Annotated in this window: 50 protein-coding genes and 3 pseudogenes (2 of these 53 running past the window's edge); 25 read left to right on the top strand and 28 right to left on the bottom strand. The window is 72.1% G+C overall.

The genetic code is table 11. The annotated features are described in order from the left end of the window. The 4 genes in view from paaB to paaE are tightly spaced (at most 9 nt apart) and all read left to right on the top strand, a layout consistent with a single transcriptional unit that may run on beyond the window. Positions 1 to 289: the 3' portion of a 1,2-phenylacetyl-CoA epoxidase subunit PaaB gene (gene paaB / locus ABS735_RS19490; RefSeq protein ID WP_373903138.1), read on the top strand. The gene continues 5 nt to the left of window position 1, outside the view; only the last 289 of its 294 coding nucleotides appear in the window; the start codon falls outside the window, past its left edge; it ends in the stop codon at positions 287 to 289. 9 nt (positions 290 to 298) lie between these two features. Beyond that, a complete protein-coding gene (gene paaC / locus ABS735_RS19485) occupies positions 299 to 1,126 on the top strand; it encodes a 1,2-phenylacetyl-CoA epoxidase subunit PaaC (protein ID WP_373903139.1) in 828 nt (275 codons plus the stop codon). Next, a complete protein-coding gene (gene paaD, locus ABS735_RS19480; protein WP_373903140.1) occupies positions 1,120 to 1,635 on the top strand; it encodes a 1,2-phenylacetyl-CoA epoxidase subunit PaaD in 516 nt (171 codons plus the stop codon). The genes paaC and paaD overlap by 7 nt, the downstream gene beginning before the upstream one ends. Continuing rightward, complete coding sequence (paaE, locus tag ABS735_RS19475) at positions 1,635 to 2,741, top strand: 1,2-phenylacetyl-CoA epoxidase subunit PaaE (protein WP_373903141.1); 1,107 nt, start codon at positions 1,635 to 1,637, stop codon at positions 2,739 to 2,741. Before paaD ends, paaE begins: the two co-directional genes overlap by 1 nt. 22 nt (positions 2,742 to 2,763) lie before the next feature. Here paaE and ABS735_RS19470 read toward each other — a convergent pair. After that, positions 2,764 to 3,342: pseudogene (locus tag ABS735_RS19470) on the bottom strand (alginate lyase family protein); the annotation flags it as partial. 406 nt (positions 3,343 to 3,748) lie between these two features. After that, positions 3,749 to 4,135 (bottom strand): nuclear transport factor 2 family protein, encoded by a 387-nt coding sequence (locus ABS735_RS19465; RefSeq protein ID WP_373903142.1) that lies wholly within the window; start codon positions 4,133 to 4,135, stop codon positions 3,749 to 3,751. Between the two features lie 98 nt (positions 4,136 to 4,233). On the opposite strand from ABS735_RS19465, the gene ABS735_RS19460 reads away from it, so the two are divergent. Further along, positions 4,234 to 4,812 (top strand): TetR/AcrR family transcriptional regulator, encoded by a 579-nt coding sequence (locus ABS735_RS19460; protein WP_373903144.1) that lies wholly within the window; start codon positions 4,234 to 4,236, stop codon positions 4,810 to 4,812. A 7-nt stretch (positions 4,813 to 4,819) separates the two neighbouring features. Next, a pseudogene (locus ABS735_RS19455) lies at positions 4,820 to 4,955 on the top strand (IS5/IS1182 family transposase); the annotation flags it as partial. A 120-nt stretch (positions 4,956 to 5,075) separates the two neighbouring features. Here ABS735_RS19455 and ABS735_RS19450 read toward each other — a convergent pair. Both ABS735_RS19450 and ABS735_RS19445 read right to left on the bottom strand, forming a co-directional pair. Continuing rightward, the gene (locus ABS735_RS19450; protein ID WP_373903145.1) at positions 5,076 to 5,984 is read right to left on the bottom strand and encodes an aminoglycoside phosphotransferase family protein; all 909 of its coding nucleotides are present in this window, start codon (positions 5,982 to 5,984) and stop codon (positions 5,076 to 5,078) included. Between the two features lie 90 nt (positions 5,985 to 6,074). Further along, positions 6,075 to 7,250, bottom strand: coding sequence for an MFS transporter (locus ABS735_RS19445; RefSeq protein ID WP_373903146.1), 1,176 nt, complete (start codon positions 7,248 to 7,250; stop codon positions 6,075 to 6,077). 38 nt (positions 7,251 to 7,288) lie between these two features. Here ABS735_RS19445 and ABS735_RS19440 point away from each other — a divergent pair, with 38 nt between their 5' ends. Beyond that, a complete protein-coding gene (locus tag ABS735_RS19440) occupies positions 7,289 to 7,900 on the top strand; it encodes a CGNR zinc finger domain-containing protein (RefSeq protein ID WP_373903147.1) in 612 nt (203 codons plus the stop codon). Here the strand turns inward: ABS735_RS19440 and ABS735_RS19435 are convergent, their stop codons facing one another. Next, positions 7,901 to 8,476, bottom strand: a complete 576-nt coding sequence (locus ABS735_RS19435) for a tellurite resistance TerB family protein (RefSeq protein ID WP_373903148.1) — start codon at positions 8,474 to 8,476, stop codon at positions 7,901 to 7,903. A 204-nt stretch (positions 8,477 to 8,680) separates the two neighbouring features. Between ABS735_RS19435 and ABS735_RS19430 the strand changes: the two are divergent. Continuing rightward, positions 8,681 to 8,872, top strand: a pseudogene (locus tag ABS735_RS19430) (RidA family protein); the annotation flags it as partial. Between the two features lie 30 nt (positions 8,873 to 8,902). Here the strand turns inward: ABS735_RS19430 and ABS735_RS19425 are convergent. From ABS735_RS19425 to ABS735_RS19405, 5 genes are read right to left on the bottom strand one after another with little or no spacing between them, the layout of a single operon-like run. Beyond that, a complete protein-coding gene (locus ABS735_RS19425) occupies positions 8,903 to 9,796 on the bottom strand; it encodes a Gfo/Idh/MocA family protein (protein WP_373903149.1) in 894 nt (297 codons plus the stop codon). 55 nt (positions 9,797 to 9,851) lie between these two features. Then, positions 9,852 to 11,054, bottom strand: coding sequence for an ROK family transcriptional regulator (locus tag ABS735_RS19420; RefSeq protein WP_373903424.1), 1,203 nt, complete (start codon positions 11,052 to 11,054; stop codon positions 9,852 to 9,854). An 18-nt stretch (positions 11,055 to 11,072) separates the two neighbouring features. Further along, complete coding sequence (locus ABS735_RS19415; protein ID WP_104632835.1) at positions 11,073 to 11,957, bottom strand: carbohydrate ABC transporter permease; 885 nt, start codon at positions 11,955 to 11,957, stop codon at positions 11,073 to 11,075. Continuing rightward, positions 11,954 to 12,973, bottom strand: a complete 1,020-nt coding sequence (locus tag ABS735_RS19410; RefSeq protein ID WP_373903150.1) for a carbohydrate ABC transporter permease — start codon at positions 12,971 to 12,973, stop codon at positions 11,954 to 11,956. Before ABS735_RS19410 ends, ABS735_RS19415 begins: the two co-directional genes overlap by 4 nt. A gap of 33 nt (positions 12,974 to 13,006) precedes the next feature. Then, positions 13,007 to 14,410, bottom strand: a complete 1,404-nt coding sequence (locus tag ABS735_RS19405) for an ABC transporter substrate-binding protein (protein ID WP_373903151.1) — start codon at positions 14,408 to 14,410, stop codon at positions 13,007 to 13,009. Between the two features lie 188 nt (positions 14,411 to 14,598). Between ABS735_RS19405 and ABS735_RS19400 the strand changes: the two genes are divergently transcribed. Genes ABS735_RS19400 through ABS735_RS19385 form a run of 4 tightly spaced genes read left to right on the top strand, consistent with a single transcriptional unit; the run spans position 14,599 to position 19,845 of the window. Beyond that, positions 14,599 to 15,645: a zinc-dependent alcohol dehydrogenase gene (locus ABS735_RS19400; RefSeq protein ID WP_373903425.1), complete on the top strand. Its 1,047-nt coding sequence runs from the start codon at positions 14,599 to 14,601 to the stop codon at positions 15,643 to 15,645. A 38-nt stretch (positions 15,646 to 15,683) separates the two neighbouring features. Continuing rightward, on the top strand, positions 15,684 to 16,484 hold the full coding sequence (locus ABS735_RS19395) for a sugar phosphate isomerase/epimerase family protein (RefSeq protein ID WP_373903153.1): 801 nt from the start codon (positions 15,684 to 15,686) through the stop codon (positions 16,482 to 16,484). Beyond that, positions 16,481 to 17,920, top strand: a complete 1,440-nt coding sequence (locus ABS735_RS19390) for an MGH1-like glycoside hydrolase domain-containing protein (protein ID WP_373903154.1) — start codon at positions 16,481 to 16,483, stop codon at positions 17,918 to 17,920. Before ABS735_RS19395 ends, ABS735_RS19390 begins: the two co-directional genes overlap by 4 nt. After that, positions 17,917 to 19,845: an amylo-alpha-1,6-glucosidase gene (locus ABS735_RS19385; RefSeq protein WP_373903155.1), complete on the top strand. Its 1,929-nt coding sequence runs from the start codon at positions 17,917 to 17,919 to the stop codon at positions 19,843 to 19,845. Before ABS735_RS19390 ends, ABS735_RS19385 begins: the two co-directional genes overlap by 4 nt. Before the next feature lie 145 nt (positions 19,846 to 19,990). Here the strand turns inward: ABS735_RS19385 and ABS735_RS19380 are convergent, their stop codons facing one another. Then, positions 19,991 to 20,431 (bottom strand): hypothetical protein, encoded by a 441-nt coding sequence (locus ABS735_RS19380; protein ID WP_373903156.1) that lies wholly within the window; start codon positions 20,429 to 20,431, stop codon positions 19,991 to 19,993. A 238-nt stretch (positions 20,432 to 20,669) separates the two neighbouring features. Between ABS735_RS19380 and ABS735_RS19375 the strand changes: the two genes are divergently transcribed. Beyond that, positions 20,670 to 21,599, top strand: coding sequence for a GNAT family N-acetyltransferase (locus ABS735_RS19375; protein ID WP_373903157.1), 930 nt, complete (start codon positions 20,670 to 20,672; stop codon positions 21,597 to 21,599). A 96-nt stretch (positions 21,600 to 21,695) separates the two neighbouring features. Here ABS735_RS19375 and ABS735_RS19370 read toward each other — a convergent pair whose 3' ends face one another. The 4 genes from ABS735_RS19370 to ABS735_RS19355 form a co-directional block, all read right to left on the bottom strand. Next, positions 21,696 to 22,346 carry a GntR family transcriptional regulator gene (locus ABS735_RS19370; protein ID WP_373903158.1) on the bottom strand — a complete coding sequence of 217 codons (651 nt, stop codon included), beginning with the start codon at positions 22,344 to 22,346 and terminating at the stop codon, positions 21,696 to 21,698. Between the two features lie 125 nt (positions 22,347 to 22,471). Beyond that, positions 22,472 to 23,197 (bottom strand): aspartate/glutamate racemase family protein, encoded by a 726-nt coding sequence (locus ABS735_RS19365; RefSeq protein ID WP_164415378.1) that lies wholly within the window; start codon positions 23,195 to 23,197, stop codon positions 22,472 to 22,474. 64 nt (positions 23,198 to 23,261) lie between these two features. Beyond that, a complete protein-coding gene (locus ABS735_RS19360; protein WP_373903159.1) occupies positions 23,262 to 24,749 on the bottom strand; it encodes an NCS1 family nucleobase:cation symporter-1 in 1,488 nt (495 codons plus the stop codon). 241 nt (positions 24,750 to 24,990) lie between these two features. Next, entirely contained in the window at positions 24,991 to 26,034 is a 1,044-nt protein-coding gene (locus ABS735_RS19355) for a LacI family DNA-binding transcriptional regulator (protein ID WP_373903160.1), read from the bottom strand. A gap of 154 nt (positions 26,035 to 26,188) precedes the next feature. Here ABS735_RS19355 and ABS735_RS19350 point away from each other — a divergent pair, with 154 nt between their 5' ends. The 4 genes from ABS735_RS19350 (at position 26,189) to ABS735_RS19335 (ending at position 31,314) form a co-directional block, all read left to right on the top strand. Beyond that, positions 26,189 to 27,562, top strand: a complete 1,374-nt coding sequence (locus tag ABS735_RS19350) for an extracellular solute-binding protein (RefSeq protein WP_373903161.1) — start codon at positions 26,189 to 26,191, stop codon at positions 27,560 to 27,562. A gap of 21 nt (positions 27,563 to 27,583) precedes the next feature. Further along, positions 27,584 to 28,525 (top strand): carbohydrate ABC transporter permease, encoded by a 942-nt coding sequence (locus tag ABS735_RS19345; RefSeq protein WP_373903162.1) that lies wholly within the window; start codon positions 27,584 to 27,586, stop codon positions 28,523 to 28,525. A gap of 2 nt (positions 28,526 to 28,527) precedes the next feature. Beyond that, positions 28,528 to 29,427 carry a carbohydrate ABC transporter permease gene (locus ABS735_RS19340; RefSeq protein ID WP_373903163.1) on the top strand — a complete coding sequence of 300 codons (900 nt, stop codon included), beginning with the start codon at positions 28,528 to 28,530 and terminating at the stop codon, positions 29,425 to 29,427. A gap of 66 nt (positions 29,428 to 29,493) precedes the next feature. Further along, a complete protein-coding gene (locus ABS735_RS19335) occupies positions 29,494 to 31,314 on the top strand; it encodes a glycoside hydrolase family 2 protein (protein ID WP_373903164.1) in 1,821 nt (606 codons plus the stop codon). Positions 31,315 to 31,365: 51 nt separating this feature from the next. On the opposite strand, the gene ABS735_RS19330 is transcribed toward ABS735_RS19335, so the two are convergent. The 9 genes from ABS735_RS19330 to ABS735_RS19290 form a co-directional block, all read right to left on the bottom strand. Further along, positions 31,366 to 32,304: a TauD/TfdA dioxygenase family protein gene (locus tag ABS735_RS19330; protein ID WP_373903165.1), complete on the bottom strand. Its 939-nt coding sequence runs from the start codon at positions 32,302 to 32,304 to the stop codon at positions 31,366 to 31,368. Positions 32,305 to 32,605: 301 nt separating this feature from the next. Further along, on the bottom strand, positions 32,606 to 33,439 hold the full coding sequence (locus ABS735_RS19325) for a class II glutamine amidotransferase (protein WP_373903166.1): 834 nt from the start codon (positions 33,437 to 33,439) through the stop codon (positions 32,606 to 32,608). Between the two features lie 28 nt (positions 33,440 to 33,467). Then, positions 33,468 to 34,946 (bottom strand): glutamate-cysteine ligase family protein, encoded by a 1,479-nt coding sequence (locus tag ABS735_RS19320; protein WP_373903167.1) that lies wholly within the window; start codon positions 34,944 to 34,946, stop codon positions 33,468 to 33,470. 151 nt (positions 34,947 to 35,097) lie between these two features. Further along, complete coding sequence (locus ABS735_RS19315) at positions 35,098 to 35,595, bottom strand: peptidylprolyl isomerase (RefSeq protein ID WP_373903168.1); 498 nt, start codon at positions 35,593 to 35,595, stop codon at positions 35,098 to 35,100. A 49-nt stretch (positions 35,596 to 35,644) separates the two neighbouring features. After that, positions 35,645 to 36,643 (bottom strand): type I glyceraldehyde-3-phosphate dehydrogenase, encoded by a 999-nt coding sequence (gene gap / locus ABS735_RS19310; protein WP_373903169.1) that lies wholly within the window; start codon positions 36,641 to 36,643, stop codon positions 35,645 to 35,647. A gap of 128 nt (positions 36,644 to 36,771) precedes the next feature. Continuing rightward, positions 36,772 to 37,728 carry a GlxA family transcriptional regulator gene (locus ABS735_RS19305; protein ID WP_373903170.1) on the bottom strand — a complete coding sequence of 319 codons (957 nt, stop codon included), beginning with the start codon at positions 37,726 to 37,728 and terminating at the stop codon, positions 36,772 to 36,774. A 135-nt stretch (positions 37,729 to 37,863) separates the two neighbouring features. Next, positions 37,864 to 39,225, bottom strand: a complete 1,362-nt coding sequence (locus ABS735_RS19300; protein ID WP_373903171.1) for an MFS transporter — start codon at positions 39,223 to 39,225, stop codon at positions 37,864 to 37,866. Between the two features lie 55 nt (positions 39,226 to 39,280). Next, entirely contained in the window at positions 39,281 to 40,198 is a 918-nt protein-coding gene (locus ABS735_RS19295; protein ID WP_373903172.1) for an amidohydrolase family protein, read from the bottom strand. A 1-nt stretch (position 40,199) separates the two neighbouring features. Further along, positions 40,200 to 41,225 (bottom strand): amidohydrolase family protein, encoded by a 1,026-nt coding sequence (locus ABS735_RS19290; protein ID WP_373903173.1) that lies wholly within the window; start codon positions 41,223 to 41,225, stop codon positions 40,200 to 40,202. Positions 41,226 to 41,476: 251 nt separating this feature from the next. On the opposite strand from ABS735_RS19290, the gene ABS735_RS19285 reads away from it, so the two are divergent. The 5 genes from ABS735_RS19285 to ABS735_RS19265 all read left to right on the top strand — a co-directional run bounded on the left by ABS735_RS19285 (position 41,477) and on the right by ABS735_RS19265 (position 48,447). Next, positions 41,477 to 42,136, top strand: coding sequence for a response regulator transcription factor (locus ABS735_RS19285; protein WP_373903174.1), 660 nt, complete (start codon positions 41,477 to 41,479; stop codon positions 42,134 to 42,136). Between the two features lie 10 nt (positions 42,137 to 42,146). Next, positions 42,147 to 43,586, top strand: a complete 1,440-nt coding sequence (locus ABS735_RS19280) for a sensor histidine kinase (RefSeq protein ID WP_373903175.1) — start codon at positions 42,147 to 42,149, stop codon at positions 43,584 to 43,586. After that, a complete protein-coding gene (locus ABS735_RS19275; protein WP_373903176.1) occupies positions 43,583 to 44,566 on the top strand; it encodes a TAXI family TRAP transporter solute-binding subunit in 984 nt (327 codons plus the stop codon). The genes ABS735_RS19280 and ABS735_RS19275 overlap by 4 nt, the downstream gene beginning before the upstream one ends. 363 nt (positions 44,567 to 44,929) lie before the next feature. Further along, a complete protein-coding gene (htpG, locus tag ABS735_RS19270) occupies positions 44,930 to 46,831 on the top strand; it encodes a molecular chaperone HtpG (RefSeq protein WP_373903177.1) in 1,902 nt (633 codons plus the stop codon). A 317-nt stretch (positions 46,832 to 47,148) separates the two neighbouring features. Further along, entirely contained in the window at positions 47,149 to 48,447 is a 1,299-nt protein-coding gene (locus ABS735_RS19265; protein ID WP_373903178.1) for a YeeE/YedE family protein, read from the top strand. 49 nt (positions 48,448 to 48,496) lie between these two features. On the opposite strand, the gene ABS735_RS19260 is transcribed toward ABS735_RS19265, so the two are convergent. The 4 genes from ABS735_RS19260 to ligA form a co-directional block, all read right to left on the bottom strand. Continuing rightward, positions 48,497 to 49,072 (bottom strand): TetR/AcrR family transcriptional regulator, encoded by a 576-nt coding sequence (locus ABS735_RS19260; RefSeq protein ID WP_373903179.1) that lies wholly within the window; start codon positions 49,070 to 49,072, stop codon positions 48,497 to 48,499. 10 nt (positions 49,073 to 49,082) lie between these two features. After that, positions 49,083 to 49,664 (bottom strand): sugar O-acetyltransferase, encoded by a 582-nt coding sequence (locus tag ABS735_RS19255; RefSeq protein ID WP_373903180.1) that lies wholly within the window; start codon positions 49,662 to 49,664, stop codon positions 49,083 to 49,085. A 68-nt stretch (positions 49,665 to 49,732) separates the two neighbouring features. Beyond that, on the bottom strand, positions 49,733 to 50,947 hold the full coding sequence (locus ABS735_RS19250; protein ID WP_373903181.1) for an MFS transporter: 1,215 nt from the start codon (positions 50,945 to 50,947) through the stop codon (positions 49,733 to 49,735). Positions 50,948 to 51,130: 183 nt separating this feature from the next. Further along, a complete protein-coding gene (ligA, locus tag ABS735_RS19245) occupies positions 51,131 to 53,218 on the bottom strand; it encodes an NAD-dependent DNA ligase LigA (RefSeq protein WP_373903182.1) in 2,088 nt (695 codons plus the stop codon). Between the two features lie 124 nt (positions 53,219 to 53,342). Between ligA and ABS735_RS19240 the strand changes: the two genes are divergently transcribed. The 3 genes in view from ABS735_RS19240 to ABS735_RS19230 are tightly spaced (at most 40 nt apart) and all read left to right on the top strand, a layout consistent with a single transcriptional unit that may run on beyond the window. After that, a complete protein-coding gene (locus ABS735_RS19240; RefSeq protein WP_373903183.1) occupies positions 53,343 to 55,856 on the top strand; it encodes an ATP-dependent Clp protease ATP-binding subunit in 2,514 nt (837 codons plus the stop codon). Next, on the top strand, positions 55,853 to 56,371 hold the full coding sequence (locus tag ABS735_RS19235; protein ID WP_373903184.1) for an SRPBCC family protein: 519 nt from the start codon (positions 55,853 to 55,855) through the stop codon (positions 56,369 to 56,371). Before ABS735_RS19240 ends, ABS735_RS19235 begins: the two co-directional genes overlap by 4 nt. A gap of 40 nt (positions 56,372 to 56,411) precedes the next feature. Beyond that, positions 56,412 to 57,016: the start of an FdhF/YdeP family oxidoreductase gene (locus ABS735_RS19230; RefSeq protein ID WP_373903185.1), read on the top strand. 1,690 nt of this gene lie beyond the right edge of the window; only the first 605 of its 2,295 coding nucleotides appear in the window; it begins with the start codon at positions 56,412 to 56,414; the stop codon falls past the right edge of the window.

Below are 57,016 nucleotides of genomic sequence, written 5' to 3'. Positions count from 1 at the left end.
CGCCGAGAAGCAGGGCTGGCCGCTGTACGAGGTGTTCGTGCGCGGCAAGCGCGGCCTCAACCACGTCCACGTCGGCTCGCTGCGCGCCGCCGACGACGCCATGGCCCTCACCCACGCCCGCGACCTCTACACCCGGCGCAACGAGGGTGTGAGCATCTGGGTGGTGCGCTCCGAGCACATCGCCGCCTCCACCCGCGACGAGAAGGACCCCTTCTTCGCCCCCAGCGCCGACAAGGTCTACCGCCACCCGACCTTCTACGACATCCCCGACGACGTCCCCCACATCTAGGAGCAGGGCATGAGTGACGACCACGTCTACCTCACCCTGGCCGAGGGGCACGAGGACGACACCCGCTGGGCCTACGGCACCGGCTTCGAGGACCCGCTGCACGGCGTCGACACCACCGTGCCCGAGGGCGTCGACGCCGGCGAACTGGCCGCGGACTGCGTGGCGCTCGCCGACGACGCCCTGGTCAGCGCCCAGCGGCTCGCCGAGTGGGTCACGCGCGCGCCCGAGCTGGAGGAGGAGGTGGCGCTGGCCAACATCGGGCTCGACCTCCTCGGCCAGGCCCGCCTGCTCTACTCCCGCGCCGGTCAGGCCGACGGCACCGGCCGCGACGAGGACGCCTACGCCTACTTCCGCGACGCCGACGACTTCCGCAACGTCCGCCTGGCCGAACTCCCGGGCGGCGACTTCGCGTTCGCCGTAGTGCGGCTGCTGGTGCTCTCCAGCTGGCGCCTGGCCCACTTCCGGCGGCTTCAGGCCCACCCCGACCCGGTGCTGGCGGCGGTCGCCGCCAAGGGCGTCAAGGAGCTGACGTACCACCGGCAGTACGCCGCCGAGTGGTGCGTGCGCCTGGGCGACGGCACGGACGAGTCCCACCGGAGGATGCGCGCCGCGCTGGACCAGGTCGCCCCCTACCTCGGCGAGCTGCACTCGGCGTACGACGTCCGGGACGAGGTCGCCGACGACCTGCGCCAGGTCACGGAGGCGGCCGGACTCACCCTGCCCGTGTACCGTCCGCTGCCCGGCTCGGGCCGCGCCGGCGAGCACACCGAACACCTGGCGCCGCTCCTGACCGAGCTGCAGGGCATCGCCCGCGCCCACCCGGAGGCGACATGGTGAGCCGAGGCCCCGCACTCCTGGACGCCCGCCGCGCCCGGCACGTCGCCGAGCAGGTGCCCGACCCCGAGCTGCCCATGCTGACCCTCGCCGACCTCGGCGTCCTGCGCGGCGTCGAGGTGGACGGGGACGGCACCGTGGTCGCGAGCCTGACCCCCACCTACTCGGGCTGCCCGGCCATGGCCGAGATGCGGGCGGACGTCGCCGCGCGGCTGCGGGAGGCGGGGTATCCGCGCGTGGAGATCCGCACCGTCCTGGACCCGCCCTGGACCAGCGACTGGATCACCGAGTCGGGCCGCCTGAAGCTCGCCGAGCACGGCATCGCCCCACCCGGGGCCGCACCCCGCGGCCCGGTCTCCCTGGTGCTGTCGCCCACCCGGCCCGCGGTGCCCTGCCCCCGCTGCGGTTCGGCGGACACCGAGGAGACCTCCCGCTTCGCCGCCACGTCCTGCAAGGCCCTGTGGCGCTGCCGGGCCTGCCGTGAGCCGTTCGAGTACGTCAAGGAGATCTGATGGCCCCGACCGCCCCCGTCCCGGCGGCCCCGGTGCGCACCCGCCGCCGGCCCGCCTTCCACACCCTGCGCGTCGCCGCCGTCGAGCGGCTGTGCGCGGACGCCGCGGCCGTGAGCTTCGAGATCCCCGACGAGCTGGCCGGGGAGTTCGCCTTCGCGCCCGGCCAGTCGCTCACCCTGCGGCGCGAGGTGGACGGCCGGGACGAGCGCCGCTCGTACTCGATCTGCGCACCGGCCGGTGCGGTGCCGCGCATCGGGGTGCGGGTGGTGCCGGGCGGACTGTTCTCGGCGTGGCTGGTCGACGAGGTGCGGCCGGGCGACACCGTCGAGGTGATGGCGCCCACCGGTCTCTTCACCCCCGACCTGACCACCCCCGGCCACCACGTGCTGATCGCGGCCGGTTCGGGCATCACCCCGATGGTGTCGATCGCCGAGTCGGTGCTCGCCGCCGACGACCGCTCCACCGTCACCCTGTTCTACGGCAACCGCCGCACCGACACGGTGATGTTCGCCGACGAGCTGGCCGACCTGAAGGACCTCCACCCGACCCGCTTCCACCTCGCCCACGTGCTCTCCCGCGAACCCCGCGAGGCCGAGGTGCTCTCCGGCCGCCTGGACGCCGGACGGCTCGCGGCGCTCATCGACTCGCTGCTGGACGTGGAGAGCGCGGACCACTGGTGGCTGTGCGGCCCGCAGGGCATGGTCGCCGACGCACAGCAGGTCCTGACCGGCCTCGGCGTCCCGGCCGAGCGCGTCCACCGGGAGCTGTTCTACGCCGACGACGAGCCCGTGCGGGAGGTGCGCCACGAGGAGAGCGGCCCGCAGGGACCCGTCAGCGAGGTCACCGTCACCCTGGACGGGCGCTCGACGACCTCCCCGCTCTCCCGGCAGCGGTCCGTCCTCGACGGGGCCCAGCAGACCCGTCCCGACCTGCCCTTCGCGTGCAAGGGCGGGGTCTGCGGGACCTGCCGGGCCCTGGTCACCGACGGCCGGGTCGACATGCGCCGCAACTACGCGCTCGAGGCGGCGGAGGTCGACGCCGGCTACGTCCTGACCTGCCAGTCGTACCCGGTCTCCGAGAAGCTGACCGTGGACTACGACAGCTGACCGGGCGTCGGCCCGCGTCCGCTCAGGCGGGGTTGTCGCCGTGGGCGAGGGTCTCCCAGGCGACGAAGAGGTTGTTCGTGCCCGAGGGGCGGGTGCGCTCGGTGAGCGTCTCGGTGTTGTCCATGGCGAAGCCGAGGCGGTTGTGCAGGGCGTTGTAGCCGACCTCGGTCACCGGGCCCAGGCCGAGGTGGAGTTGGCCCCCGCACAGCCAGCTCGGCGCCCCCGCGCCCTGCTGGTACTTCGCCTGGAAGCCGAGCGCGTGCCGCAGACGTTCGCCCACATCGGTGCCGTACAGGTCGTGCCCCTGGATCCGGCTGGTCTCGGCGACGTGTGAGATGGACGAGAGGCCGTATCCGGTGTGGGTGAAGTCCCGGCAGGTCTCCTGGGTGAGGCCGGTGACGAAGGTCGACTGGCCCTGCCAGTACTTGACGATCTTGTCCCGGGTGTCGAGGTTCTGACTGGGCACCGTCTTCGGCAGATCCCCGTCGGAGTCCAGGTACACGTACGCGGCCGTGCGGGTGCGGAACTTGGCCATGGCCCTGTCGTAGGAGGCCTTGTCCTCCAGGAAGACGGAGATGCCGACGGCGGCCTCCATCATCGTCCAATGGGGCGTCAAGAGGCCGCGCAGGAGCGGGCGTGGAGCAGGAGCGAGGGCGTCGGGATCGCGCCGTAGGGGGAAGGGCCACGTCGGGCGCAGGGTGCCATCGGCAGGAGAGGGCTGGGGAATGGGCGGGTAGCGCCGTGTGAGATGTACAGCGAGTCATGACCGGAGCCCGAGTGGCGGACCGTTCGGCGAAGCCGGTGGGATCGCCCATCGGCTTCGTCGCGGGTGGCCCCGCCCTGCTCAGAGCCCCTCGAACGGTGCTCGCTGCACGCTGCGCCGGTCAATCCCTGGACGGTGATGCGCATCTTGGGACTCGGAGCTGAACGTGAGTCAGCCCCCGGCCGGAAGCCTGGTCGCAGAGGAGCGAGGGGCTGATCGAGGTCAAAGCCCAGGCCGGGAGTCGTCAGACGAAGAAGGCGTTCATTCCGGGCACGTCGGAGAGATAGGTCTCGATACTCGCGATCTTTCCGTCGCGGAGCCGGCAGACGGTGGCCAGGTGTTCGTCCAGCACGACGTCCTCCCGGCGGGCGGTGTTGTGCAGCGAGAGCGCCAGGTTCTCCCTGCTGACCAGAAGGTGCAGCAGTTTGAAATCGAGGCCGTACGACGCGATCCGCTGAGCGCGCTCCACCACTGCGTCGGCGCCGTCGGCTGTGCCGGAGATGGTGTTGTCGCCGGGAAGGGTCCAGGTGGCGTCGTCGTGCAGCAGGGCTCGGATACCGCCCCAGTCGCCTGAGACGAGGGCCTGGTGGAAGTCGCGCCCGAGAGCGAGGGCGGCTTCGTTGTTGGACATGGGGTTCCCTTCGTGGCTTTAAAGCGATGACTTCTGCTTTAGTGCGACTGTAGGTGCACTGCCGATTAAGGCGCAACTCTTTGCTTTAGAGTGGAGGGGTGAACGCTGACGCATCGACGAAGCGGCCCGGCGGCCGCAGCACCCGCGTCCGTGCCGCCGTGCACGGCGCCGCGGTCGCGCTGGTGGCTGAGCGCGGGGCCGACCAGGTGACCCTCCCCGCCGTGGCTGAGCGCGCGGGGGTCAACTCCAGCACGCTGTACCGGCGCTGGGGGACGCTCGCCGCGCTCCTGGCCGACGTCGCCCAGCACCGCAGCGAGGCCGACGCGCCCCCGCTCGTCGGCGACCTGCGCACCGACCTGGAGAACCAGGCGGTCTGGACGCTGGCGGAGCTCTCCCGGCCCGGTGGCATCGCGTTCTTCCGCGCCGAGGTCGCACCGGACGTCGATGAGCGACACGAGGGACTGCGTGAGTGCCTGCGCAGAGTCGGCGAGCGCTTCCGCCCCGTACTCGCCACGGCACGGGAGCGCGGCGACGCACCCCCGTCCCTGGAACAGGTTCTGGACCGAATCGTCGCCCCGCTCTACTTCCGGGTGGTCTTCTCGATTCCCGGTACGGACGAGGCGTACGTGCGCGAACTCGTCGCGGGGTTCGTCTGGGAGCCCGCGCCTGAGCCTTGACCTTCGACGGCTGGTCACCGCACTGCGGTGCGAGGGTGCAGCTCCGGTCCGTAGGGGGCCTGCCCCGGAGCCTGCCGCTGGAGGACCGAGTGCTGCTGGTCGCCGCGTACGGGCGAACCGACCTGACTCCGCGTCAGCCGGCGTAGTGTTCGCTCGAGGACAGCTGCAAGATCCTGGGTGACTGGGGCGAGATCAACGTCCAGTCGGACGCGTCTTCCTTGTCCATCGATCCGGTCCCCACCACCTGGTCCGAACGAAACTGCCTAGCGGCCCTCCGCCTCCGTCAGCACCGCCCGGATCACGTGGCGGGCGTTGCCGGCCATCGCGGGGTTGGTCTTCCGGTAGTACGGCAGGGCGATCAGTGCCTGGGAGAGGGTGCGGCCCCGGCCACGCCGCCAGGTCGCGTCGTCCACGCCGAGTGCCTCGCGGAAGACCTCCCTCGCTCCGGGCGGCAGCAGATTCCACGCCGGGAAGAGGTCGCAGGCCGGATCGCCCACGCCCATGCACCCGAAGTCGATCACCGCGGACAGCCTGCCGCCGTCCACCAGCAGGTTGCCCGGCATCAGGTCCGCGTGCAGCCAGCGCGGTGGCCCCTGCCAGACCGGGGCGCGCAGCGCGTCCTGCCACACCGCGGCCAGCGTGTCGCAGTCGACGCCCTCCTCGGGCAGGCCGCGCAGTTCGTCGAGCGCGGCCCTCGTCGGCCCGTCCAGCGCGGCGAGCGGCCCGCCGCGGTACGCCTTCGGCGCGTGGGTCAGGGTGATGCTGCGCATCGCCGCCACGAAGGCGGCCAGATCCTGAGCCAGCGGCACGGGATCGGTCAGCGCATCGGCCTCGGGGATCTCCCCGGGCAGCCAGCGGTAGACCGACCAGGGCCACGGGTAGCCGTCGGTCGGCACCCCTTCCGAGAGCACCTCGGGCACGGCGGTGGGGAGCAGGGGCGACAGCCGGGGCAGCCACGCCCGCTCCGTCGCCACGTCCGCCGCGCCGCCCTCGATCAGCGGCAGCCGTACGACCATGTCCTCGCCCAGCCGGTACATGGCGTTGACCGTGCCGCCGGAGGGGAAGCGCTCGACGGGCAGCCCCGCCCACCGCGGGAACTGCCCGTCGATCAGGCGCCGTACCAGACGGTCGTCGACGCGGCACAGGTCCGGATGCGTCTGCCCTGAACTCATGGCCCTCATCCGACCCTTCGACGCGGACAGCCGTCAAACGCTTTCCCGGCCGACGGCCGTCGCGCCGTGTGAGGTCCGAAGCGGCCTCACTCATCGCCGGAACACGCGACCGATCGGAGCGCCGACCAGCGCCCCGCCCGCAGCCGTGCCCGCCGCCACCGTCAGCGTGCCCGGCAGGGACCAGGTGGCGAGGGGACCGGCGACGGCCACGCCCAGGGCGAACGCGGTGATCTTGAGGCTGGCCCCGAGGGTGAAGACCTGGCCCCGCAGGTGCTCCGGTGCCTCCCGGTGGCGTACCGCGAAGAGCGCCGTGAGCTGGGGGCCTTCGCCGACGCCGAGGACGAGCACGGCGACCACGAGGGCCACCGGCCGGCCCGTCGCCGCCAGGGTCAGCGCGGCGGCCTGGATCAGGGCGCCCGCCCGGACGAGCGTGTCCGGGGCGACGGCGCGTGGATGCCGTGCGAGGGCGGCGTTGGCCGCCAGGCCGGAGACCGCCGCGCAGGAGAACAGCAGGACGCCGCGCCCGGCCGCGCCGAGCAGCTGTGCGCCGAGGAGCGGGACGCAGGCCGCCAGCATGCCCTGGGCGACGCAGGAGACGACCGAGGTGACGGTCGCCCGGGCGAGGAGCGGACGCCGGAGGACGACCCGGAACCCGGCGGCGAGGGCGCCGGCCACCCGGGCCGGTCGCGTGTCCTGGCCCGGGGCGGTGCGCGCGGGCAGCCGCCACGCGGCGGGCACGGCTGCCGTGATCAGCGCCACGGAGAACGCGACCGCCGTGGAGGCTCCCAGCAGCTCTGCCGCGCCCCCGGCCAGGGCCGGACCGGCCAGGCTCGCCACGCCGAAGGTCATCGCGTCCAGCGCGTTGGCCCTGGGCAGCCCCGCGTCCGTCGTCACGCGGGGGAGTTGCGCGGTCCAGCCGCCCGACAGCGCCGGGCCCAGCAGCCCCGTGAGCACCGCGAGCGGGACGGTGCAGGCCATGGGGAGGCGGCCGAGTCCCGCGAGGATCACCATCAGCCCCGTCGCGTACAGCGCGAGCGCACCGGCCAGGAGGCGACCCGGTCGCACCGCCCGGTCCAGGAGCGCCCCCAGCAGCGGCCCGCCGATCGCGGCGGAGACCGTGAGGCCCGCGAGCAGCGTCGCCGCGTCCGTCGTCGAACCGGTGACGGCGAGGCCCGCCAGCAGCAGCGCCGGTCCCGACATCTCGTCCCCGGCGCGCGCCGCCGTGGCCCCGGCCAGATAGAAGCGTATCGAGTAACTCTTTGGCACCGCAGAGACGTTACGGAGGTAACTCAAAACTCCGCAATATGCGTTACATTCGGCCGGTGCCCTCTCCTCGCGACACCCTGACCCCCGACGACGACTGGTCCACGAGGCACTCCGTGCTGTCCACGGCGCGGCGCACCGCCGCCCTCGTCAACGTGCTCGGCGCGGGCTCTCCCGACGCCGTCCGGGGCCCCGCCCCCGACGCGGTCGCCGAGGTGCTGCGCGCCTACGGTGAGAACGATCCCCTCGACCTCACCGTCCGTGACGTCGACGGGATGCGCGAGGCCGCCGTCCTGCTGCGGGAGGTCTTCGCGGCGGAGTCCGCCGACGCCGCCGCGCACGTCCTGAACCGTCTCCTCGGCGCGCACACGGGGCGCCTGCGCCTGACGTCCCACCAGGGTGGTTCTCCCTGGCACCCCCACCTCGACCACGACGACGACGCGCCGTGGCCGGAATGGTTCCTGGCCTCGTCCTGCCTGGCGTTGACGGTCCTGGTCTGGGACCGTCAACGCGCACCCGGCAGGGTCTGCGCCTCCGGCGGTTGCCGGAACGTCTTCATCGCCCGGGGGAGCGGTCCGGAGCGCCGCTACTGCTCACGTCGCTGCGCGACCCGGGAGCGGGTCGCGGCGCACCGGCGCCGGGCCGACGGGTGATCAGACGCCGAACTCCGTGGGCGGGATGTTCAGCGCGGTGCAGGCCTCGCGGATCGCGTACTGCTCGGACTGCTCGAAGGACCCGTCGGCACCGGCGACGACCATGCCGGTCTGGACGACCGCACGGGCCTCCGCGGGCTTCTTGGCGGCCTTGGCGATCACTTGGAGAGCCTCGGCCTTCCCCTGCTCGAAGTTGGCGAGGAGCCGGTCCACGTGCTGGTTGAACCGCTGGCGGAGCTGGTCCGCCGGGAAGTTCTGCAGCACCTCGTTGGAGACGATCAGCTCCTCCACGCGCTGCCGCTCCGCCGGTTCCACCCGGCCGTCCGCGGCGGCGACCAGTGCGCACATGGCCATGCTGGCGTCCCGGTAGGCGCCGCTCTTGAGCTCGTTCTTGGCCGAGGCGAGCTGGGACTTGAACATCCCGATCAGCTGGGCCTTCGAACCGCCGGAGGACGAGCCCGGCCTGCCGCCCCCCGAGGGTCCGTGCGATCCCTGGCCGGATCCGCTCGCTCCTCGAGTGCCCTGGGACTGCTGGAAGGTCTTGGCCTGGTCCTTGATCTTGTCCCACATCGCCACTCGTGCCACCTCGGCTTCTGTCGCTGCGTATCGGTCTGTCCTCGGCCGCGATCTCCCGCGGTCACCACGATGAACGCGCCCGGGGACCACAGGGTTCCCGAGAGGCAAAGAAAAGGCAAAGTGCCGTTCGGTAGGGCCACTTGTCGACGATGTCCGAGGAGATATCCGGCGCCGGGGGAGTCCCTGCGCCGAAGGCCCGCCGCGGACGTCGCCGAGCTGAACGTCCACGTCGTCGACTGGACGCCGGACAAGATGCCCCTCCTGCTGGAGGGCATCGAGCGGGCGGCCGCCGGGCTGGGGGTGGCCCCGGTCGCGCCGGCCACCCTGCTGGGCGTCGCGGCCCTGGACGTGCCCGAGCACCTGATCGAGGTCGAGGCCACCGCCGTCGTCGACTGACCCCTCCCATGACCACCCATATGACCCCTCCTAGCCGTACACGACCCGGTCGAGGAGGCTCTGCAGGTACAGGCCGCGTCCGGCGTCGACCGGCGTCGGCGTACGGGTGCGGACGGCCGTCGCGAAGTCGTGGCGCAGGACGGGCCAGCACTCCTCGTGGTCGATGCCGGCCGTGTCGTAGACCAGCGGCTCGGCGGGACCGAAGAGTTCGACGCGGGTCAGCGCGCGGGGGACGGCCACGGAACCGGACAGCGAGGCCTGGCTCACGGCGCCGTTCTCGTGTTCGCAGGTCAGTTCCACCCAACGGCGCGGGTCGCCCGTGGCGCGGACGGCGGTGACCGGGCCGACCGCGGCGTCCAGCAGGTCGAGCAGATGGGGGCCGAGGTCGAGCAGGGCGCCGTGCTCCAGGCGCCAACCGGTGGCGAACTCCCCTTGCAGGAAGGCGCCGTGGAGGTAGCAGGAGCGCGCCCCGGTCGCCTCGAAGGAGCGGGCGGCTTCGAGGAAGGCCCGGGTGGCCGGGTGATAGCGCTTGGTCAGTACGAGCTGGGAGACGACCCCGGCCTCGGCGACGGCGTCGGCCACGCGACGGGCCGCGGCCAGATCGGGTCCGAGCGGCTTCTCCAGCAACAGGTCCTTGCCCCGCTTCGCCGCCAGCGGCGCCAGCTCGGCCTGGACGGCGGGCGGCACGGCGAACGCCACGGCCTCGCAGTGGTCCAGCAACTCCTCGAAGCCGGCTGCGACATGAGCGGCGTAGGGGGCGGCGGTCTCGCGGGCGGCCTCGGTACGGCGGGCCCAGACCGCGGTGAGCCGGGTCTCCGGCCCGGCGGCGAGCACCCGGGCGTGCATGGCGCGGGCCCAGGGGCCGGCACCCACGAGCCCGACCTCGACGGGCCGGTCGGTCCAGGGGGCGGGGACAGCGGTCACGGCGTTCCTGTCTTCGAAGGTCACCCGGCGACCCGTCGGGGACGACGGGCGGCGGTCATGAGGCGAGGCGTTCGAGCCGGGCGTCGGCGCCGGCGGGGGAGTAGAGGTGCTCCACGACCATGGCGGCGGCCCCGACGAGGCCCGCGTGGTCGCCGAGCCGCGAGGTGACGACCTGGAGGTTGGCGGTCGCGCGGGGCATCGCCCGCTGGTAGACCAACTCCCGCACCCCGGTGAGGAAGGGCACCCCGGCCAGCTCTCCGGCGATCATGAGGACCCCGGGATTGAGCAGGGTCACGACGGTCACCAGGACCTCGCCCACCCGTCGTCCCGCCTCCCGGGCCAGCCGGACCGCGTCGGGGTGCCCCTCGTTGAGCAGCCGCCTGACATCCCGTCCGGACGTGGTGTCCTGGCCGAGGGCGGCCAGTTCCCTGGCGATCGCCCGCCCACTGGCCACGGCCGCGAGGCAGCCGTGGGAGCCGCACATGCACAGTGCGTCGGACCGGTCGTGCAGGCGGATGTGCCCGATGTCGCCCGCCCCGCCGTCGATGCCGCGGTAGAGGTGGTCGCCGATGACGACGCCCGCGCCGATGCCCGTGGACACCTTCAGCAGCACGAAGGAGGCGCAGTCGCGGTGGTTGGCCTGGTGTTCGGCCAGTGCCATGAGATTGGCGTCGTTGTCCACGAGGACCGGCACGGCCTCGGCGGCCGCCGGATCCAGGCCGAGGCGGGCCGCGTACGCCTCCTGCAGCCGCTCCCGGATGGGGTAGCGGTCCCAGCCGGGCATGATGGGCGGCTCGATCACCCGCCCGGACTCCCAGTCGACCGGACCGGGTACCGACAGGCCGATGCCCGCCACGTGGGACGCCGGGACACCGGCCGCGGCGATCAGGTCCGGGAACCAGTCGGCGAGCCGCTCCAGGACACGGTCGGGGCCCGCGCCGACGTCCATCGGACCGGTGTGCTCGGCCAGGATGTTGCCGGCCAGGTCGAGCACCGCGGCGCGGGCGTGGCGGGTCTCCAGGTCGAAGGCGATGACCGAGGCGTGGCCGGGGTCGAAGACGATCCGGTGCGAGGGGCGTCCGCCGGTGGAGGTACCCGTGCTGTGGCGCAGCCACCCGGCGCGGTTGAGCAGGTCGAGGCGCTGCCCGACGGTGGAGCGGGACAGGCCGGTCGCCTGCTGGAGGTCGGCCCGCGTGTTGGCGCGGCCGCTGCGGATCAGGTGCAGCAGTTCGCCGGCGCTGGCCTGACTTGACGTCATCATGGAGTCCCCCACGGCTCAACTCTTGTCGGCGCCGCTGGTCAGCCCCTCGGTGAGCAGGCGTTCGGCGGCGAAGAACAGAAGTACCACGGGGATCGTCAGCACCACGGAACCGGCCATGAGGACGGTCTTGGGCACCTCGATGCCGTTGGACAGCTGGGCCAGGCCCAGGGAGACGGTCCACTGACCGGGGTCGGCGGCCAGGAACAGCAGCGCGAAGAGGAACTCGTTCCAGGCGATCATGAAGACGTACAGGCCGGTCGCCATGAGCGAGGGCAGGGCCAGCGGCAGAATCACCTTGCGCACGGTCTGCAGGCGGGAGCATCCGTCGAGCGCCGCCGCCTCCTCGATGGAGGCGGGGATGGTGACGAGGTAGTTCTTCAGCATGTAGATCGACACCGGCACGGTCTGCGCGACGTACACGACGGCGAGGCCGACCAGGCTGGAGGAGAGGCCGATCTTCGCGAAGATCACGAAGAGCGGCACGGCCAGCAGTGTCGCCGGGAAGAGGTAGACGGCCAGGAAGAGCGCGCTGACCTGACGGTGGCCGAAGAACTTCAGCCGGCTCACCGCGTAGGCGCCGGGCACGGCGGCCACGAGGGTCAGCACCACCGTGCCGAGCGAGACCAGCGCGGAGTTGAGCAGGAACTTCAGGAAGCCCTGGCCGCCGTCGTCGGTGGAGCGCAGCACGTCCCGGTAGGTGGAGAGGGTGAAGTCCTTGGCCGAGATCCACAGGGAGCCGGGGTCGAGCAGGAGCGCGTCGATGGGCTTCAGCGACAGCAGCACCATGTAGTAGAACGGCAGGAGGGTGATCACGGCGAGGAACGCGATGACGATCCAGCGCGCGACGCCGAAGAACCTCTCCTCGAACCGGGCCCGGGTCAGGGCCGTCTTGCCGGTCACGCTTCCTCCTGGACCTTGTTGCCGAAGAACTTGAAGTAGAAGCCCAGCAGGATCATCAGCGAGAGCGCCAGGACGAGCGCCTGCGCGGCCGCCGCTCCCACGTCGTAGCGGGCGGTGAGGAAGTCGTAGACGCGTACGGCGGCCACGTCGGTGCCGGCGCCGCCGCCGGTGAGCAGGTAGACGTCGTCGAACTTGTTGAACGTCATGATGAAGCGCAGCACGCACAGCAGCGCGATCACCGGCATCAGCTGGGGCAGCAGCACGTGCCGGAACCGCTGGGTCGGCGTGGCGCCGTCGACCAGCGCGGCCTCCTCCAGGGTGTCGGGCACCGCCTGCAACCGGGCCAGGATGAACAGGAAGGCGAAGGGGAAGTACCGCCAGCACTCGAAGACGATGACGGTCAGCAGCGCCGGGGGGATGTCGAAGTGCAGCCCCAGCAGGTCGACTTCGTATTCCCGGGTCGACAGGAAGGCGATCGGGTCGTCCCAGCCGAACAGCCGGCGGCCCCAGTCGTTGACCACGCCGTACTGCGGGCTGAGCGCGACCTCCCAGACGAAGGCCACGGCGACGACCGGCGCGACGTACGGGAGCAGCATCGCCGCGCGCAGCAGTCCGCGGCCCCTGAACGGCTTGCGCAGGGCGAGCGCGGCGACCAGGCCGAGGACCACTGAGCCGAGCGTGGCGCCCGCGGTGTACAGCAGGGTGGTGCCGAGGCTGGACCAGAAGCCGGCCGAGTCGAAGACCTGCGAGAAGTTGTCCAGGGACCAGTTGCCGAACAGGCCCATGCCCTGGATGTCGACGAGCCTGGCCTTCTGGAAGGCCAGCAGCACGGTCCACGCGATGGGCAGCACGACCACCACGAGGACGACGAGGAAGGTGGGGGAGACGAACGCGAGTCCCGCGCGGTTGGCGCGCCGGCTCGCGGTCAGCGGGCGGCGGCCCGATGCGGCGGGCCGGTCCGTGGACCGGGGGCTGGTGTCCCGGCGCTGCGGTGCGCCGGCTGGGGCTGTGGGCATGAGAGACCTTCGTGATGTGCAGGCGGCGGGCGGCTACTGCAGGGACTTCTTGAGGGCGGCGACCTCTTCGTCGGCGTCGCGCGCCGCCTCGGACGGGGAGCTCTGACCGCTGGTCATGGCGCCGACGGCCTTCGGCACGGGCAGTTCGCCGTTGGTGGCACCGACGAGGGCACCCTCGCCCTGGGTGATGCCCCAGCGGCGCATGTTGCTGACGCCGTCGGCGAGCTGGTCCAGCAGGGTCTTGGGGAAGACCTCGTCCAGGGGCTTGCGGGTGTCCACGCCGATGTCGCTGTGCCGCCAGGCGTCCAGGTAGCGCTCGGGTTCGGCGGCCGTGCCCTTGCGGACCGGGATCTTGCCCTCGGGCGCCATGCCGAACCAGGACTCGTAGCCGGTGCCCATCATGTACTCGATGAACTCGCGGGACGCCGCCGTCTCGGCCGTCTTGGTGGTCACCCAGGACGTGATCTCGCCGAACTGGGCCGCGTCCTCGGCGTCGGGGCCCCGCATGGCGGTGACGATGCCGCTGTTGTCCGACAGGTACTGGGGGTCCTTCGCGCACTGGGGGCAGCTGGGCAGGGCGTCCTTGCGCAGTCCGGCGAGTTCGTCGAGCAGGAACGAGGACCAGATCACCATGGAGGACCGGCCCGCGAAGTAGGTCGCGCGGGTGGAGTCCACGGTCTGGGTGCCCGGGGCGCCGTAGGCGCGGGCCAGCTGGTCGTAGGCGCGGAAGGCCTCCTCGCAGCGCGGGGATTCGAGGGCGACCTCGTGCCGGTCGTCGACCAGTTGGCAGTCGTTGGCCAGGGCGAGACTCTCGAAGCTCTGGGAGGTGAAGACGTCGCTGGGATCGGTCGCCGCCGAGATGCCGTCGTGCCCCTTGGTGGTGAGCGCCTCGGCGGCGGCCAGCGCCTTCGCGTACGTGTCGGGGGCGGGCAGGTCCTTCTGCCCGAACTGGTCCTTGCGGTAGACCAGCAGCTGGAGCCAGGCGTCGGAGGGCACACCGAGGCTGGTGCCGCCGTCGGACGTCAGCTCCAGCGCGTTGGCGTTGAAGGTGTCGCGCCCGAGCCCGTCGACGATCCGCTTCGGGATGTCGGTGTTCAGCAGGCCGTTGCTGTACATCTGCCAGACCTGGCCCATCGGCGCGGCGCCGATGACGTCGGGCAGGGTGCCCGAGGCCGCCGCCGACATGATGAGCTGCGGCATCTGCCCCTCGTCGACCCCGACGAGTTTCACCTTGACGCCGGTCTTCTTCTCGAACCCGTCGATGACCTTCTGCGTCGCGGCGACGCGGTCGGGCAGGTTCTCCTGCGACCAGACCGTGATCTCACGGTCCGGCTTGCCGGGCCCGGTGCTGCTCGCGCAGCCCGAGAGCAACCCGATTCCCAAGGCTGCCGTGACGCCGACCGCGATCGTCCTCGACCGCAGGGTCCTGATGCGCATTGAGTGTCCTCGTTCCGGCTTACGTCTGCTCGCCACGCATCACAGCATCACTTTTGCTTGTTGACAAGACATAAGTTGCGGATATTGTCGACGCAACCGCATCAGCAACCCTTCCGGAGCCGTCCGTGTCATCCGTGCCGCCCGTGCAGCCCGTGTCATCCGTGTCGCCGGTGTCGTCCGCGTCGCCCGTGGAGCGCGTCGTCCAGTTCACCGGGCCCCGCCAGGTGGAGGTGGCCGAGCACACCAGGGCCGAACTGCCGCCCGGTCACCTGCGGGTCCGCACCCGCTACTCGGGCATCTCGGCCGGCACCGAGCTGACCGCCTACCGCGGCACCAACCCGTACCTGACCCGGACCTGGGACCCCGAGGCGCGCCTGTTCCGCGACGGGGCGCCCGGCATCGAGTACCCGGTGGCCGGCTGGGGCTACTCCGAGGTCGGCGAGGTCGTCGAGGTCTCCCCGGAGCTGGCCGGCACCCCGGGCCTGCCGGTCCCCGGCGACCTGGTCTGGGGCATCTGGGGCCACCGCAGCGAGGGCATCGTCCCCGCCGAGCGCATGGTCGGCCACACCCTGCCGGCCGGCCTCGAACCGCTGGCCGGTGCCTTCGCCCGGGTCGGCGCCATCGCGTACAACGCCGTCCTGGCCGGTGACATCCACCTCGGCGAGGACGTCGCCGTGTTCGGGCAGGGCGTCATCGGTCTGCTCACCACGCGGCTCGCCCGGCTCAGCGGCGCCCGCGTCACCGCCGTCGACGCCCTCGACGGCCGCCTGGAGACCGCGAAGCACTACGGTGCCCAGCACACCCTCAACGCCCGCACCGACGCCGTCGCCGAACGCGTCCGCGAGGCCACCGGCGGCCTCGGTGCCGACCTCGCCATCGAGATCAGCGGCGCCTACCCGGCCCTGCACGAGGCGCTGCGCTCGGTCGCCGCCGGGGGCCGGGTGGTGGCCTCCGGCTTCTACCAGGGCGACGGCATCGGCCTGCGCCTCGGCGACGAGTTCCACCACAACCGGGTCCAGCTCGTCTGCTCCCAGATCGGCGGCGTCCCGCCCCAGCTGTCGAACCGCTGGAGTGTCGAACGCCTCCAGCAGACCTTCCTGCGTCTGGTCGCCGAGGGCCAGGTGGACGTCGACTCCCTGGTGAGCCACGTCGTCCCCGTCGCCGACGCCGCAGACGCCTACGTACTGCTGGACGAGCGGCCCGCCGAGGCGCTGCAGGTCGTCCTGGAATTCTGAGACCGGCTCCCGAGACCGGACATTTCGAAAGGCCCCCCATGCTCAAGACCGCCGTCCAGGAACAACTCCTGCCCGGAGACACCCTGCAGGCCAAGTGGGACTTCGCGCAGCAGGCCGGCTACGACGCGATCGAACTGCGCGGCAAGGGCGACTTCCACTTCGCCTCCCGGCGCGAGGAACTGAGGCAGGCCCGCGAGGACGGGGTCGTCATGCCGACCGTCTGCGTCGACATGCCGCACTTCCTCGGCGCCTTCGACGAGGAGCTGCGCCGCGACGCCGTCGCCCAGATGAAGTCGCAGCTCAGCGTGATCGCCGAGATCGGCGGAGTGGGCGCCCAGACCCCCGCCTCGTACGGCATGTTCTCCCGCCGGCTGCCGCCCTTCGAGCCGCCGCGCACCGAGGAGGAGGACCGCGAGGTGCTCCTCGCCGGGCTCACCGAACTCGGCGAGCACGCCCGCAAGGAGGGCGTCACGCTCTTCCTGGAGCCGCTCAACCGCTACGAGGACCACATGGTCAACCGGCTCGACCAGGCAGCCGACCTGATCCGCGCCGTCGGCCTGGACTCGGTCCGTATCGGCATCGACAGCTACCACATGAACATCGAGGAGACCGACCCCGCGGCCGCGATCGTCGCCCACGCCGACGTCATCGGCCACGCCCAGGTCTCCGACTCCAACCGCTTCCAGCCCGGCGCCGGACACCTCGACTGGCCCGCCTGGCTCAGCGCCCTGCACACCGCCGGCTACGACGGCCACCTCGCCCTCGAATCCCGGCTGACCGGCGACCCCGTCCAGGCCGTGCGCTCCGTCCCCGCCTTCCTCAAGAGGTCGGGCGCGTGAACTCCCCCCTGGACCTCCTGGACCGGCCCGCGCCCACCGCGCCCGCGGACCTGACCCTGCGGCGCGGTGCGGCGCGGGTCCTCATCGACAACTGGACCGGCGCCTCCACCGTCCCCTCCCGCACCCTCTACCCGCACCAGTGGAGCTGGGACTCCGCCTTCGTCGCCATCGGACTGCGCCACCTCTCGGTGCGCCGCGCCCAGCGGGAACTGGAGTCCCTGCTGGCCGCGCAGTGGGCCGACGGACGCGTGCCCCACATCGTCTTCAACCCCGCCCTGCCGCACGACGCCTACTTCCCGAGTCCCGACTTCTGGCGCTCCTCCACGGCGGGCCGGGCCGCCGGCGCCCCCTCGTCCGTCGAGACCTCCGGCATCGTCCAGCCGCCCGTGCACGCCCTGGCCGCCTGGCTCGTCCACCGGGCCGACCCGGCCGAGTCCCGGCGCCGCGGCTTCCTCGCCCGGGTCCGGCCGAGGCTCGCCGCCTGGCACGACTACCTGCTCGACCGCCGCGACCTCGGCGGGGGCGGCCTCGCGGCCGTCGTCCACCCGTGGGAACCCGGCATGGACAACAGCCCCAGCTGGGACCGGGCCCTGAAGCGGGTCGAACCCAGCCCGCCCGACGCCTTCCGGCGCGCCGACCTCGACCACGGCCACCCCGCCGACCGGCCCACCGACCTCGACTACGGCCGGTACGTCCGGCTGGCCACCGAATACCGGGAAGCGGGCTACGACGACCGTGTCGTACGGCACCGGTTCGCCGTGGAGGACCCGGCCTTCAACGCACTGCTGATCGTGAGCGAACTGGCCCTGGCCGCCATGGCACGCGAACTGGGGCGGCCCGCACGGCGGCACACCGAGCGGGCCGCCGAGCTGACCCGGGCGCTGGTGGACCGGCTCTGGGACGAGGAGGCCGGCCTGTTCCGCGTGCGCGACCTGCACTGCGGCACACCGGTCGACGAGCGGACCGTCAGCGGACTGATCCCGCTCCTGGTCCCGCACCTGCCGCGGGACGTCGTCCGGCGGCTGCACGCCACGCTCACCGGACCGCACTTCAGCGCGCCGGCCACCGACCTGGTCCCCAGCTACGACCTCACCGGGCACGCCTTCCACCCCACCCGGTACTGGCGCGGTCCCGCCTGGTTCAACACGGCCTGGCTGATCGAGCGCGGGCTGCGCACCCACGGCCTCGCACCGGACGCCGAACGCCTGCGCGCCGGATTCCTCGCCGAGGCCGGACGCTCCGGGTTCGCCGAGTACGTCGCCCCCACCACCGGCGCGGCCTGCGGCACCCGGCACTTCTCCTGGACCGCGGCCCTCACGCTCGACCTGCTGAGCGCCGACCCGGCGGAGCACGACCGCACGGACCACGACCGCACGGACCACGACCCGGTGGGCCCCGACCCGATGGACCACGACTCGATGGAGCCCCTGCCATGACCGCGGCCGACCCCCGCGTCCAACTGGTCCGCGACGCCACCTTCGTGCGCCTCGGCACCGACGGCGAGATCAGCGGTGTCCGCGGATCGGCGCCCGACGGGCTGTTCTTCCAGGACGCCCGGCACCTCAGCCGCTGGCGCCTCACCGTCGACGGCACCGCGCCCACCGCACTGGTGCCCGCCACGCCGGAGGACGACGACACGGCCGCCTGCGTGCTGACCCCCGAGGGCACCCGCGACCACCCGCCCGCGTACACGGTCTTCCGGCGGCAGAGCGTCACCGAGGGCACCTTCACCGAACATTTGAGCCTGGTCGGCAACCGGCCCGAACCCGTGACCGCCCGCCTCGACCTCACCGTCGACGCCGACTTCGCCGACCTCTTCGAACTCCGCGCCGACGACCGCCACTACGTCAAGCCCGGCGCGGAGCACGCGACCCACGACACGGACGACGGGCTGCTGTTCAGCTACCGGCGAGCCGACTGGCACGCCCGGACGGAACTCACCTGCCGTCCGGCCCCGGACACGGCGGCGCCCGCGCCGACGGAACCGCAGGGAGCCACCGCCAGGACCCTGACCTGGCACCTGCCCCTCGACGCACACGGCCGGGCCGACCTGCACCTGACCGTCCGCGCACACCCGCACGGACGGCCCCTGCCCGCCGCCCCCGGCGCCGCGCCGCGTCCGCGACGGCACGAATCCGCGGCGGACGATCTGACGCGGACCTGCGAACGAGGTCTCGCCGACCTCGATCTGCTCACCATCCCGGTCCCCGGCGTCGACGGTGACGACGTGCGCGTCCCGGCCGCCGGTATCCCGTGGTTCCTCACCCTGTTCGGCCGCGACTCGCTGCTGACCGCGTACTTCCTGCTGCCGTACCGGCCCGCGACGGCCGCCGCCGTCCTCAGCGCGCTCGCCGCCACCCAGGGACAGCGGCACGACCCCTTCAGCGGCGAGCAGCCCGGACGCATCGTCCACGAGACCCGGCACGGCGAACTCGCCCACTTCCGGCAGGTCCCGTACGGCCGGTACTACGGGGCCGTCGACGCCACCCCGCTCTTCCTCGTCCTGCTCCACGCCCACCACGAGGTGACCGGCGACCGGGCCCTGGCCGAGCGCCTGGAACGGCACGCCCGGCGGGCCGTGGACTGGATGCTCACCGACGGCGGCCTGGAGAAGCACGGGTACCTCGTGTACAGCCCCGACCCGGGCGGGCTGGTCAACCAGAACTGGAAGGACTCCGCCGGCGCCGTCTGCTTCAGCGACGGAACCCAGGCCGAGGGCCCCGTCGCGGTCTGCGAGGCGCAGGGCTACGCCTACGACGCACTCCTGCGCACGGCCCGACTCGCCGACGGCGTCTGGCGGGACGCGCCCTACGCACACCGGCTGCGCGAGATCGCCGCCCGGCTGCGGGACCGCTTCACCGCCGACTTCTGGATGGCGGAGGCGGACTTCCCCGCCCTCGCCCTGGACGGGGACGGCCGCCAGGTCGACGCGCTGGCCTCGGACGCCGGGCACCTGCTCTGGTCGGGCATCCTCGACGCGGAGCGCTCCCGACGGGTGGGCCGGCGGCTGCTGGAGCCGGACTTCTTCTCCGGCTGGGCGATCCGCACCCTCGCCGCGGGCCAGCGCCCGTATCACCCCTTGTCGTACCACCGGGGCAGTGCCTGGCCGCACGACAACGCGGTCATCGCCCTGGGGCTGGCCCGCCAGGGCCTCACCGCCGAGGTGCGCACCGTCGCCGGGGGTCTCGTCGCGGCGGCAGCCCACCACGGCCACCGGCTGCCCGAGGTCCTCGCCGGTTACGACCGCTCCGCCACCGCCGCCCCGGTCCCCTACCCCCACTCCTGCTCACCGCAGGCCTGGGCCGCCGCCACCCCGCTGGCCCTGCGCACGGCGCTGGGACGGGAACCGCTCAGTCCCTGACCGTCCTCGGGCCCGCGGCTGCCGCCGTGCTCGCGCGGACGACGAGGCGGGGTTCCACCGACGCCGGTTCGGGCGCGGTCTCCGGGGCCGTCGAGTGAGCCATCCCCACCCGGAACCGGAACCCGGACCGCGTCCGCAGCCGCCCCTACTGGGGGGCCGGGCGGGCGCGGTCCTGGTCCGGGGCACCGGTGTGCCGACGGCACGACGCGTCGTGCCGTGTGCCCAGAGAGGTCCACCACCGCTCGCAGCAGTCGTCCTGGACCGGGACGCGGGCGGCGGCGGGGCGGGTGCACTCCGGGCCGTGGTCGGCGCCGTAGGAGTGCCGCCAGAACGCGCAGCACGGCTCGAGAACCGCCCCGAGCGGCTGCCGCGGGTGAGGGCGGCCCAAACGCTCGGCCCGCTGTGCCAGAGCGACGCTTCGCCGGTGCAGCGCGCCCTCACGTGCGGCGCACCAGGCGAACACGGCGGCGGCGTACAGGCCGGGCAGGGCGAGCCAGGGGTGGTGGGCGGCCGCGTATCCGGCGGCGGCGAGAAGGAGCACGGCGGCGGCACGGCACGCACGGGCGGTGCGCAGGCTCGGCGTCACAGGGAACTCCCGTGGGTCGACGGGGGAGAAGGCCTCGGGCCATCCGTATGCCCCCGGTTCGCCGTCCTACGTCTGCGGACCACGTCTTGGGACCACGTCCTCGGGCTACGTCGGGTTACGTCTTCGTGCCAGGTCTTCGGACCACGTCTTCGCGCCAAGCCTTCGAGCCACGTCTTCGTGTCGCGTCCGGCGGAATATCCGTTGCGGTCACCCACCGCCGTCCCCGACCCTGCTCCTCATGCCCCCTGCCGACCTGCGGCCGGCCACGCTCGCCGACGCCCCCGCCATCACCGAACTCCTCAACGAGACAGACCGGATCGAGATCGGCCGCCCCGAGACCGACCAGCACACCGTCGAAGCCGACCTGAAGCACCCGCGGACGGATCTGACCCGGGACTCGTGGCTCGCCTTCGAGGGAGGCCGGCTGGTGGCGTACGGGCTGCTGTGGGACGAGTCCGGCGGGGAGCGCGTCGACATCGACCACTACGTGCTGCCCGAGCACCAGCGGGCCGGGCTGCGCATGCTCGAAGCCATGGAGGCCCGCGCCCTGGCCACGGCACGGGCGAACGGCGCGGAGCGTGCCGTCGTCCACCTGCACCTCAACGCCCGGCCCACGACCGACACCGCGCTCCTCACCGAGCGCGGCTGGAGTGTCGTGCGCACCCACCACGTACTGCGCCGCGCGCTGGACCCGGCGGCCGACCTCCCGCCCGAGGCCCCGGCGGGCGTGCGGGTGCGGGCGTGCACCACCGAGGCGGACCGCGTCAAGGCGCACGAGCTGTACCAGCGGTCGTTCGCCCAGCACTTCGACTTCCGGCCGCGCGAGTACCGGCTGTGGCTGGACGACATCGGCGCCGCGGGGCTGGACTGGTCCCTGGTGTGGATCGCCGGCACCGACGACCTGGGCGACGCCGGATTCCTGCTGGCCCGGGACGACCGCGAGGCCATGGGCTGGATCCGCGGCATCGGCGTGCTGCACGAGGCCCGGGGCCGCGGCCTGGGCGGCTTCCTCCTGCGCCACGCCTTCGCCCACTTCGCCGCGCGGGGCCGGGACACGGTGGGCCTCGGCGTCGACACCGCCAACGCGACGGGCGCCCCGCGGCTGTACGGCCGCAACGGTATGACGGTCCACTTCGCGGTCGACACCTGGGAGGCCGTGCTCGCCTGAGGGCACCGGGCCGGACGCGGCTCGGCGTCCTCAGGCGAGCACCGGCGGGCACAGCTCGTTTCGCACGGGACCGTCAGGGGCGGCCCCGCCACGGACTCAGGACCGCTCCTGCGCGTGGCGGCCCAGGGCCGCGCTGCGGCTCGTCGCCAGGTGATGGAGTACCAGTTCCTGGACGCGGTCCACATCGCGGGCCGCGATGGCCCGGTAGAGGGCGTCGTGTTCCAGGGCGACGGCGAGCAGGTCGTCGTGCTGGCCCAGCAGCCAGCGCAACCGGCTGCGCAGGACCCGCTCCAGCTCGTTGAGCAGCTCGTTCGCGGCCAGGGAGACGACGGTCTCGTGGAAGTCGGCGGCCGCCCGGCGGGCCCGCACCGCGTCGTTCGCGCGGGCCGCGTCGAGTTCGGCGTCCACCGTCGCGCGGAGCCGCTCCAGCCCCTCCCGCGTGTGCCGTTGGGCGGCGAGCCGGAACCCCAGCGTCTCCAGGCCCGAGCGGACCTCGTCCAGGTCGGCGATGTCGCTCGTGGTGAACTCCCGCACCACCGCCCAGCTCCGTGGCCGCGGAGTCACCAGTCCCTCCGAGACCAGGGTCTTGAGGGCCTCGCGGACGGGGAGCCGGCTCACGCCGAGGGACTCGGCCAGTTCGCGTTCGACCAGGCGGCTGCCGGGGGCCCGCACACCGTCGACGATCTCGTCGCGCAACCGCCGCGTGACCCGCTCGGACTCGGGCGTGAAGCCCTCTGACGCAGCCATCGCCGTCCTTCGTCTGTCTTCCCGTTCCCGGTACGCCGACCGCGCCGTGCGGAGCGGCGGTCGGGCGGCCCGTCAGAATACCCCGGGGGCCACGGACGGCCGGGGCGGGACGGCGCGACGACAGGTCAGCCCGCCTGCGGGGGCCAGTTGACGATCCGCTTGGGACGCGGGCGGGCGTAGGTGCGCACCTTGGACGTGGACAGGCCGAGCCGGACCAGGGACTCCGCGACCGTCACGGCGGCGGCCACCCCGTCGACCACGGGGACGCCGGTACGCTCCACCACGCGTTCGGCGAGACCGGCCATCCCTCCGCAGCCCAGGCAGATCACCTCGGCCCGGTCGTCCTCGACCGCGCGGGCGGCCTGTTCGGTGATGGCGTCCACGGCGGCCTGTTCGTCCCGCTCCAGTTCGAGCACGGCGAGCCCGCTGGCCCGCACCGAGGCGCACCTGGCGCTCAGTCCGGCCACCTCCAGCCGCTCCTCGATCAGAGGGACCGTACGGTCGAGGGTGGTGACGACGGAGTAGCGGCGGCCCAGGTACTGCGCGGTGCTCGCCGCCGCCTCGGTGATGTCGACGACGGGCACGTCGAGCAGTTCCTGGAGCCCTTCCCGCCCGTGTTCGCCGTAACCGGCCTGGATCACCGCGTCGAACGGCTCCGGATGGGCGCGGACGGCCTCCATCACCGCGACCGCGGCGAGGTAGCTCTCGTAGTTGCCCTCGACGGACTCCGCGCCGAAGGCCGGTGTCAGCGGCACGATCTCGGTGCCGGGGGAAGCGGCGCCGGCCGCCTGCTTGCCGATCGCGTCGGTGATGGACTGCGTGGTGTTGACGTTGACCACGAGGATGCGCATGGGTGGGCCTGGGCCTTCTGCTCGGACGGGGGGAGGGGCGCGACGGCGACGGGGGCGCGCGGGCCTATTCCGCGGCGACGGCGATGGACTCGCCGTCCACGTCGCGGATCGGCGCGGCACGGTCGGCGACGAGCGCGTACAGCACCGCGGCGATGATGGCTCCGACGAACCAGGAGAACCCGGCCGCGGCGTGGAAGAAGGGGACGAGGGCCACGACGACGGCGATCGCGGCGGCGGGGACGAAGGCGGCGACGGCCCGCGGGTTGTAGCCGCGCCGGTAGTGGTACTCGGCGCCCGCGTCCTCGGTGTAGAGGGCGGGCACGTTCACACGGGACTTCCGCAGCAGCCAGTAGTCCGCCATGATCACGCCGAAGAGAGGGCCGAGCAGCGCGCCGAGCCCGCCGAGGAAGTAGTTCACGACGACCGGGCTGTTGTAGAGGTTCCAGGGCGTGATGACCAGGCCGAGGACCGCGCTCACCAGACCCGCGCGGCGGAAGTCGAGCCGGTGCGGGAAGAGGTTGACCAGGGCGTAGATCGGCGCGACGAAGTTGGCCAGCAGGTTGACCGCCACCGTGAGGGCGATGAGACACAGCGAGGCGACGGCCAGCAGGAACATGTTGGGGATGGTCCTGACGATGTCCGTCGGACTGGTGATCACGTGCCCGTCGAGGGTGAACTGGGCTCCGCTGAGGACCGCCACGATGACGGCGAAGAAGAGCATGTTCACCGGGATGCCGATCACGTTGCCGCGGACGATGGAGCCGCGGCTGCGCGCGGACCGGGTGAAGTCGCAGAAGTTCAGCACGAACGTCCCGTAGATGACCACCCAGAGGGCGGCGGCCTGGAGCACCTGGAGCCACATCGCACCGCCGGTGAGCGGATCGTCGATGGACACGGAGACCGAGCCGTCGGCCCGGACGAACATCCACACCGCGAGGGCGCACATCGTGAGCAGCGTGGTGGGCGCCGCGAAGGCCATGTACCGGCGGATCATCTGCATCCCGTAGCTGACGATGAGCACCTGGAGGGCCCACAGCGCGAGGAAGGTGATCCAGCCGAGCGTCGACTGGCCGAGCAGGGAGTTCGTGTCCAGGGAGGCCAGGGACGGGAACATGGCCACCAGGAGGGCGCTCAGTACGGCGGAGGCCAGATAAGTCTGGATACCAAACCAGGCGATGGCCACGGCGCCCCGGACGGTGGCCGGAATCTTCGCGCCCCTGATGCCGAACGCGATGCGGCTCATGACGGGGAACGGCACGCCCGTCTTGTGCCCCATGAATCCGGACAGCGTGAGCAGGAGGAAGAGCAGGACCGAGGCGAGCGCGAAGGCGGCGAGGATGCCCCACACGTTCAGCCCGAGGGCGAACAGTCCGATGGCGAAGGCGTAATTGCCCAGGCTGTGCACGTCGTTGGCCCACAGCGTGAAGACGTTGTAGGCGCCCCAGCGGCGCCCTTCCCGCTTCGTCGGGGCCAGGTCGTACGTGTAGAGGCCGGAGCTGGTGACGGTGTCGCCGGCCCGGGCGGACGAGCGGCGGTCTTCCAGGGCAGTCATACGGGACTCCTGGGATCAGGTGCGGGGAGTTGGAGGGTTCCACAGAGCGGAAGCGGCTTTCCGGTGAACAGAACGTAGTTTTCGCCAAACCGCACCGTCAAGGGGTCTGCCGCAAATGGAATACCATTTTTGGACCCGTTGACAGCCCCTGGTCCGCCCCCGTCCTGACGGCTCCTGATTGCATCGATGTAAACGGGGTGGGGAGAGGGACCCGCGTGTTTCTCTCCGGCCGACGGGGCCGTCAGCGCCGCTCGTGGCCCTCCGTGCTCTCCCGCAGGACGAGCCGGTGGTCCACGACGAGGTCCTGGGGCGCCTGCGCCTCCGACTCGACGCCGTCCGGCGCCGTCGCCTCCTCGATCCGGTGCTGGAGCAGCTGCACGGCGACCTTGGCCACCGCCGCCTTGTCCGGAGCCACCGTGCTCAGCGTCGGCACGCTGAACCTCCCGCCCTCCACGTCGTCGAAGCCGATGACGGCGACGTCCTCGGGCACCCTGACCCCGTACTCGTGCAGGGCACGCAACGCACCCAGCGCGAGCTGGTCGTTGAGGCAGAGCAGCGCGTCGGGCCGCGTGCCCTCCGAGAGCGCCCGGGCCACGGCCTGCGCACCGTCGGGCATCCGGAAGGAGCCGACCGGCAGCAGAGCGGCCGGATCGTAGGCGATGCCCGCCTCCGTCAGGGCGGCCCGATAGCCCCGGGTGCGGGCCTGGGCCGTCCCCAGGCCGGCGTCGTCGCGCCCGCCGACGGCGAGGATGGTGCGGCGCCCGAGCCCGATCAGATGGCGGGTCGCCTCGCGCGCGGCACTCTCGTTGTCGATGGCCACATGGTCGGCGCCCTCCTCCAGCAGCTCACCGAGCAGCACCGTGGGCGGGAAGCCCGTGCGGTCCCGCAGGTCGTCGGCGGTCAGGGCGAGCGGACTGAGGATGATCCCGTCCACGAAGGTGGAGCCGAACCCGGCCAGCGCCGCCAGCTCGTGGGCGCGATCCGCCCCGGACTGGTGGATGAGGACGGTCAGGGACCGCTCCTCCGCCTCACGGATGACATGCCGGGCCAGCTCCGCGAAGTACGGTATGTCCAGTTCCGGGACGACGAGCGCGATGATGCCGGTTCTGCCCTTGCGCAGATGACGGCCGGCCAGGTTCACCCGGTAGCCGAGGTGTTCGATGGCCTCGCGCACCACCTGCCTGGTGCGGTCGGAGACATGGGCGTAGTCGTTGATGACATTGGACACCGTCTTCTCCGAAACGCCGGCATGACGTGCGACGTCCTTGATCCTGGGCCGTGCCACGGAGACCTCCCTGCCTCTTCGCGCTGCCCGAGTCTATGTCCCGGTGCGCGGGAGGGTTTCGGCGCAGGTCCACTTCCACTCAGCTCTTTACAGCCAATGTACATCGATGTAAAAACTAGCCACCGCATGAGCTCCGGCCGTCGAAAGGTCCGCGATGAGTTCCCGTTTGCCTGCCCAGGGGGTGCCGACCGTGTCCGACCCGGTCCGCCGCCCCAGCCGCCGCCGGTTGCTGCGCAACGCCATGGCCGGGGCGGGGGCCCTGCTCGCCGCGGGCCCGCTGTCCGGCTGCGCCTCTCCGGCCTCGGCCTCCGGGGCGTCCGCGCTGAGCGTCTGGGACCTGTTCCAGGGCGGCGACGGCATGCTGATGGACGACATGATCGAGGCCGTGTCCAAGGGGGCCGGGGGAGCCAAGGGCTTCGAGGTCGACCGTACGATCCTGGACTGGGGCCCGTCGTACTACACCAAGCTGGCCATGTCCGCGGCCGGCGGCCGGGCCTCCGACGTGGCCGCCATGCACCTGTCCCGGCTGGCGGGCTACGCGCCCGGCGGCCTGGTGGACGCCTTCGACCTGGACCTGCTCGCCGAGTACGGCGTCACGGAGAAGGACTTCACCCCGGCCGTGTGGTCGCGCACCCAGCACGAGGGGACCGTCTACGCGATCCCGCTGGACGTCCACCCCTTCATCGTGTTCTACGACAAGAAGGCGGCGGAGAAGGCCGGACTCCTGGACGCGTCCGGCGAGCTGGCCCCCATGGGCTCGCCCGAGGCCCTGCTGGAGGCGGGCAAGGCCCTCGCCGAGGCGACCGGGGAGTCGGGCGTCCTGTTCGGCCACGTCACCGACACGGCACAGAACTGGCGCCTGTTCGCCGGCCTCTACGCGCAGACCGGCGCCGCGTTCGACCTGCCGGACGGCGGCCCGCCGAAGATCGACGTCGACGCCGCCGTACGCGTCGTCACGCTCATGACGCAGCTCTTCGACGGGAAGACCAACCCGAACAACCTCGACTACAACGGCGCACTGGCCGCCTTCACCAGCGGTCGCGGCGGCATGACGATGCTGGGCGAGTGGGAGCTGCCGACGCTGAAGAAGTCCGGCATCGAGCTGGGTGCCGCACCCTTCCCGCAGGTCTTCGACAAGCCGGCCGTCTACACCGACAGCCACAGCTTCGTCCTCCCGCACCAGGACAGCCCCGACCCGGCCCGGCGCCGCGAGGCCCACCGGTACGTCGCGGAGATACTCAAGCAGAGCCTCACCTGGGCGAGCGCCGGGCACATCCCCGCCTACCAGCCCGTCCTCGCTGAGCCCGAGTACGCGGCGCTCGACCCGCAGTCCTCCTACGCCGACGCCGCCGAGGTGGCGGTGCTCGACCCGCCCAACTGGTTCGCGGGCGCCGGTTCCAACTTCCAGAACCGGATGTGCCAGCCGCTCCAGTCGGCGCTGCTGGGCAACACCACCCCCGAGAAGGCGGTGCGGCAGATGGTCCGCGAGACGGACACGCTGCTGAGCCAGCCCAACCCGGTGGCCTGACCAGCGAAAGGAGTGACCGACGTGACCACCACCGCACCCCTCGGCACCGAGGAGCAGACCGGCTCGCCCGCTGTTCCGGCGGGCGGCCGCCGCACCGCCCTCGGCCGCATACGCACCGGCAACGGGCTCGTGTTCGTCCTGCCGTTCCTGCTCGTGTTCGGCCTCTTCATGGTGTGGCCGATCGTGCAGGGGCTCTGGATGAGCTTCACCGACAGCTCGCTCGCCCTGCGCGACACGAGCTTCGTCGGCTTCGACAACTACACCGAGGCGTTCGGTGATCCGGACGTGTGGAGCAGCCTCGGCAACACCGTCTTCTTCACCGTCATCTCCAGCGTCCCGCTGGTGCTGGTCGCGCTCGCGATGGCGCTGCTGGTGCACAGCGGACTCGCCGGGCAGTGGGCGTGGCGCCTGTCGTTCTTCGCGCCCTACCTGCTGCCCGTGACCGTCGTGACCATGATCTGGACCTGGCTCTACCAGCCCGAACTGGGCATGGCCAACCAGCTCCTCGACACCCTCGGCATGGAACCGGTCGGCTGGCTGTCCGACGAGTCCGTCGCCATGTGGTCCGTCGCCGCCCTCACCGTCTGGTGGACGGTCGGCTTCAACTTCCTGCTCTACCTCGCGGCGCTCCAGTCCCTGCCCACGACCTTCGACGAGGCGGCCGCACTCGACGGGGCCGGCGCCTGGCGCCGCCTGTGGTCCATCACCCTGCCGCAACTGCGCAGGACCACCGGCCTGGTGGCCATGCTCCAGGTGCTGGCCTCCCTGAAGGTGTTCGACCAGATCTACATCCTCACCAAGGGCGGACCCAACGGCTCCACCCGGCCGGTCCTGGAGTACGTCTACGACGTGGGCTTCACGGGCTACCGCCTCGGCTACGCCTCCGCCGTCTCGTACCTCTTCTTCGCCCTGATCGTCCTCGTCTCGCTCGTGCAGCTCCGCCTCTTCCGCCGGGAGGACTGACCGTGTCCGCAACCGCCACCACCCTCCGCACCCGGCGCCGTCCACCCCGTGAAGCGGCCGGCTCTCCCCTGCTCCTCGGCCACGGCCGGCTGCCCCGTGTCCTGGCCGGAGCCGCGCTCGTCGTCCTCGCCGTCCTCTGGCTGCTGCCGTTCCTGTGGGCGGTCATCACCTCGGTGCAGAGCGAGGAGGACATCAACACCACCGGGCTGTCCCCGTTCAAGGGCGCCTTCACCCTGGACGCCTACCAGCAGATACTGGAACGCGGGAACGTCACCGTCTGGGCCTTCAACAGCTTCCTGATCTCCGCCTTGGTCACGCTCATCACCGTCGCGGTCTCCACCCTCGCGGCGTACGGGTTCTCGCGCGGCACCTTCCGCGGCCGCCGGGCACTGCTCGGCGTCACCGTCGCCGCCATCATGGTCCCGCCGCAGTTGCTCGTCGTGCCGCTGTTCGACCAGATGACCCTGTTCAACATGGTCGACACCTACGCGGCGGTCATCCTGCCCCAGGTCGTCGCACCCATGATGGTCTTCATCCTCAAGCGGTTCTTCGACGCCGTCCCCAAGGAGCTGGAGGAGGCGGCCCGGATCGACGGCGCCTCCGAGTTCCGGGTCTTCCGGTCGATCGTCCTGCCGCTCTCGCGGCCGATCGTGGCCGCGGTGGCGATCTTCGTCTTCATCGGCGCCTGGAACAACTTCATGTGGCCGTTCATCGTCACCAACGACCCCGACCTGATGACCCTCCCGGTGGGCCTGGCCACCGTGAAGGACGCCTACGGCATCCAGTACGCGCAGTCCATGGCCTCCGCCCTGCTGGCCGCGCTGCCGCTGATCGTGGTCTTCCTCCTCTTCCAGCGCCGCATCGTCAACTCCGTGGCCACCACCGGCCTCGGCGGTTCCTGAACCCCCACAGCTGTACCCACGGGCCCGGCGTTCGCGCGCCCGGCCCACCGATCGACTGGAGCATGTGTGCCCACTCACTCCGTACCGCGCCCGGAGTACCCGCGACCGCAGTTCGTGCGCCGCGACTGGCTCAACCTGAACGGCGCCTGGCAGTTCGAGACCGACCGGGGGGACAGCGGCCTCGAACGCGGTCTGCTCGACCGCGAGCTGCGTGACGAGATCCTCGTCCCCTTCCCGCCCGAGTCCGAGCTGTCCGGCATCGGCGACACCGACTTCCTCGAGGCCGTCTGGTACCGGCGGGTCATCACCCTGCCGGCCGCCTGGGCCGGACGCCGCGTACTGCTGCACTTCGGCGCCGTCGACCACGACACCACCGTGTGGGCCGACGGCAAGGAGGTCGCCCGGCACCGCGGCGGCTTCACCCCCTTCACCGTCGACCTCGGTGACATCGCCGGGGCGGGGGAGGAGGTCGTCGTCACCGTCCGGGCCCGCGACCCGAAGTCCGGCCCACAGGCGCGCGGCAAGCAGGCGATCAAGTACGCCAACCACGACTGCAACTACACCCGGGTCACCGGCATCTGGCAGACCGTCTGGCTGGAGCCCGTCCCCGAGACGCACCTGCGCCGCCCCCGGATCACCCCCGACCTGGCCGGCTCCGCCTTCCACCTCGAACTGCCCCTGTCCGGCAACCGTCCGGGACACCGGGTACGCGCCGTCCTCAGCGACGCCGACGGCGAGGTGAGCCGCGCCGAGGCCCGCGCCGACCTCGACCTCGCCCCGCGCCTGCACCTGCCGGTGCCGGACGACCGGCGGCGGGCGTGGGGGCCGGACGACCCCCACCTGTACGACCTGCGCCTCGAACTCCTCGACGCCGCAGGGCAGGTGGTCGACAGCGCCGAGAGCTACGCCGGCCTGCGCGCCGTCGGCCTGCGCGGCAAGGCCGTCCTGCTCAACGGGCGCCCCGTCTTCCAGCGCCTCGTCCTCGACCAGGGCTGGTACCCGGACGGGCTGATGACCGCCCCCACCGACGAGGCCCTGGTCAAGGACATCGAGCTGGCCATGGCGGCCGGCTTCAACGGGGCCCGGCTGCACCAGAAGGTCTTCGAGGAGCGCTTCCTCCACCACGCCGACCGTCTCGGCTACCTGGTCTGGGGCGAGTTCGGCGACTGGGGCTGCGAGATCGGCGGCTCCTCGGGCGACAACCAGAGGCCCGACGCCTCCTACGTCGCCCAGTGGCTGGAGGCGCTGGAGCGCGACTACTCGCACCCCTCGATCATCGGCTGGTGCCCGCTCAACGAGACCTACCAGAAGCTGCACGACCGCATCACGCAACTCGACGACGTGACCCGCGCGATGTTCCTGGCCACCAAGGCCATGGACACGACCCGTCCGGTCGTCGACGCGTCCGGCTACGCCCACCGGGTCGCCGAGACCGACATCTACGACTCCCACAACTACGAGCAGGACCCCGCCGCCTTCCGGCAGTTGATGTCGGGCCTCGCCAAGGACGCGCCCTTCGTCAACGCCCACGAGAGCGGCGCCCCCTACTCCCAGCCCTACCGGGGCCAGCCGTACTTCGTCAGCGAGTTCGGCGGCATCTGGTGGGACCCCGAGGCGGCCGCCGACCGCTCCGGCGAGGAGCGCACCGTCTCCTGGGGCTACGGGGAACGCGTCCGGAACGAGGACGAGTTCCACGAGCGGTTCAGCGGCCTCACCGAGGTCCTGCTCGGCGACCGTGACATGTTCGGCTACTGCTACACCCAGTTGACCGACGTCTTCCAGGAGCAGAACGGCATCTACCGCTTCGACCGGGGCGAGAAGCTCGACGTCGCCCGTATCCGCGCCGCCCAGCTGCGCCCGGCGGCCATCGAGGAGCCGGAGGACTAGCCGGCGCAGGGCCGGGGGCGGCGCTCCGCCTCCGGCCCCGTGCGCCCGGGGTCAGAAGGGGCGGTCGCCCTCGATGGCGACACGTTCGGCGACCCGCCGTTCGGTCCCGTAGTCACCCACGGCGTAGTGCTGGGTGGCGCGGTTGTCCCAGAAGGCGACGTCGCCGGCCTGCCAGCGCCAGCGCACCTGGTACTCGGGCACGTGCGCCTGCTGGAAGAGGAAGCGCAGCAGCCGGTCGCTCTCGTCGCGGCCCATGCCGGTGATGTGGGTGGTGAAGGAGGCGTTGACGAAGAGCATGCGCCGTCCCGTCTCGGGGTGCGTGCGTACGACCGGGTGCTCCACGGGCGGGAACAGATCCTGGTGCGGCAGCAGCCGCTCGGGCCCGTAGAACCGTGCGAAGCCCGGGATGAAGTCGTGCACGGCGCGGGCGCCGTCGACGCGGTCCTTCACCTCCTGGGGCAGGTTGTCGTAGGCCGCGGCCATGTCCGCCCACATCGTGTCCCCGCCGAACGGCGGCACCTCGCGCAGCTGGAGCACCGCACCGAGTGCGGGCCGCTCGCGGAAGGTGACGTCGGTGTGCCACACGTTCTCGTACGTCGGCGCGGCCGCGGCGCCCTTGTCGAACCGGACGACGTCGTCGCTGGAACCGGCGGCGAGCAGGGGGTTGGTCTCCAGCGCGCCCCAGTTGCCCGCGAAGTCCCGCTGCTGGTCCGAAGTGAGGTGCTGAGCCCGGAAGAACAGCACCTTCCACTCCAGCAGGGCACGGTTCAACTCCTCGCGCAGCGCGGGAGTGAGCGGGCGCGAGAGGTCGACGCCGCGGATCTCGGCGCCGATGGTGCGCGCCTGCGGGGCGACCTCGAAATGTGCGTAGGGCCGGTCCTCCCACCCCGCGGGCAGGCGGCGCAGGATGCGCCGGCCCTCGTACATCCCGTCCCCCGGGATACGTGCTTCGCGCAGGACGGTGCTCGGGCCGGCGGCCGTGACGGTCATGGGAGTCCTCTCCTTGGGTGATGGGTACGCGTGAAAGTCCGGCCGGCGGCGGCGCGCGAGGCACCGCCGGGCGGCCGGGAAATCGAAGGTGTGACGGGTGTGCTCCGGGCCGTGGGCCGGAGGGATGTCCGACGGGCTACGACGCGACGGGCGTCGGGCTGTCGGTGAGGAAGGGGCCGTTAGAGGCCGGAACGCTCACATCCGGTCCGCTCGGGCACGCGGGGACACTCCGCGGTGGTGCCGAACCGGTGTGTGGTCATGCCGCCGATTGTGTGATCTTTTTCCGTCCGTGTCAACGGGGTCATGGGTGGTAAGGGACGAAGGGGTGCAGGTCGTCGCCCTCCGGCTGGACGACCCCGTAGCTGCTCTCGGGCACCTTGTTCCACATTCCGGGCAGGTCGCCCAGCGGTTCCGACACGATGAGGCGGCTGTTGTCGGACGCCTCCTTGAGGAAGGGCAGCCCGGGGTGCAGCGCGCGCAGGCTCTCCACCCGGCTGCTGTAGTAGAGCGACCGCGACTGACCCTGGCTGGAGTAGCGGAAGGCCCACAGCCGCCGTCCGTCGGTCACGGCGACCGTCATCTGCAGCGGGAACTCCACACCGTGTTCGTGGCCGATCTCCTCCACCAACCCCGCCATCCGGGCCACGGCCGCGGGAGGATCGTCCTCCAGGCCGAGCGTGAGCGCCAGGTAGAACATCATCTCCGAATCCGTCGATCCCTCGATGTCGAGGTAGAGCCGCGGATCGACGGCCAGGGCGAGGTCCCGGCGCAGCCGGTGGAACTCGGCGATCGCGCCGTTGTGCATCCACATCCAGCGGCCGTGGCGGAACGGATGGCAGTTGGTCTGCTGCACCGCGCTGCCCGTCGAGGCCCGTATGTGCGCGAAGAAGAGGGGCGAACGGACATGGCTCGCGATCTCCCGCAGGTTGCGGTTGCTCCAGGCCGGCCCGATCTCCCGGACGATCGCGGGTGTCGTCATCTCCGGCCCGAACCAGCCGACGCCGAACCCGTCCCCGTTCGTCGTCTCGACGCCCATGCGGGCGTGCAGGCTCTGGTCGATGAGCGAGTGCTCGGGCTGGTAGAGCAGGGTCTCCAGGAGTACGGGTGTCCCCGAGTAGGCGAGCCATCGGCACATCGCTCCGTCGCCTCCCTAGTCCCCGACGTCAGTCGACCGGCCAGGTGTGGACCGGGGCGTTGAGGTGCATGTAGTCCATGTACTGCTGGGTCATCCGGCGCAGCGCCTCGTGGCGGCCGGGCCGGGCGGTGGCATCGATGTGGTGGAACATCTCCTTCTGCCAGACCGCGCCGTTGCGGCCGGTGACGCACCGCTGCTCGATGATGCCGAGCAGCGGCTCCCGCCAGGCGGTGTCCATGCCCGACAGTTCCAGTCCCCGGTGGGCCAGCGGCAGCAGCCGGCGCAGGACCAGTTCGGGCACGGTCACCTCGCCCACGCCGGGCCAGTACAGCCGGGCCTCGATGCCGTGCCGGGCGGCGGTGTGCAGGTTGTCCTCGGCGACCGAGAAGCTCATCCGCGACCACACCGGCCGCTCCTCCTCCACCAGGGCGCGGGTGAGACCGTAGTAGAAGGCGCCGTTGGCGAGGGTGTCGGCGACGGTCGGCCCCGCGGGCAGCACCCGGTTCTCCACGCGGACGTGCGGTTTGTCGTCGGCGACGGCGTAGACGGGCCGGTTCCAGCGGTAGATGGTGCCGTTGTGGAGGGTGAGTTCACCCAGTTCGGGGATGTCGCCGCGGTCGAGGGTCTCGGCGGGGTCCTGCTCGTCGCACAGCGGCAGCAGGGCCGGGAAGTAGCGGAGGTTCTCCTCGAACAGGTCGAAGACACTGTTGATCCACCGCTCCCCGAACCACACCCGGGGCCTGACCCCCTGGGCCTTGATCTCCTGGGGCCGCGTGTCGGTGGCCTGTTCGAACAGGGGGATGCGGCTCTCGTGCCACAGCTCCTTGCCGAGCAGAAAGGGCGAGTTGGCCGCGAGGGCGACCTGGACGCCGGCGACGGCCTGGGCGGCGTTCCAGTAGTCGGGGAACTCCTCCGGCGCCACCTGGAGGTGGAACTGCGTGCTGGTGCAGGCGGCCTCGGGAGTGATGGTGTCCGCGTAGGTCCGCAGGCGGTCGACGCCGTCCACCTCGATGTGCAGGTCCTCGCCCCGGGCCGCGAACACCTGGTCGTTGAGCAGCCGGTAGCGCGGGTTCTCCGACAGGGCCGCCTCGCCGACGTCCGACTGGCGCAGCGTGGGCAGGGTGCCGACCATGATCAGATGGGCGCCGACCGACGTGGCGCGGTCCTCGGCGTGGTTGAGGGCGGCGCGGATCTCGGTCTCCCAGGCGTCGGGGCCGCCCGCCGTCAGCTGCCGGGGCGGGATGTTGATCTCCAGGTTGAACCGGCCCAGCTCGGTGGACCAGGCGGGGTCCGCGATCGCTTCGAGCGCGTCGCTGTTGCGCATGGCCGGTTCGCCCCGGTCGTCGACCAGGTTCAGTTCGATCTCCAGGCCGACCTGGGGCCGCTCGGTCTCGAACCGGGACTCGCGCAGCATCTGCGCGAAGGCCTCGAGGCACTCCTGCATCTTGATCCGGTACCGGCGGCGGTCCTCGCGGGTGAAGACCAGCGCCGGGACGTCCCGTCCCATGGGTCCTCCCGGGGTTGCCTTCCTCGGACGCTCCTCCACCCCAGCGTCGCACCACCGGGCCCACCCCACCAGGCGAGACGGAACGGGGGCCCACCGCACCGTGTGCGGTGGACCCCCGTTCGGTTGCGGTCCTCGTAGGTCTGGTCAGGCCTTACAGCTTGCCGGACGCGCGCACCGTGATCTTCGCGGAGGTCTTGCCCGTCGGCGAGGAGCCGTAGCCCTCGATCTTGTCGACCACGTCCGTGCCCTCGACGACCTTGCCGAAGACGACGTGCTTGCCGTCCAGCCACGGGGTGGGGACGGTGGTCACGAAGAACTGCGAGCCGTTGGTGTTCGGACCCGCGTTCGCCATGGAGAGGAGGTACGGCTCGGTGTGCTTCAGCTGGAAGTTCTCGTCCGCGAACTTCTCGCCGTAGATGCTCTTGCCCCCGGTGCCGTTGCCCGCGGTGAAGTCACCGCCCTGCAGCATGAACTGCGGGATCACACGGTGGAACGGGGAGCCCGCGTAGCCGAAACCGTGCTCGCCGGTGGACAGCTCGATGAAGTTCTTGGCGGTCTTGGGGGTGACGTCCTCGAAGAGCTCGAAGACGATGCGGCCCGCATCCTGGCCGTCGATGTCGATGTCGAAGTAAACCTTGGAATTGCTCATCGCACCATTGTGACGTGTGACCCCCGGTGATGCCGAACCGGCTGCCCGTTCAGCGTGTGGCGAGCAGTCCGAGGGTGTCGATCACGCGGTTGGAGAAGCCCCACTCGTTGTCGTACCAGGCGACCACCTTGACGTGGCGGCCGTCGACGCGGGTCAGGGCCGAGTCGAAGATCGAGGAGGCCGGGTTGCCCGTGATGTCGGAGGAGACCAGCGGGTCCTCCGAGTACTCCAGTACGCCGGCGAGCGGTCCCTCGGCGGCGGCGCGGTAGGCGGCCAGCACGTCCTCGCGCGTCACGTCGCGGGCGATGGTCGTGTTGAGCTCGACGATCGAACCCACCGGGACCGGCACGCGGATCGAGTCGCCCGACAGCTTGCCGTCGAGGCCCGGGAGCACGAGTCCGATCGCCTTGGCGGCGCCCGTCGTGGTCGGCACGATGTTCACCCCGGCGGCGCGGGCGCGGCGCGCGTCGCGGTGCGGGCCGTCCTGGAGGTTCTGCTCCTGCGTGTAGGCGTGCACCGTCGTCATGAAGCCGTGCTCGATGCCGGCCAGCTCGTCGAGGACCGCCGCCAGCGGGGCGAGGGCGTTGGTGGTGCAGGACGCGTTGGAGACGATCGTGTGCGCGGCCGGGTCGTAGGCGTCGCTGTTCACGCCGTAGGCGAGCGTCACGTCGGCTCCGCTCGACGGGGCGCTGACCAGGACCTTCCGCGCGCCCGCGGTGAGGTGGGCGCGGGCGGCGTCGGCCGAGGTGAAGCGGCCGGTCGACTCGAGCACGATGTCGACACCCAGTTCGGCCCAGGGCAGCCGGGCCGGCTCGCGCTCGGCGAGCACCTTGATGCGGTGCCCGTCGACGACCAGGGTGTCCCCGTCGACGGTCACCGGGCGGCCCAGCCGGCCGGCCGTCGAGTCGAAGGCGAGCAGGCGGGCCAGGGTGGCGGGCTCCGTGAGGTCGTTGACGGCGACGACCTCGAGCTTGGTGTCACGCTCCAGCAGTGCGCGCAGCACGTTGCGCCCGATGCGGCCGAATCCGTTGATGCCGATGCGAGTCATGAGTGGTGTGTCCCTTCGTTCGCCACCAGGTCCTTCCCCCTCAGGCTCGCGCACGCCGTCCGCGCCCGGCAGCGGCGGGAGTGCCACGGTTCGCAAGGATCACGCCAGACACGGGTGGCAAAGCACGGCTACTCACCCCGGGCGAAGGTGCGCCGGTACTCGCTGGGCGTGGTGCCGAGGATGCGCTGGAAGTGCAGCCGCAGGTTCGCACCGGTGCCGAGCCCGACGTCGGCGGCGATCTGCTCGACGCCGCGCTCCGAGCGTTCGAGCAGCTCCCGGGCCATGTCGATACGGGCACGCATGATCCACTGCATCGGCGTGTACCCGGTGTCCTCGACGAAGCGCCGGGAGAGGGTACGCGCCGACACCGCCGCGTGCCGGGCCAGTGCCTCCAGGGTGAGCGGCTCGCCGAGCCGGCGCAGCGCCCACTCGCGGGTGGCGGCGAACCGCTCGCCCAGGGGCTCGGGCACGCTGCGCGGCACGTACTGGGCCTGGCCGCCGCTGCGGTAGGGGGCCGCCACCAGGCGCCGGGCCGCGTGGTTCGACGCGGCCACCCCGAGGTCGCCGCGCAGGATGTGCAGGCACAGGTCGATGCCGGAGGCGGCGCCCGCGGACGTCAGGACGCTGCCCTCGTCCACGAACAGCACGTTCTCGTCGACCCGTACGCGCGGATGCTTCGCCGCGAGCGCCCGCGTGTAGTGCCAGTGCGTGGTGGCCTGCCTGCCGTCGAGCAGGCCGGTGGCGGCGAGGGCGAACGCGCCGGTGGAGATGGCGGCGAGCCGGGCGCCCCGGTCGTGGGACGCCGTCAGCGCGTCGACGACGGTCCGCGGCGGGTCGTCGACGTCGGGGGACCGGTAACCGGGCAGGAAGACCACGTCGGCCCAGGCCAGGGCTTCGAGGCCGTGGGCGACGTGGTAGGACAGGCCGTCACCGCCGGTCACCAGGCCGGGCGCCGCGCCGCACACCCGTACCTCGTACGGCATGCTCGCCCGTGTCGTGAAGACCTGCGCCGGGATACCGACGTCGAGCGGTTTCGCGCCTTCGAGTACGAGGACGGCGACGCGGCGCAGGTGGGATGACGGCACGGCAAGAGCGTACGCGGGGGAGTACGGGGGTCGGCTCGGGCCGAGGACGCTCATCGTGTGCTCGGCCGTGCGCCGCTCGCCGCGGCCGGCCCGGCTCCCGGCCAGCCGCGTCCCCAACCTCACGGGTCAATACACCTAGCCGGGCACGGTCTCCGACTCCCGCGAGGTCACGGCGGCGCTCCGGGCCTGCCGGGTGCGCGGCCCGAAGAGGCTCAGCGCGATCGCGCCGACCAGCCAGGTGCCGGCGATGAAGTAGAAGACGCTCCGATAGCCGTGCGCGTTGTAGAGCGCCGCCACGATCAGCGGCCCCGCGGCGTTGGACAGCCGGCCCAGCCCGTACGACACGCTGGTGCCGAGCGAACGGCCGCGCGTGTCGAAGAGTTCGGGCGAGTAGGCGTAGCCGAGGGCCGTGTAACCGCGCTCGAAGAGGTTGACCAGGAAACCGAACACGATGATGAGCACCGGGTTGAACGTGAGGCCGTAAAGGAGCCCGCACGCGGCGATCAGCGTGCCGAACGCGGCCAGGCACCACTTGCGTTCGAACCGGTCGGTCACCAGGGCCGCCAGATACGAGCCCAGCGGCGCGCCGACGGTGGTCAGCGCCACGTAGAAGACCGACTTCTCGACGCTGAAACCCTCCTTGGCCAGCAGGGTCGGCGCCCAGCTCGAGTAACCGAAGAAGCCGATCGTCTGGGTGACCCACAGGACGGTGAGCAACAGCGTCGGCAGCAGGTACTTGCGCTGGAGCAGCAGCCGCAACGGCGCCCTGGTCACCGGCTCCTCCTCGAGCGGGGGCGCCGGCTCCGGCAGCGGCCCGTGCTCGGCGGTGACCGACGCCTCGATGTCACGCAGCACGGCGTCCGCGCTCGCGTGGTCGCCCCGGCTCTCGTGCCACCGCGGCGACTCCTTGAGGTGCCGGGTGAACAGGACGAGCAGGATGCCGAGGGAACCCCACAGGTAGACCAGGCGCCAGGTCCAGTCGGCGAGCGGCACGACCCCGCTCGCGACGAGGTTGGTGACCGGGGTGCCGCAGATGCCGATGACGATGGCGTACGCCTGGTACTTGCCGCGGACGGCCGACGGGTACATCTCGTTGACGTAGATGACCGCGACGACGGTCATCGCCGCGAGTCCCGCCGAGGTCAGCACCCGGAAGACGGTCAGCGACACCAGGTCCCAGGAGAACGCCGACGCGAAGGAGAAGACGCCGAAGAACAGCGTCGTCAGCATCAGCGTCCGTTTGCGGCCGATGCGGTCCGCCACGGTCCCGGCGACGACCGAACCGAGGAACATGCCGACGAACGACAGCGAGGTGACGTAGGCGACCTGGTCGACGGAGATGCCCCACAGGTCGACGAGCTTGGGCGCGGTGGTCGCGAAGGTGTTGATGTCCGCGAACTCGAAGAAGTACGCGAACGACACGGCGAGCAGGGTGACTTTGTGGAACCGGGAGACCGGCAGCCGGTCGAGCCGGTTCAGCGCGTTGGCGTGCTGCATGACGGGGTCCTTGTCACGGGGGTCGGGGACGGCGACGGCCGGGAGGCGGAAGCGCTCACCGCTCGCCGGGCCAGTACAGGCGCGTCGGGTTGTCGACCAGCAGCCGGTGCCGCTGCTCCTCGGTCACGGCGATCCGCCGTACGTGGTCGACGAGGAGCCCGTCGTCGGGCATGTGGTCGGTGAGGTTGGGGTGCGGCCAGTCGGTGCCCCACAGGACGCGGTCGCCGAACTCCTCGACGACGCGGCGGGCGAAGGGCACCACATCGGCGTACGGCTCCCGCTCCCCGTCCAGGGCGGCGGGGCCGGTCACGGTCAGCCGCTCGGGGCAGGACACCTTGACCCAGACGTCACCGCGGTCGGTGAAGCGCAGGAAGCGCGAGAACTCCGGACCGCCCGCCGGCTTCGTGACGTCCGGCCGTCCCATGTGGTCGACCACGAGCGGGGTGGGCAGGGAGGCGAAGAAGTCCTCCAGCTCGGGCAGGTCGGCGCTCTCGAAGTAGAGGACGACGTGCCAGCCGAGCGGTGCGATCCGCCGTGCGATCTCGCGCAGTTCGTCCTTGGGCGAGGCGTCGACCAGCCGGCGTACGAAGTTGAACCGCACCCCGCGCACGCCGGCGGCGTCCAGTGCCCGCAACTCGGCATCGGTGACGTCGGCCCGGACGGTCGCGACGCCGCGCGCCCGGCCGTCACTCGCACGGACCGCGTCGAGCATGGCGCTGTTGTCGGCACCGTGACAGGTGGCCTGCACGATCACCGTGCGGTCGATGCCCAGGTGGTCGCGGAGCGCGAAGAGCCGCTCCTTGCCGGCGTCGCACGGCGTGTACTTGCGCTGCGGAGCGAAGGGGAACTCGGCCTGCGGGCCGAAGACGTGGCAGTGCGCGTCGACGGTGCCGGGCGGCAGCCGGAAGGAGGGCGTGGACGGGGCCGGGTGCCAGTCGAGCCAGCCGGGGGTCTTGGGAGCGAGGGTCGTCATGTCAGCGCCCCTGTCGCTTCAGCAGGGCGTCCAGACGCGGGTACACGGAACGCGCGTTGTGCTCCTGGACGGCGGCGACCTGTTCCGCCGACAGCGCGGACGCCTCGACGTAGCGCCGGGTGTCGTCGAAGTGGTGTCCCGTAAGGGGATCGACGTCCCGCACCGCGCCGATCATCTCCGAGGCGAACAGCACGTTGCGGGTGGGGACCACGTCGAGGAGCAGGTCGATGCCCGGCTGGTGGTACACGCAGGTGTCGAAGAAGACGTTGCCCAGGACGTGCTCCTCGAGCGGTGGCTTTCCCAGCGCCGTGGCCAGGCCGCGGAACCGCCCCCAGTGGTAGGGCACCGCCCCGCCGCCGTGCGGGATCACGAGCCGCAGGGTGGGGAAGTCCGCGAACAGGTCGCCCTGCACCAGCTGCATGAAGGCCGTGGTGTCGGCGTTGAGGTAGTGCCCGCCGGTGGTGTGGAAGGCCGGGTTCACGCTGGTGCTGACGTGGACCATCGCCGGGACGTCGTACTCGACCAGCTTCTCGTAGAGCGGGTACCAGGAGCGGTCGGTGAGCGGGGGAGCGGTCCAGTGGCCGCCCGAGGGGTCGGGGTTGAGGTTCACCGCGACGGCGCCGTACTCCTCGACGCAGCGGGTCAGCTCCGGGACACAGGTGGCCGGATCGACGCCCGGCGACTGCGGCAGCATGGCCGCGGGCACGAAGCGCTCGGGGTAGAGGCCGGCGACCCGGTGGCACAGCTCGTTGCACAGCGCCGCCCAGGCGGCCGAGGTACGGAAGTCACCCACGTGGTGCGCCATGAACGACGCCCTGGGCGAGAAGACGGTCACGTCGATGCCGCGCTCGTCCATCGTCCGCAGCTGGTTCGGCTCGATGCTCTCGCGCAGTTCGTCGTCACCGATCCGCAGATCGGCGGGAGAGGGCGCCGCCGCCGGGTCGGTCGGGGAGGCGATCTGCCGTTCCCGCCAGGCGGCCAGGGCGGGCGGGGCCGTGGTGTAGTGGCCGTGACAGTCGATGATCATGGGCTGCGTCCTCCTGGGGCGTGTCGTCGTCGACCGCGGCAGCCTCTCCCCGGCTGCCGCAAGGCCGGGAGACGACCGGACACAGAACTAACCTCGCCTTAACAAAGCGGCCCACCGGTGCCGTCCACCACGCGGACCAGGCGAAACGCCCCGCCGGCCGTGGTCTACATTCGGACGAAGACATTCCGGAACCGGCACCGGTCCGGACGCGGGCGGCGCCGACGCGGAGGCCGCCGGAGGGAGGCGGCAGGATGCGGATACTGCTGGCCGAGGACGACGACGGGGTCGCCGGAGCGCTCGTGGAGGTCCTGTACGACCACGGCCACATCACCCGGCGGGTCACCCGCGGCATGGACGTGCTGACCTACCACCGCAGCTCGGATCTGCTCCTGCTCGACCTCGGTCTGCCCGACGTGGACGGTCTGGACGTCCTGCGCAGGCTGCGGGCGGTCAGCGACCTGTCCGTGGTGGTGCTGACGGCCCGCGGCGACGAACGCTCGGTGGTGCGCGGGCTGCGGCTCGGCGCCGACGACTACCTCGTCAAGCCCGTGCGGCTGACCGAGCTGCTCGCCCGCATCGAGGCCGTCACCCGGCGCACCGCCGCGCAGGCGCCGCCCGCCGCACGGACCGTGCGCGTCGGCGACGTGGAGATCGCCCTGGACGCCCGGCAGGTCCGCGTGGACGGGACGGAGGTCGAGCTGACCACCAAGGAGTTCGACGTCCTCGCCGTACTCGCCCGCCGGGCCGGGACGGCGGTCAGCCGCGAGCAGGTGCTGGACGAGGTGTGGGGCGACGCCTACCACGCCGTGTCCCGCTCCCTGGACGTGCACCTCACCCAGCTGCGGGCCAAACTCGGCCGCCCGGAGCTGCTCACCACCATCCGGGGCTTCGGCTTCCGGCTCGGCGACTGAGGAACGGCGCGTGCGAACCCGGGTGCAGACCGTGCTGCTGCTGTTCGGCGTGCTGGCGGTGGCCGCTTTCGCCGTACCGCTGCTGCTGTTCACCGCATCGGACCGCACCCAGCAACTGGTCCTCGCCCGCAGCTCCGACCTGGAGCGCTTCGCGTCCCTCATGGACCGGGCGGCCGGCACCGGCGACACCTCGGCGATCACCGCCGAGGCCCGCCGCTACACCCAGCTCTACGGCGAGCCCCTCGTCGTCACCGACACCCGCGGCCACCCCGTCGTGCAGACCGGCGGAATGCGGGCCACCGACCCCGCCGTCGCCCCGCTGATCGACACGGCCCTGCGCAACCAGACCGCCCACCCGCGCGCCGCCCTGCGCCCCTGGTCCCGGGGACACCGGATGTTCGCGACGCCCGCGGGCACCGGCACCCAGGTCTCCGGCGCCGTGGTGCTGCGTGCCGACGTGGACACGGCCGCCGGGGACATCGCCCGGCGCTGGGCCGCCGTCCTGGCCGGCACCGCGCTGGTCGCCCTCGCCTGCACGGTCCTGGCCCGCGCGGCGACCCGCTGGGTGGTCAGCCCCCTGCGCAGGCTCGACCGGGCCGTCGGAGAACTGACGGCGGGGCTCCCGCCCGAGCACACCCTCCCCGGCGAACCGCTGCGCCGGCGCGGCTCCGCCTCCGTCGGCGGCCCGCCCGAACTGCGCCAGCTGGCCACCGGCTTCAACCGCATGGCCCGCACCGTCACCGCCGCCCTCGAACAGCAGCGCAGACTGGTCGCCGACACCTCGCACCAGATGCGCAACCCCATGGCCGCCCTCCGGCTGCGGGTGGACGCCCTCCACACCCACCTGCGGCCCACGGGCGAGCGCACCTACGCCGGGGTCAACACCGAACTCGACCGGCTGGAGAACCTGCTCGACGACATCCTTGCCCTCGCCGCCGCCGAGCACCGCGCCGGGGAGCTCACCGTCACCGACGACCGGGGCGCCCGCTGCGACGCCGCCGACGTCACGCTGACCCGGCACCGCCTGTGGGAACCGGTCGCACGCCGGGCGTCGGTCCGCCTCACCGCCGACGCCCCCGAGCCGGTCCCGGCGGCCTGCACGGACCGCGAACTGGCCCAGGTGACCGACGTCCTGCTGGACAACGCGATCAAGTACGCGGGCGACGGCACCCACGTCCGGCTGCGCTGCGCCGCCGAGGGTCCGTACGCCGTCGTCACCGTCACCGACGACGGCCCCGGACTGCGGGCGGAGGAGCTCGACCGGGCCACCACCCGCTTCTGGCGCTCGGCCCGCCAGGCCGGGACATCCGGCACGGGCCTGGGTCTCGCCATCGCCGAACAGCTCCTGGCGGGCCGCGGCGGCCGCCTGGAACTGACCTCCGCGCACCCCCGGGGCCTGCGCGCCCGCGCCGTCCTCCCCCGTGCCCACGCCGAAGGAGACGCCCGGTGAACCGGCGAACCGTCCTGCGAGCCGCGTTCGGCACCGCCGCCGCGGGCGCCCTCGGCGGTGTGCTCGCCGGTGACCTCGCGCACGGACGTTCCGGCCCCCGCGGCCTGCTGCGGCTGGCCACCGGCGAGCCGACCGCCTTCTACGCCGCCTTCGGCCGCCTCCTCGCCGCCCAGGTGGAAGCGACCCATCCCGGGCTGGGCTGCCGGGTGCGCACCACCGCCGGAAGCATCACCAACATCGAACTGCTCCGCGACGGCAAGGCCGATCTGGGCCTCGTCCTCACCGACACCGCACGGGCCGCGCAGGGCACCGGGCTCTTCCCGCATCCCGTGCCGCTGCGAGCGATCGGCCGGGTCTACGAGACGTACCTCCAGTTCGCCGTCCGCGCCGACGCTCCGGTGCGCGGGGTGGCCGACCTCGCCGGGCACCCCGTCTCGCTCGGTGCCGTCGGCTCCGGCGCGGCCCATCTCGGCGCCCGCCTGCTGAGCGCCGCCGGCCTGTCGCCCGGCACCGACGTCCCGGTACGGCACCTGCGCCTGGCCGACGCGGCGGCGGCCCTGCGCGCCGGTTCCGTCGTCGGACTGCTGGTCGCCGGCGGCGTGCCGCTGCCCACCCTCACCGACCTCGACGGCGACCCCGGCCTGCGGTTCCTTCCGCTCGCCGACCTGCTGCCCGGCCTCGCCGGCGGCCGGGACGGCATGGCCGCCTCGGGACTGGAGGAGGTCACCCTGCCGCAGAGCGCGTACCGCTCCTCGGCCGGCGTCGCCACCGTAGGCGTCTCCAACCTGCTGGTGTGCCGCCCCGACCTGGACCCCGCCGTGGCCGACGCCCTCACCCGTCTCCTGGTCCGACGCGCTCCCGAGTTCGTGCCCGACCACGCCGTGGGCGCGCAGTTCCTCGACGTCCGCAGCCTCATCGGCACGGGCGGCGTGCCGCTGCACCCGGGCGCGGTGGCGGCGTACCGGTCGCTGCACGGCTGACGGGGAGCGTCCGCGCGGGGGCGTGGGCCGGTGGAGAGTCCGCTGTCGGTGCCCGCGGACAGGCTCGCCGAGCCCTGCCCGTCCTGTCCGTCCGCCCCCCGCCTCCGGAGCCGCTGCCGTGCCCCCCACCGGGTCCGAACTCCGAACAGGCCCCGACCACGGAGTCGGCGCGGCAGGACTGCACGCCCCTCGACCTCGAGTGGTCGTACGCGGACTCCCCGTTCCGCTGCCACGGCGAAGAGCGCTCGCGGAAGCCGCTGAACCCCAGGACGTCTGACCGGACGACGCCCCCGGGCGGTCCGGGGCTGTTTTAGAGTGACTTCCGCCAGTGCGCACGACGGACCTGTGAGGTACTCACCAGCCATGACGACCGAAACGTTTGAGTTCCAGGTAGAGGCACGTCAGCTGCTTCAGCTGATGATTCACTCCGTCTACTCGAACAAGGATGTCTTCCTGCGCGAGCTCGTCTCCAACGCCTCCGACGCCCTCGACAAGCTGCGCCTCGCCGCCCTGCGCGACGACGCCCCCGACGCCGACATGAGCGACCTGCACATCGAGTTGGAGGTCGACAAGGACGCCCGCACGCTGACCGTTCGGGACAACGGCATCGGCATGTCGTACGACGAGGTCACCCAGCTGATCGGCACGATCGCCAACTCGGGCACCGCCAAGTTCCTGCAGGAGCTGCGCGAGGCCAAGGACGGGGCCGGGGCCGACGGGCTCATCGGCCAGTTCGGCGTCGGCTTCTACTCGGGCTTCATGGTCGCGGACGAGGTCACCCTGGTCACCCGGCACGCCGGCGAGACCGAGGGCACCCGGTGGACCTCGCGCGGCGAGGGCACCTACACCCTGGAGCGGATGGCGCAGGCCCCGCAGGGCACCGCGGTCACACTGCATCTCAAGCCGGCCGACGCCGAGAACCAACTGCACGACTACACCTCCGAGTGGAAGATCAAGGAGATCGTCAAGCGGTACTCGGACTTCATCACCTGGCCGGTCCGCCTGCTGCCGCAACCGGGCGACGACGACACCGAGGCCCGCGAGGCCGAGACGCTCAACTCGATGAAGGCCCTGTGGGCACGCCCGCGCGACGAGGTGTCCGACGACGAGTACAACGAGCTGTACAAGCACATCGGCCACGACTGGCGCGACCCGCTGGAGACGATCCGGCTCCAGGCGGAGGGCACCTTCGAGTACCAGGCCCTGCTCTTCGTGCCCTCGCACGCCCCGCACGACCTGTTCACCCAGGGCTACCAGCGCGGCGTCCAGCTCTACGTGAAGCGCGTCTTCATCATGGACGACTGCGAGGAACTGCTGCCGCCCTACCTCCGTTTCGTCAAGGGCGTGGTCGACGCGCAGGACCTCTCGCTCAACGTCTCCCGCGAGATCCTCCAGCAGGACCGCCACATCCGCATGATCCAGCGCCGCCTGACCAAGAAGGTCCTCTCGACGGTCAAGGACCTCAGGACGTCGGCGCCGGACCGCTACGCCACGTTCTGGCGCGAGTTCGGCGCGGTGCTGAAGGAAGGCCTGGTGACCGACCCCGAGAACCGGGACGCGATCCTCGCCGCCTGCTCGTTCCCGTCCACGCACGACGCCGACGAGCCCACCTCGCTGAAGAGCTACGTGGAGCGGATGAAGGACGGACAGGACGACATCTACTACATGACGGGCGAGTCCCGGGCGGCCATCGAGAACTCCCCGCACATGGAGGCGTTCCGGGCCAAGGGCGTCGAGGTCCTCCTGCTCACCGACGCCGTCGACGAGGTCTGGGTCGACGCGGTGGGGGAGTACGAGGGCAAGACGCTGCGCTCGGTCGCCAAGGGCGAGATCGACCTGTCCGGCACCGAGGACGACAAGAGCGACGCCGAGAAGGAGAAGCAGGGCGAGCAGTACGCCGGGCTGCTCGGCTGGATGACCGAGCACCTGGGCGAGGACGTCAAGGAGGTCCGCCTCTCCTCCCGCCTCACCGTCTCGCCGGCCTGCGTCGTCTCCGATGCGGGCGAGCTGACGCCCGCCCTGGAGAACATGTACCGGGCGATGGGGCAGGAGGTGCCCAGCGCCAAGCGGATTCTCGAGCTCAACCCGGAGCACCAGCTGGTGAAGACCCTGAACCGGGCCTGGACCGACCAGCGGGACCGCACGGAACTCACCGAGACCGCCGAACTGCTGCACGCCCTCGCGGTGCTCGCCGAGGGCGGCCGGCCCAAGGAGCCCGCCCGGTTCGTGCAGCTGATGGCGGACCGTCTGGAGCGCACCCTGTAAGCGGCCGTACCCGGTCGCGACACGAGGCCCCGCATCGGCGACGCCCGGGGGGCCTCGTCCGCGCACGGAAGGACACGGACTCCGCGCCGTCCGCCATCCGCATGGCGAGACGGCGTGGCATCCGGAGCAGCCTCCTCCGTATATTCGTACGCATGTATGCATCGGCTCCGCTGCTGTGCCTCGCGCTCTTCGCGAACTCGGCGTGGTGCGTCGACGACGGTCTCTGTCGCCGCTGAGTCTCCGGACCGGCCGCGTGATCCGCGTCGCCGGTCCGCCAGCGTCCGCCGCCCCGTGCACACCACCCCGGAGATTGTTCCGTGACCACCGCACCCCCTGCCGGGTCGACCCCGGCCGCGCCGTCACGCGCGACCACCCCTCTGTTCGTTCCCTCGCCCACCTCCTCGGCACGTCCCGAGGCACCGCCCCTGCCCCCGGTGCGGCGGACGCCGCTCGTCGCCTCCGGGCTGCTCGCCGCCGCTCTCACCGCGTACGTGTGGTCCGCGCACGGCGCCAAGCCCGGAGTGCTGCTCCTGCTCGGCCTCGGTCTGGGCGTCGCCCTCTTCCACTCCCGGTTCGGCTTCACCTCCGCCTGGCGGCAGCTGGTCGCCGTCGGCAACGGCTCCGGGATGCGGGCGCACGCCCTGCTCCTCGGCACAACGGCCACCCTGTTCGCGCTGCTCATCGGCACGGAGACCGGGCTGTTCGGCTCCCAGCCCGCGCCGTCCGCCGGACCGATCGGCGTCGGCCTGTTCGCCGGGTCGGCGCTCTTCGCCATCGGCATGCAGCTCGGCGGAGCCTGCGCCTCCGGCACCCTCTTCGCGGTCGGCTCGGGACAGACGTCGATCGTGCTGACGCTCGGCGGCTTCGTCGCCGGCGCCACGCTGGCCGCCTGGCAGTTCGACCTGTGGAAGGACCTCCCGGCCTGGGAGCCCGTCGTGCTGTCCGAGCACATCGGCTGGTTCGGCTCCTGGGGCGTGACCATCGGCGCGCTGCTCCTGGTGGTGCTGGTCAGCCGGCGCATCCAGGCACGCCGCAACCCGCCGCCGCTGGGCGCCGTCCCCTCGGCGCGCCGGGCGGCCGTCCGTGCCGTCCGCGGCTCCTGGCCGCTGGCCGTCGGCGCCCTCGCGCTGGGGGCGCTCGGCGCGGGCGTCCTGCTGGTCTCCGGCGGCGCCTGGGGCGTCACCAGCGCCTTCAGCCTGTGGGGCGCGGAGCTGGTGGGCGCGCTCGGCGGCCACCCGGAGAACTGGACCTGGTGGCAGCGGCCCGGCAACGCCGAGATGCTGGCCGGCCCGGTGCTCGCCGACAAGACCAGCCTCACCGACATCGGCATCATGATCGGCGCGGCCGTCGCCGCCTCGCTCGGCGGCACCTGGGCACTGCACCGGGGCATCCCCTGGCGCACGGCGCTCGCGGCGGTGCTCGGCGGTGTGCTGATGGGCATCGGCGCCCGGCTGGCCGGCGGCTGCAACATCGGCGCCTACCTGGCGGGCATCGCCTCGGGCAGCCTCAGCGGCTGGCTGTGGGGCGCCTTCGCGCTCGCCGGTACCTGGGTGGGCCTCAAGCTGCGGCCCCTGTTCGGCCTGGGCAACCCCAAGCCGGGCGACGGCGTCTGCTGACGGGGGATGCCCGTGCGGCGCAGGGGTCAGGCCTGTGCCGCACGGGCCGCTAGGGGGTGTCGTTCCCCTGGGGTGCGGGCCGGTCCGTGGTGGTGACCCGGGCGATGGCCTCCAGAGTGAGGGCTCGGCCGTGCGGCTCACGGGCCAGGGCGCGGTGCAGCGTCAGGCCCTCGATGAGGGCGTCGAGCTGGCGGGCCGTGTCCGGGTCGAAGTGCTTCTCCAGGTGGACGCGGCTGCGGCGCATCCACTCGTGGGTGAGCTCCCGGTAGACGGGCTGGCGTGCGGCGAGCGTGTACAGCTCCTGGGTGAGCACCAGGTCCCGCTGGCTCTCCTCCGACAGCTCGTGCACGAGGTCGGCCACCGCCTCGCGGGCCTGGTCGCGGTCGGCGGCGGCGCCGAGATGCTCGTCGAACACCGCGACGATGTGGTCGGTGAACCGGCCGAACGCCTCCCGCAGCAGCTGGTCGATGCCGCTGAAGTGGTACGTCATCGAGCCGAGGGGGACCCCCGCGCGCGTCGCGATCTTCCGGTGGGAGACGCGTGCGATGCCCTCCTCGGCGATCAGGTCGAGGGTGGCCGCGAGGATGCGCTCACGCCGCTGCGGATCCGTGTGTCCGGTTGCCATGGGAGCAGACTTACACGTTCCGCACCGGCCGGGCAGGGTTGCCGACGGCCACGACGTCCGCCGGCACGTCCTCCGTGACGACCGCACCCGCGCCGATCACGGCGTTGTCCCCGATGGTCACGCCCGGCAGCACGATCGCGCCCCCGCCGAGCCAGACGTTGTCGCCGATGACGATGGGCCGGGCGGCCTCCAGCTTGTCCCGCCGGGGCCCGGGCTCCAGGGGGTGCGTGGGGGTGAGCAACTGGACGTTCGGCCCGATCTGGCAGTCCTCGCCGATGGTGATCGCCGCGACGTCCAGCGCCGTCAGGTTGTAGTTGACGAAGGTGCGCGCCCCGATGCTGATGTTGCTGCCGTAGTCGACGTACAGCGGCGGCCGCACATGTGCCTCGGCGCCCAGCGAGGCGAGCAGTTCGGCGAGGAGCGGCCGTGCGGCCTCCGCGTCCTCCACGTACGCCGCCCGGTAGCGGGCGGCCAGCCGCACGGCCTGCTGCTGCCTGCGGGCGATCTCCGGATCGTCGGCGATGTAGAGGTCGCCCGCCAGCATGCGTTCGAGGTTCGTGCGGGAGTCGCCCGCGAAGTGGTCCGTCGGCATGTGCCCGATCCTACCCCGGTAAGCGTACGAACGTACACTCTCTGCGGCGTGTCGCCCGGTGGCCCCGCTCAGCGTCGCCGGGGCCGGAGCACTCCGCCGCACACGAGGACGAGAAGCCCCGCGAGCGGCACCACCAGCAGACCCGCCCGCAGACTCGTCGCGTCGGCGACCAGCCCCACGACCGGCGGGGAGAGCAGGAAGCCGAGCCGCATCAGCCAGGAGACGAGGGTCAGCCCCGACCCGGGCTTGAGGCCCGGCAGTTCGTCGGCCTCGTGCATGGCCGCCGGAACCAGGGTCGCCACCCCGAACCCGGCCGCGGCGAAGCCGAGGACCGTGCCGGGCACCGTCGGCACGGCCAGCGCCAGGCCCATGCCCACCGCGGTGATCAGGGCACCGGAGCGGGCCACCGCGCGCTGGCCGAAGCGGTCCACGAGCCGGTCGCCGACGATCCGCCCGACGAACTGCGCGCCGACCAGGGCGACATACCCGGATGCGGCCAGTGCCGCCGTCGCGCGCAGGGAGTCGGAGAGGTAGAGGGTGGCCCAGGACATGCCCGCGTCCTCGACGAGGGTGCCGGCCGTGGCGATGAGGACGAGCGCGGCCAGCACCCAGCCGGTCCGCAGGCCCGTCGCCGGGGCTCGCGCCGGCGACGGCGCGCGGTCCTCGGTGTCGGTCCCGCCGGCCGGTTCGGTGTCGGTCTCGGGGCCCGGCAGGCAGTACCGCAGGGCGACGCAGGCCGCGACCGCGAACACCACGGCGGAGAACAGCAGGTGCGGGCCCCGCGAGACGCCGAGCGCGATCGCGGCGGCGGCCATGGAACCGCCGGTGACCGCGCCGATGGACCAGACGGCGTGGAAGGAGTTGATGATGGAACGTCCGTAACGGCGCTGCACCCGCAGCCCGTGGGCGTTCTGCGCGACGTCGGTGAACGCGTCCATCGCCCCGGCCAGGAACAGAGCCCCCGCGAACACCACCACCGAGTTCGCGAGTCCGGCGGCGAGAATGCCCACCCCGGTCAGCAGCGTGCCGCCGACCGCCACCCGTGCCGAGCCGAACCGGCGCACCAGTATCCCGGCCGCGAGCCCGGCCGCGATGGCGCCCGCCGGGAACGCGGCCACGGCCAGTCCGTAGGCGGCGTTCCCGATGCCGAGGTCCGCCTTGATCTGCGGATACCTCGGCAGCAGGTTGGCGAACAGGGCCCCGTTGGTGAAGAACAGCACGGCGACGGCCACGCGAGCCCGCCGATCGGCCAGGGCGGGCCGGCGCAGTACGTCAACAGTCATGCGCGGGAGCCTACAGCGGGGGCGTACGAACGTACACTCCAGAACCGGGGCCGCACGCAGGTCGTCCCCCGGCCCGCGGTACGGGGTGTCGCCACCCTTCGCCGCCGGTGAACCGGTCGGCGCGGGTGATCGCCACTCCGCCGGGCCGCCGGGCCGTCGGGTCCGGGAGCCGCGCGTGGCGCCTCAGCCGAGCAGGTCTGCCACCAGGGTGGCGAACTCTTCGGGAGTGGCCAGACGGACGCCGAGCTGCTCCGCCTTGGCCCGCTTCGAGCCCGCTCCCTCGCCCGCGACGACGAGCGTCGTGTTCTTGGAGACGCTGGAGGAGGAGCGTCCTCCGGCCCGCTCGACGAGTTCGTTCATCTCGTTGCGGCTGAGCTGCTCCAGGCTTCCGGTCATCGCGCCGGTGACGACCACCTTCATGCCCGCGAGCGGACCGCCCCCGGCCGGCGCGGCGGGCTTGGTTCCGTCCTCGCCGTCCGCATCGGCGGCCGGCGGCGTCGCGCCTGGCTCGGTCATGTTGACGCCGGCGGCGGCGAGCTTGTCGATGAGCGGGGCGAGTTCGGCGATCTCCGCGACGATGGAGGGCGCCTTCTCCGCCCCGATGCCGTCGACCCGCTGCATGGCGTCGGCATCAGCGGCACGGATGTGGTCCATGGTGGCGAAGTACCGGGCGATACGCCGGGACATGGACCGGCCGGTCCCCCGGACCCCCAGCGCGCACAGCACCCGCGACAGCGGCTGCTCCCTGGCACCGGCGAGCGCGGCCAGCAGGTTGTCGGTGCTGGTCTCGCCCATCCGCTCCAGGGCGAGCAACTGCTCGCGCCGGAGCGTGAACAGGTCGGCCAGGTCGGCGACGAGACCGGCCTCGACGAGCTGGACGACGCGGGTGGTGCCCAGACCCTCGATGTCGAGCTGGTCGCGGCCGGCCGCGTAGGCGAGGGAGGCGACCAGGTGGCAGTTGCGGCCCTGCGCGCACCGCCAGCGTTCCTCGCCCGTGTCGATGTCAGACCCGCAGCGCGGACACGCCTCGGGGAACACGATCGGCTTCTCCTCGCCCGTCCGCAGATGCGCGACCGGGGCCTCGATGCGGGGGATGACGTCGCCGGCGCGATGGACCACGACCTGGTCGCCCAGACGCAGGCCGCGACGGGTGATGTCGGCCGGATTGTGCAGCGTGGCGTAGGTGATCGTGGAGCCCTCGATCACCACGGGCTCCAGGACACCGCGCGGGGCGATGATGCCGGTACGGCCGACGTTCCACTCCACCTCGAGGAGCCGGGTGATCTTCTCGACGGCCGGGAGCTTGTACGCGATCGCCCACCGCGGCGCCCGCGAGCCGGACCCGGCGGCCCGCTGATCGGCGGCGAGGTCGGCCTTGACGACGATCCCGTCGATGCCGAACGGCAGCTCGGCACGGAGCGCGGCGATCTCCTGGACCCGGGCCACGACCTGCTCGGGCGTCTCGACGACGACGTCCGGGACGGCGGTGCCGGCGCTGGTGTGCACGCCGAGTCCGGCCGCCGTCGACATCAGGTCGCCGTACGCCGTCTCGTCGAGCCGTGCGGCGAGCGCGGCGTCGGTGCCGGGCAGGGCCAGCAGGCCGTATCCGAAGAACGTCATCGGCACCGTGTAGGCGCGCTCCTTCGCCCGCAGCGTGCCCGCGGCGGCGTTGCGCGGGTTGGCGAAGGGCTGCCCGCCGTGCCGTATGCGCACCTCGTTGGCGTGCTCGAACTGGGCCGTCGTCATGAGGATCTCGCCGCGCACCTCGACGGTCACCGGCTCGGCCAGTGTCTCGGGCAGCCCCTCCACGGTGCCCATGGCGTGCGAGACGTCCTCACCGGCCGTGCCGTCGCCCCGGGTGATCAGCCGGGTGAGGCGGCCCTCGTGGTAACGGGCGGCGACCGCGAGGCCGTCCAGCTTGGGGCCGACGCTGAACCGGGTGACCTCGCGGCCGATGCGCCGGGCCAGGGACGCCGTCCAGGCGGTGAACTCCTCCGGTGAGAACACGTTGTCCAGGCTGAGCATGGGCACCGTGTGCGGCACGTCGCCCTCGGCCGCACCGCCGGCGACCTTCCCGGTGGGGGAGTCGGGCAGCACCTCGCCCGGGTGCTCGGCCTCCCACGCGGCGATCCCTCTCGCCAGCCGGTCGTAGGCGTCGTCGTCCAGGGGCGAGGAGCCGCCCGCGTAGTAGGCGGCGGCCGCACGCGCGGCGTCCTCCACCGCCTGGGCGTAGGCGGTGGCGTCGACGATCACTGCTGCAGGAGTAGTCATGGACGGAATCATGCCGCCCACCGCTGACAACGGGCCCCGCCGCCCGCGCGGCGGCCGCTCCGCTTGCGGAGCCGCCGACATGGGGTTTCGGTGGAACCGACTCCCCACCGCTCTTGGAGCTGTCATGTCGATGTCGTCCTTCGGATTCGGCTCGTCCGACCCGTTCAGCGATCTGCTGAACCGCTTCTTCGGTACGTCGCCCGCCTCCTCGCCGCCGGCGGTGCAGCGCGTGCCGATCGGCCGGATGCTGACCGAGCCCTCGCAGGAGCTCATCAACCTGGCGGCACGACGGGCGCTGGAGGACGGGACGCCCGACCTGGACACGGAACATCTGCTGTGGGCGGCCACGAAGGTCGAGCCCGCGCGCGGACTGCTCGCACGGGCGGGGGCCGACCCCGATGCGCTCGCGTCCCAGGTCGCCGAGGTACTGCCCCGCGAGGCGGGCGAACCCTCCGCCGAGCCGGGCCTCACCCCGGCTGCCAAACGCACCCTCGCCACCGCCTACGCCCGCTCCCGCGCGGCCGGTGCCTCCTACATCGGCCCCGAGCACATCCTGGGCGCCCTGCTGGCGGACGGCGACACGGGGGCGGCCCGGCTGCTGGGCGCGGAGGGCCAGGACGTCGGCAGACTTGAGGGGCTCACGGAGCAGGCGGGCCGGGCGAACGGACGCCCCGGCGACGCGGGCGGCAAACCGGCCACGACACTGGACGAGTACGGACGCGACCTGACGGACGAGGCCAAGGCCGGGAAACTCGACCCGGTGGTCGGCCGTGCCGAGGAGATCGAGCAGACCGTCGAGATCCTCTCCCGGCGCTCCAAGAACAACCCGGTGCTGATCGGAGAGCCAGGCGTCGGCAAGACCGCCATCGTGGAGGGACTGGCCCAGCGCATCGTGGCCGGCGAGGTCCCAAAGACGCTGAAGGACAAGCGTGTCGTCGCCCTCGACCTGTCCGGCATGGTGGCGGGCGCGCAGTACCGGGGGCAGTTCGAGGAGCGGCTCAAGAAGGTCATCGAGGACGTCCAGCAGGCCCGCGGCGAGATCATCCTGTTCATCGACGAACTGCACACGGTCGTCGGCGCCGGGGCCACCGGAGAGGGCTCCATGGACGCCGGGAACATGCTCAAGCCCGCCCTCGCCCGCGGCGAACTGCACGTGGTGGGCGCGACGACCATCGACGAGTACCGCAAGTACGTCGAGAAGGACGCGGCCCTCGAACGCCGCTTCCAGCCCGTGATGGTCCCCGAGCCCACGGTCGAGGAGACGGTGCAGATCCTGGAGGGCCTGCGTGACGCCTACGAGGCGCACCACCAGGTCCGCTTCGCCGACGGAGCCCTGACGGCCGCGGCGGAACTGTCCGACCGCTACGTCAGCGACCGCTTCCTGCCCGACAAGGCGATCGACGTCATGGACCAGGCGGGCGCACGGGTACGGCTGCGCAGCGCGAGCCGTTCCACCGAGGTCGTCAGCCGCGAGGACCGCATCGCGAAGCTCCGCCGGGAACAGGAGCAGGCCGTCGCCGCCGAGGACTACGACCGGGCGGGCGAGCTGAAGCGCGAGATCGCCGAGGCGGAGGGCGAACTCGCGGGCATCGAGGAGCGCCGCGAGGGCGTCGTCTCCGTCACCGCCGACGACATCGCGGACGTGATCTCCCGCCGCACCGGGATCCCGGTCTCCCAGCTGACGGCCGGGGAGAAGGAGCGGCTGCTCAAGCTGGAGGAGGAGATGCACGCCCGGATCGTCGGCCAGGACGAGGCGGTCACCGCCGTCTCGCGGGCCGTGCGCCGCAACCGGGCCGGCATGGGCGACCCCGACCGCCCCGTGGGCTCCTTCCTCTTCCTCGGCCCCACCGGCGTCGGCAAGACCGAGCTGGCCAAGACCCTCGCCGAGCTGCTGTTCGGCGAGGAGAACCGCATGATCCGCTTCGACATGAGCGAGTTCCAGGAGAAGCACACGGTCGCCCGGCTCGTCGGCGCGCCCCCGGGATACGTCGGATACGAGGAGGCCGGCCAGCTCACCGAGAAGGTCCGCCGGCAGCCCTACAGCGTGGTCCTGTTCGACGAGGTGGAGAAGGCCCACCCCGACGTCTTCAACACGCTGCTGCAGATCCTCGACGACGGCCGGCTCACCGACGGGCAGGGCCGCACCGTCGACTTCCGGCACTGCGTGGTCATCATGACGTCCAACATCGGGGCCCACCGCGTCCTCGACCACAAGGGCGACGTGTCAGACCTCAAGGACGAGCTGATGCAGGAGCTGCGGGGCCGGTTCCTGCCCGAGTTCCTCAACCGCATCGACGACATCATCGTCTTCCACGGCCTCACCCAGGACGACCTCTCGCGGATCGTGGACCACCTGCTTGCGCAGAGCGAACGGCGGGTACACGCCCAGGGCATGACCCTGAGAGTCACGGAAGCGGCCAAGAAGTTGCTGATCGCCCACGGCCACCAGCCGGAGTTCGGGGCGCGTCCGCTGCGGCGCACCATCCAGACCGAACTGGACAACCGCATCGCCGACCTGCTGCTGGGCGGCGAGGCCGACCCCGGCGACACCATCGTCGCCGACGTGGTCGACGACTCCCTGCACTGCACGGTCGACAAGGCCGGCCCGGCCGGATCCGCGAAGGGAAGCGGCACATGAACACCGTCGAGGAAACGATCGAGATCGCCGTACCGGTGCGCACCGCGTACGACCAGTGGACCCAGTTCGCGTGCTTCCCGCGGTTCACGACCGCCGTGAAGCGGGTCGAACAGCTCAAGCCCACCGTGACGCTGTGGGTCGTCGGCCTCGGCCCCCTCTGCCGGGAGTTCGCGGTCGAGATCGTGGACCAGGTGCCCGACTCGCACCTGGCCTGGCGGAGCCTCGGACAGCGCCACGGCCACCGGGGCGAGGTGACGTTCCGGTCCACCGAGGCGGGCGGCACGGCGCTGACCGTGCGGATGTCGGCCGAGCCGCGCGGACTCACCGGCGCACTCTGCGCGATCCCGGGAGCGACCGGCCGCGTCCTGCGGCGCGAACTCGCGAACTTCAAGACGTACATCGAAGGGCAGGGGGAAGCCGGCGGCGCCTGGCGAGGGACCATCCGGGGCGGGCAGGTGCGGCCGACGGAGGCGGAACCGCCGCGCAGCCGGGTGCCGATCTGGCCCGTCGGCTGAGTGGCGTGCGGGAACACAGCGAACGAGAGGCGATCCACCGATGAAGAAGCCGCCCAGGGAAGAACCCCGGGACGACCTGACCGTCACCCCGCCCAGGACCTGGGCCGCCGGCGTGCCCGCGGTGGTGCACGCGCTGGAGTACTCCCTGGAGCAGACGTCCCCGAAGGAAACCGCGGTGGACCTGCTGACCATGAACCAGGTGGACGGGATCGACTGCCCGGGCTGCGCCTGGGCGGACCCCGCACCCGGTCACCGGCACCGCAACGAGTACTGCGAGAACGGCGCCAAGCACATCAACGACGAGGCGACGACCCGGCGGATCACCGCCGGCTTCTTCCGCGAGCACCCGGTCTCCGACCTGGCCCGCCGCTCCGACCTGTGGCTGAACCAGCAGGGGCGCCTCACCGAACCGATGGTCAAGCGGCCCGGCTCCGACCACTACGAGCCCATCAGCTGGCGCGAGGCCCTGGACCTGCTCGCCGGGGAACTCAAGGCGCTGGACAGCCCCGACGAGGCGGTCTTCTACACCTCGGGCCGGGTCAGCAACGAAGCCGCCTTCGTCCTCCAGCTGTTCGCCCGGGCCTACGGCACCAACAACCTGCCCGACTGCAGCAACATGTGCCACGAGTCGAGCGGCTTCGCCCT

Source organism: Streptomyces sp. MMCC 100 (assembly GCF_041538145.2).
GTDB lineage: Bacteria > Actinomycetota > Actinomycetes > Streptomycetales > Streptomycetaceae > Streptomyces.
This window is presented reverse-complemented; position numbering and strand designations above follow the sequence as displayed.

Excerpts from the sequence above, each read along its gene's own strand:
- paaC (WP_373903139.1), top strand. The coding sequence starts at position 299 with ATGAGTGACGACCACGTCTACCTCACCCTGGCCGAGGGGCACGAGGAC.
- paaD (WP_373903140.1), top strand. The coding sequence starts at position 1,120 with ATGGTGAGCCGAGGCCCCGCACTCCTGGACGCCCGCCGCGCCCGGCAC.
- paaE (WP_373903141.1), top strand. The coding sequence starts at position 1,635 with ATGGCCCCGACCGCCCCCGTCCCGGCGGCCCCGGTGCGCACCCGCCGC.
- ABS735_RS19465 (WP_373903142.1), bottom strand. The coding sequence starts at position 4,135 with ATGTCCAACAACGAAGCCGCCCTCGCTCTCGGGCGCGACTTCCACCAG.
- ABS735_RS19450 (WP_373903145.1), bottom strand. The coding sequence starts at position 5,984 with ATGAGTTCAGGGCAGACGCATCCGGACCTGTGCCGCGTCGACGACCGT.
- ABS735_RS19440 (WP_373903147.1), top strand. The coding sequence starts at position 7,289 with ATGCGTTACATTCGGCCGGTGCCCTCTCCTCGCGACACCCTGACCCCC.
- ABS735_RS19420 (WP_373903424.1), bottom strand. The coding sequence starts at position 11,054 with ATGACGTCAAGTCAGGCCAGCGCCGGCGAACTGCTGCACCTGATCCGC.
- ABS735_RS19410 (WP_373903150.1), bottom strand. The coding sequence starts at position 12,973 with ATGCCCACAGCCCCAGCCGGCGCACCGCAGCGCCGGGACACCAGCCCC.
- ABS735_RS19405 (WP_373903151.1), bottom strand. The coding sequence starts at position 14,410 with ATGCGCATCAGGACCCTGCGGTCGAGGACGATCGCGGTCGGCGTCACG.
- ABS735_RS19395 (WP_373903153.1), top strand. The coding sequence starts at position 15,684 with ATGCTCAAGACCGCCGTCCAGGAACAACTCCTGCCCGGAGACACCCTG.
- ABS735_RS19385 (WP_373903155.1), top strand. The coding sequence starts at position 17,917 with ATGACCGCGGCCGACCCCCGCGTCCAACTGGTCCGCGACGCCACCTTC.
- ABS735_RS19375 (WP_373903157.1), top strand. The coding sequence starts at position 20,670 with ATGCCCCCTGCCGACCTGCGGCCGGCCACGCTCGCCGACGCCCCCGCC.
- ABS735_RS19370 (WP_373903158.1), bottom strand. The coding sequence starts at position 22,346 with ATGGCTGCGTCAGAGGGCTTCACGCCCGAGTCCGAGCGGGTCACGCGG.
- ABS735_RS19365 (WP_164415378.1), bottom strand. The coding sequence starts at position 23,197 with ATGCGCATCCTCGTGGTCAACGTCAACACCACGCAGTCCATCACCGAC.
- ABS735_RS19360 (WP_373903159.1), bottom strand. The coding sequence starts at position 24,749 with ATGACTGCCCTGGAAGACCGCCGCTCGTCCGCCCGGGCCGGCGACACC.
- ABS735_RS19350 (WP_373903161.1), top strand. The coding sequence starts at position 26,189 with ATGAGTTCCCGTTTGCCTGCCCAGGGGGTGCCGACCGTGTCCGACCCG.
- ABS735_RS19330 (WP_373903165.1), bottom strand. The coding sequence starts at position 32,304 with ATGACCGTCACGGCCGCCGGCCCGAGCACCGTCCTGCGCGAAGCACGT.
- ABS735_RS19325 (WP_373903166.1), bottom strand. The coding sequence starts at position 33,439 with ATGTGCCGATGGCTCGCCTACTCGGGGACACCCGTACTCCTGGAGACC.
- ABS735_RS19320 (WP_373903167.1), bottom strand. The coding sequence starts at position 34,946 with ATGGGACGGGACGTCCCGGCGCTGGTCTTCACCCGCGAGGACCGCCGC.
- ABS735_RS19315 (WP_373903168.1), bottom strand. The coding sequence starts at position 35,595 with ATGAGCAATTCCAAGGTTTACTTCGACATCGACATCGACGGCCAGGAT.
- gap (WP_373903169.1), bottom strand. The coding sequence starts at position 36,643 with ATGACTCGCATCGGCATCAACGGATTCGGCCGCATCGGGCGCAACGTG.
- ABS735_RS19300 (WP_373903171.1), bottom strand. The coding sequence starts at position 39,225 with ATGCAGCACGCCAACGCGCTGAACCGGCTCGACCGGCTGCCGGTCTCC.
- ABS735_RS19295 (WP_373903172.1), bottom strand. The coding sequence starts at position 40,198 with ATGACGACCCTCGCTCCCAAGACCCCCGGCTGGCTCGACTGGCACCCG.
- ABS735_RS19290 (WP_373903173.1), bottom strand. The coding sequence starts at position 41,225 with ATGATCATCGACTGTCACGGCCACTACACCACGGCCCCGCCCGCCCTG.
- ABS735_RS19285 (WP_373903174.1), top strand. The coding sequence starts at position 41,477 with ATGCGGATACTGCTGGCCGAGGACGACGACGGGGTCGCCGGAGCGCTC.
- htpG (WP_373903177.1), top strand. The coding sequence starts at position 44,930 with ATGACGACCGAAACGTTTGAGTTCCAGGTAGAGGCACGTCAGCTGCTT.
- ABS735_RS19260 (WP_373903179.1), bottom strand. The coding sequence starts at position 49,072 with ATGGCAACCGGACACACGGATCCGCAGCGGCGTGAGCGCATCCTCGCG.
- ABS735_RS19255 (WP_373903180.1), bottom strand. The coding sequence starts at position 49,664 with ATGCCGACGGACCACTTCGCGGGCGACTCCCGCACGAACCTCGAACGC.
- ABS735_RS19250 (WP_373903181.1), bottom strand. The coding sequence starts at position 50,947 with ATGACTGTTGACGTACTGCGCCGGCCCGCCCTGGCCGATCGGCGGGCT.
- ligA (WP_373903182.1), bottom strand. The coding sequence starts at position 53,218 with ATGACTACTCCTGCAGCAGTGATCGTCGACGCCACCGCCTACGCCCAG.
- ABS735_RS19240 (WP_373903183.1), top strand. The coding sequence starts at position 53,343 with ATGTCGATGTCGTCCTTCGGATTCGGCTCGTCCGACCCGTTCAGCGAT.
- ABS735_RS19235 (WP_373903184.1), top strand. The coding sequence starts at position 55,853 with ATGAACACCGTCGAGGAAACGATCGAGATCGCCGTACCGGTGCGCACC.